This is a genomic window from Nonomuraea sp. NPDC051941, assembly GCF_044593615.1.
Genome location: NZ_JBIUCF010000009.1, coordinates 168,792 through 226,462, shown reverse-complemented (window position 1 = coordinate 226,462; position 57,671 = coordinate 168,792). Strand labels below are relative to the sequence as shown.

General features: G+C 70.6%; 49 protein-coding genes and 1 pseudogene (1 of these 50 only partly in view). 24 read left to right on the top strand and 26 right to left on the bottom strand.

Annotation, left to right across the window (positions count from 1 at the left end):
* From ACIHFD_RS18160 to ACIHFD_RS18150, 3 genes are all read left to right on the top strand, one after another.
* Positions 1-435: the end of an SDR family NAD(P)-dependent oxidoreductase gene (locus ACIHFD_RS18160; RefSeq protein ID WP_397367876.1), read on the top strand. It extends 474 nt beyond the left edge of the window; 435 of the gene's 909 nt are visible here — the last part of the coding sequence; its start codon lies off the left edge, out of view; it ends in the stop codon at positions 433-435.
* Between the two features lie 334 nt (positions 436-769).
* Complete coding sequence (locus ACIHFD_RS18155) at positions 770-1,597, top strand: MarR family winged helix-turn-helix transcriptional regulator (RefSeq protein WP_397367875.1); 828 nt, start codon at positions 770-772, stop codon at positions 1,595-1,597.
* A gap of 567 nt (positions 1,598-2,164) precedes the next feature.
* Entirely contained in the window at positions 2,165-5,176 is a 3,012-nt protein-coding gene (locus tag ACIHFD_RS18150; RefSeq protein ID WP_397367874.1) for an MGH1-like glycoside hydrolase domain-containing protein, read from the top strand.
* A gap of 149 nt (positions 5,177-5,325) precedes the next feature.
* On the opposite strand, the gene ACIHFD_RS18145 is transcribed toward ACIHFD_RS18150, so the two are convergent.
* Positions 5,326-6,333, bottom strand: coding sequence for an aldo/keto reductase (locus ACIHFD_RS18145; RefSeq protein WP_397367873.1), 1,008 nt, complete (start codon positions 6,331-6,333; stop codon positions 5,326-5,328).
* Between the two features lie 55 nt (positions 6,334-6,388).
* Complete coding sequence (locus ACIHFD_RS18140; RefSeq protein WP_397367923.1) at positions 6,389-6,886, bottom strand: class I SAM-dependent methyltransferase; 498 nt, start codon at positions 6,884-6,886, stop codon at positions 6,389-6,391.
* Between the two features lie 340 nt (positions 6,887-7,226).
* Here ACIHFD_RS18140 and ACIHFD_RS18135 point away from each other — a divergent pair, with 340 nt between their 5' ends.
* Both ACIHFD_RS18135 and ACIHFD_RS18130 read left to right on the top strand, forming a co-directional pair.
* Entirely contained in the window at positions 7,227-8,423 is a 1,197-nt protein-coding gene (locus tag ACIHFD_RS18135; protein WP_397367872.1) for a cytochrome P450, read from the top strand.
* A 32-nt stretch (positions 8,424-8,455) separates the two neighbouring features.
* Positions 8,456-9,088 (top strand): TetR/AcrR family transcriptional regulator, encoded by a 633-nt coding sequence (locus tag ACIHFD_RS18130; RefSeq protein WP_397367871.1) that lies wholly within the window; start codon positions 8,456-8,458, stop codon positions 9,086-9,088.
* A 79-nt stretch (positions 9,089-9,167) separates the two neighbouring features.
* Here ACIHFD_RS18130 and ACIHFD_RS18125 read toward each other — a convergent pair whose 3' ends face one another.
* The 5 genes from ACIHFD_RS18125 to ACIHFD_RS18105 all read right to left on the bottom strand — a co-directional run bounded on the left by ACIHFD_RS18125 (position 9,168) and on the right by ACIHFD_RS18105 (position 18,055).
* Complete coding sequence (locus ACIHFD_RS18125) at positions 9,168-14,027, bottom strand: DUF4132 domain-containing protein (RefSeq protein WP_397367870.1); 4,860 nt, start codon at positions 14,025-14,027, stop codon at positions 9,168-9,170.
* Between the two features lie 217 nt (positions 14,028-14,244).
* Positions 14,245-15,399 (bottom strand): NlpC/P60 family protein, encoded by a 1,155-nt coding sequence (locus ACIHFD_RS18120; protein WP_397367869.1) that lies wholly within the window; start codon positions 15,397-15,399, stop codon positions 14,245-14,247.
* A complete protein-coding gene (locus ACIHFD_RS18115; protein WP_397367868.1) occupies positions 15,396-15,701 on the bottom strand; it encodes a hypothetical protein in 306 nt (101 codons plus the stop codon). The genes ACIHFD_RS18120 and ACIHFD_RS18115 overlap by 4 nt, the downstream gene beginning before the upstream one ends.
* Positions 15,702-15,974: 273 nt before the next feature.
* Positions 15,975-17,075, bottom strand: coding sequence for a winged helix DNA-binding domain-containing protein (locus ACIHFD_RS18110; RefSeq protein WP_397367867.1), 1,101 nt, complete (start codon positions 17,073-17,075; stop codon positions 15,975-15,977).
* Positions 17,072-18,055, bottom strand: a complete 984-nt coding sequence (locus ACIHFD_RS18105) for a zinc-binding dehydrogenase (RefSeq protein WP_397367866.1) — start codon at positions 18,053-18,055, stop codon at positions 17,072-17,074. The genes ACIHFD_RS18110 and ACIHFD_RS18105 overlap by 4 nt, the downstream gene beginning before the upstream one ends.
* 91 nt (positions 18,056-18,146) lie before the next feature.
* Between ACIHFD_RS18105 and ACIHFD_RS18100 the strand changes: the two genes are divergently transcribed.
* Positions 18,147-19,118, top strand: coding sequence for a helix-turn-helix transcriptional regulator (locus ACIHFD_RS18100; RefSeq protein ID WP_397367865.1), 972 nt, complete (start codon positions 18,147-18,149; stop codon positions 19,116-19,118).
* Positions 19,119-19,283: 165 nt separating this feature from the next.
* Here the strand turns inward: ACIHFD_RS18100 and ACIHFD_RS18095 are convergent, their stop codons facing one another.
* The 6 genes from ACIHFD_RS18095 to ACIHFD_RS18070 form a co-directional block, all read right to left on the bottom strand.
* Positions 19,284-20,279: a hydroxyacid dehydrogenase gene (locus ACIHFD_RS18095; RefSeq protein ID WP_397367864.1), complete on the bottom strand. Its 996-nt coding sequence runs from the start codon at positions 20,277-20,279 to the stop codon at positions 19,284-19,286.
* Positions 20,280-20,315: 36 nt separating this feature from the next.
* Entirely contained in the window at positions 20,316-21,227 is a 912-nt protein-coding gene (locus tag ACIHFD_RS18090) for a carbohydrate ABC transporter permease (RefSeq protein ID WP_397367863.1), read from the bottom strand.
* On the bottom strand, positions 21,224-22,138 hold the full coding sequence (locus tag ACIHFD_RS18085) for a sugar ABC transporter permease (RefSeq protein WP_350730815.1): 915 nt from the start codon (positions 22,136-22,138) through the stop codon (positions 21,224-21,226). The genes ACIHFD_RS18090 and ACIHFD_RS18085 overlap by 4 nt, the downstream gene beginning before the upstream one ends.
* A gap of 5 nt (positions 22,139-22,143) precedes the next feature.
* Positions 22,144-23,487 (bottom strand): ABC transporter substrate-binding protein, encoded by a 1,344-nt coding sequence (locus ACIHFD_RS18080; protein ID WP_397367862.1) that lies wholly within the window; start codon positions 23,485-23,487, stop codon positions 22,144-22,146.
* Between the two features lie 181 nt (positions 23,488-23,668).
* On the bottom strand, positions 23,669-24,748 hold the full coding sequence (locus ACIHFD_RS18075; RefSeq protein ID WP_397367861.1) for a LacI family DNA-binding transcriptional regulator: 1,080 nt from the start codon (positions 24,746-24,748) through the stop codon (positions 23,669-23,671).
* A gap of 57 nt (positions 24,749-24,805) precedes the next feature.
* On the bottom strand, positions 24,806-25,816 hold the full coding sequence (locus tag ACIHFD_RS18070; RefSeq protein WP_397367860.1) for a LacI family DNA-binding transcriptional regulator: 1,011 nt from the start codon (positions 25,814-25,816) through the stop codon (positions 24,806-24,808).
* A 116-nt stretch (positions 25,817-25,932) separates the two neighbouring features.
* Between ACIHFD_RS18070 and ACIHFD_RS18065 the strand changes: the two genes are divergently transcribed.
* Both ACIHFD_RS18065 and ACIHFD_RS18060 read left to right on the top strand, forming a co-directional pair.
* Positions 25,933-26,247: a hypothetical protein gene (locus ACIHFD_RS18065; RefSeq protein ID WP_397367859.1), complete on the top strand. Its 315-nt coding sequence runs from the start codon at positions 25,933-25,935 to the stop codon at positions 26,245-26,247.
* A 7-nt stretch (positions 26,248-26,254) separates the two neighbouring features.
* On the top strand, positions 26,255-27,355 hold the full coding sequence (locus ACIHFD_RS18060; protein ID WP_397367858.1) for a hypothetical protein: 1,101 nt from the start codon (positions 26,255-26,257) through the stop codon (positions 27,353-27,355).
* Between the two features lie 28 nt (positions 27,356-27,383).
* Here the strand turns inward: ACIHFD_RS18060 and ACIHFD_RS18055 are convergent, their stop codons facing one another.
* Entirely contained in the window at positions 27,384-27,533 is a 150-nt protein-coding gene (locus ACIHFD_RS18055) for a hypothetical protein (RefSeq protein WP_397367857.1), read from the bottom strand.
* A 1-nt stretch (position 27,534) separates the two neighbouring features.
* Between ACIHFD_RS18055 and ACIHFD_RS18050 the strand changes: the two genes are divergently transcribed.
* Both ACIHFD_RS18050 and ACIHFD_RS18045 read left to right on the top strand, forming a co-directional pair.
* On the top strand, positions 27,535-27,813 hold the full coding sequence (locus tag ACIHFD_RS18050) for a hypothetical protein (protein WP_397367856.1): 279 nt from the start codon (positions 27,535-27,537) through the stop codon (positions 27,811-27,813).
* 217 nt (positions 27,814-28,030) lie between these two features.
* Positions 28,031-31,120 carry a TIM-barrel domain-containing protein gene (locus tag ACIHFD_RS18045; RefSeq protein WP_397367855.1) on the top strand — a complete coding sequence of 1,030 codons (3,090 nt, stop codon included), beginning with the start codon at positions 28,031-28,033 and terminating at the stop codon, positions 31,118-31,120.
* Positions 31,121-31,324: 204 nt separating this feature from the next.
* Here ACIHFD_RS18045 and ACIHFD_RS18040 read toward each other — a convergent pair whose 3' ends face one another.
* Together ACIHFD_RS18040 and ACIHFD_RS18035 are read right to left on the bottom strand one after the other, a co-directional pair.
* On the bottom strand, positions 31,325-32,179 hold the full coding sequence (locus ACIHFD_RS18040; RefSeq protein WP_397367854.1) for a hypothetical protein: 855 nt from the start codon (positions 32,177-32,179) through the stop codon (positions 31,325-31,327).
* A complete protein-coding gene (locus ACIHFD_RS18035; RefSeq protein ID WP_397367853.1) occupies positions 32,160-33,191 on the bottom strand; it encodes a helix-turn-helix transcriptional regulator in 1,032 nt (343 codons plus the stop codon). The genes ACIHFD_RS18040 and ACIHFD_RS18035 overlap by 20 nt, the downstream gene beginning before the upstream one ends.
* An 18-nt stretch (positions 33,192-33,209) precedes the next feature.
* Between ACIHFD_RS18035 and ACIHFD_RS18030 the strand changes: the two genes are divergently transcribed.
* The 7 genes from ACIHFD_RS18030 (at position 33,210) to ACIHFD_RS18000 (ending at position 41,723) form a co-directional block, all read left to right on the top strand.
* Positions 33,210-33,638, top strand: a complete 429-nt coding sequence (locus ACIHFD_RS18030; protein ID WP_397367852.1) for an SDR family NAD(P)-dependent oxidoreductase — start codon at positions 33,210-33,212, stop codon at positions 33,636-33,638.
* 320 nt (positions 33,639-33,958) lie between these two features.
* Positions 33,959-34,633 carry a hypothetical protein gene (locus tag ACIHFD_RS18025; RefSeq protein ID WP_397367851.1) on the top strand — a complete coding sequence of 225 codons (675 nt, stop codon included), beginning with the start codon at positions 33,959-33,961 and terminating at the stop codon, positions 34,631-34,633.
* Positions 34,634-34,756: 123 nt separating this feature from the next.
* Positions 34,757-35,284, top strand: coding sequence for a hypothetical protein (locus tag ACIHFD_RS18020; RefSeq protein WP_397367850.1), 528 nt, complete (start codon positions 34,757-34,759; stop codon positions 35,282-35,284).
* Between the two features lie 263 nt (positions 35,285-35,547).
* Entirely contained in the window at positions 35,548-36,195 is a 648-nt protein-coding gene (locus ACIHFD_RS18015; RefSeq protein ID WP_397367849.1) for a hypothetical protein, read from the top strand.
* A gap of 137 nt (positions 36,196-36,332) precedes the next feature.
* Positions 36,333-37,016 (top strand): hypothetical protein, encoded by a 684-nt coding sequence (locus ACIHFD_RS18010; RefSeq protein ID WP_397367847.1) that lies wholly within the window; start codon positions 36,333-36,335, stop codon positions 37,014-37,016.
* A 146-nt stretch (positions 37,017-37,162) separates the two neighbouring features.
* Positions 37,163-37,291 carry a hypothetical protein gene (locus ACIHFD_RS18005; RefSeq protein ID WP_355196773.1) on the top strand — a complete coding sequence of 43 codons (129 nt, stop codon included), beginning with the start codon at positions 37,163-37,165 and terminating at the stop codon, positions 37,289-37,291.
* A 121-nt stretch (positions 37,292-37,412) separates the two neighbouring features.
* A complete protein-coding gene (locus tag ACIHFD_RS18000) occupies positions 37,413-41,723 on the top strand; it encodes an AAA family ATPase (protein WP_397367846.1) in 4,311 nt (1,436 codons plus the stop codon).
* Here ACIHFD_RS18000 and ACIHFD_RS17995 read toward each other — a convergent pair.
* The 3 genes and pseudogenes from ACIHFD_RS17995 to ACIHFD_RS17985 form a co-directional block, all read right to left on the bottom strand.
* Positions 41,720-42,223, bottom strand: coding sequence for an inclusion body family protein (locus ACIHFD_RS17995; RefSeq protein ID WP_397367845.1), 504 nt, complete (start codon positions 42,221-42,223; stop codon positions 41,720-41,722). The genes ACIHFD_RS18000 and ACIHFD_RS17995 overlap by 4 nt on opposite strands.
* Before the next feature lie 306 nt (positions 42,224-42,529).
* Positions 42,530-42,697, bottom strand: a pseudogene (locus tag ACIHFD_RS17990) (transposase); the annotation flags it as partial.
* 70 nt (positions 42,698-42,767) lie between these two features.
* Positions 42,768-43,640, bottom strand: coding sequence for an aldo/keto reductase family oxidoreductase (locus ACIHFD_RS17985; protein ID WP_397367844.1), 873 nt, complete (start codon positions 43,638-43,640; stop codon positions 42,768-42,770).
* A 131-nt stretch (positions 43,641-43,771) separates the two neighbouring features.
* Between ACIHFD_RS17985 and ACIHFD_RS17980 the strand changes: the two genes are divergently transcribed.
* The gene (locus ACIHFD_RS17980) at positions 43,772-44,218 is read left to right on the top strand and encodes a helix-turn-helix domain-containing protein (RefSeq protein WP_355196781.1); all 447 of its coding nucleotides are present in this window, start codon (positions 43,772-43,774) and stop codon (positions 44,216-44,218) included.
* 99 nt (positions 44,219-44,317) lie between these two features.
* On the opposite strand, the gene ACIHFD_RS17975 is transcribed toward ACIHFD_RS17980, so the two are convergent.
* The 6 genes from ACIHFD_RS17975 to ACIHFD_RS17950 all read right to left on the bottom strand — a co-directional run bounded on the left by ACIHFD_RS17975 (position 44,318) and on the right by ACIHFD_RS17950 (position 49,593).
* The gene (locus ACIHFD_RS17975; RefSeq protein ID WP_363985453.1) at positions 44,318-44,653 is read right to left on the bottom strand and encodes a hypothetical protein; all 336 of its coding nucleotides are present in this window, start codon (positions 44,651-44,653) and stop codon (positions 44,318-44,320) included.
* A 191-nt stretch (positions 44,654-44,844) separates the two neighbouring features.
* Positions 44,845-46,089: an NAD(P)/FAD-dependent oxidoreductase gene (locus tag ACIHFD_RS17970; protein WP_397367842.1), complete on the bottom strand. Its 1,245-nt coding sequence runs from the start codon at positions 46,087-46,089 to the stop codon at positions 44,845-44,847.
* A 120-nt stretch (positions 46,090-46,209) separates the two neighbouring features.
* Entirely contained in the window at positions 46,210-47,757 is a 1,548-nt protein-coding gene (locus tag ACIHFD_RS17965) for a PucR family transcriptional regulator (protein ID WP_397367841.1), read from the bottom strand.
* 54 nt (positions 47,758-47,811) lie between these two features.
* Entirely contained in the window at positions 47,812-48,153 is a 342-nt protein-coding gene (locus ACIHFD_RS17960; RefSeq protein ID WP_397367840.1) for a TraR/DksA family transcriptional regulator, read from the bottom strand.
* 31 nt (positions 48,154-48,184) lie between these two features.
* Positions 48,185-48,937, bottom strand: coding sequence for a rod shape-determining protein (locus ACIHFD_RS17955; RefSeq protein ID WP_397367839.1), 753 nt, complete (start codon positions 48,935-48,937; stop codon positions 48,185-48,187).
* A gap of 272 nt (positions 48,938-49,209) precedes the next feature.
* A complete protein-coding gene (locus ACIHFD_RS17950) occupies positions 49,210-49,593 on the bottom strand; it encodes a hypothetical protein (protein ID WP_397367837.1) in 384 nt (127 codons plus the stop codon).
* A gap of 145 nt (positions 49,594-49,738) precedes the next feature.
* Between ACIHFD_RS17950 and ACIHFD_RS17945 the strand changes: the two genes are divergently transcribed.
* The gene (locus ACIHFD_RS17945; protein ID WP_397367836.1) at positions 49,739-51,820 is read left to right on the top strand and encodes a hypothetical protein; all 2,082 of its coding nucleotides are present in this window, start codon (positions 49,739-49,741) and stop codon (positions 51,818-51,820) included.
* Positions 51,821-52,037: 217 nt separating this feature from the next.
* On the opposite strand, the gene ACIHFD_RS17940 is transcribed toward ACIHFD_RS17945, so the two are convergent.
* Positions 52,038-52,418, bottom strand: a complete 381-nt coding sequence (locus ACIHFD_RS17940; RefSeq protein ID WP_397367835.1) for an ester cyclase — start codon at positions 52,416-52,418, stop codon at positions 52,038-52,040.
* A gap of 81 nt (positions 52,419-52,499) precedes the next feature.
* On the opposite strand from ACIHFD_RS17940, the gene ACIHFD_RS17935 reads away from it, so the two are divergent.
* The 5 genes from ACIHFD_RS17935 to ACIHFD_RS17915 all read left to right on the top strand — a co-directional run bounded on the left by ACIHFD_RS17935 (position 52,500) and on the right by ACIHFD_RS17915 (position 57,592).
* Entirely contained in the window at positions 52,500-52,964 is a 465-nt protein-coding gene (locus ACIHFD_RS17935) for a MarR family winged helix-turn-helix transcriptional regulator (RefSeq protein ID WP_397367834.1), read from the top strand.
* A gap of 174 nt (positions 52,965-53,138) precedes the next feature.
* Complete coding sequence (locus ACIHFD_RS17930) at positions 53,139-54,308, top strand: MFS transporter (protein ID WP_397367833.1); 1,170 nt, start codon at positions 53,139-53,141, stop codon at positions 54,306-54,308.
* 211 nt (positions 54,309-54,519) lie between these two features.
* Positions 54,520-55,083 carry a hypothetical protein gene (locus tag ACIHFD_RS17925; RefSeq protein ID WP_363985472.1) on the top strand — a complete coding sequence of 188 codons (564 nt, stop codon included), beginning with the start codon at positions 54,520-54,522 and terminating at the stop codon, positions 55,081-55,083.
* A 284-nt stretch (positions 55,084-55,367) separates the two neighbouring features.
* A complete protein-coding gene (locus ACIHFD_RS17920; protein WP_397367832.1) occupies positions 55,368-55,730 on the top strand; it encodes a hypothetical protein in 363 nt (120 codons plus the stop codon).
* Positions 55,731-55,885: 155 nt separating this feature from the next.
* The gene (locus ACIHFD_RS17915) at positions 55,886-57,592 is read left to right on the top strand and encodes a SpoIIE family protein phosphatase (RefSeq protein WP_397367831.1); all 1,707 of its coding nucleotides are present in this window, start codon (positions 55,886-55,888) and stop codon (positions 57,590-57,592) included.
* Positions 57,593-57,671 lie beyond the last annotated feature (79 nt).

Below are 57,671 nucleotides of genomic sequence, written 5' to 3'. Positions count from 1 at the left end.
GACACCTACGGCGATCGGGTGCTTCCGCTGCGGCTGGACGTGACCGATTATGACGCGGCTGTGCGCGCGGTTGCTCAGGCCGTGGAGAGGTTCGGTCGCATCGATGTCGTCGTCAACAGCGCCGGCTATAGCGACTTGAGCTCGTTCGAGGACACGACGATCGACTCGTTCCGGACGCAGGTCGATACCGTGTTCTACGGCGTCGTCAACGTTTCGAAGGCGGTCGTGCCGATCCTGCGCGGGCAGGGCAATGGTCATCTCATCCAGGTCTCTTCGCTCAGTGCCCGCTTGTCCGCCCCTGGTCTGACTGCCTACCAGGCGGCGAAGTGGGCCGTAACTGGATTTTCCAGCGGCCTTGCCCATGAGCTCGCTCCGTTCGGGGTGAAGATCACTGTTCTCGAGCCGGGCGGAATGCGCACCGACTGGGCGGCGTAGTCGTTGGAGGCTGTTCGCCGCCTCAAGGAACGGTGTCGCGGCAGCTCCCGCTGGTCCAGGCTCATCGGCGTACGTCCGAACCTGCGAACGTGGGCTCACTACGCAGACGGATCGCCGACATGACCTATGGTGAGCACGGACCGAGCCTGGCCCAGCCAGCAACCGGACCGCAGCGACCGAGCGGCGACCGAGTCCGGGTGACACCCCGACGCTGCCCGGCGGAATCGGCCGGAAATTATCGACCGGAGGTGTCGGATCCGGGCCGCGTCGTTCGTAGCCAGGGTGAGAGGCCGCCCACCAGGGGCGCTGTCACGACCAAGGGAGATGCCGACCGATGCTGCAGCACCCACAAGCCAAGATCCACCGCATGTTCGAGCTGGTCGAGCCGATCGCCACCGTCACCTTCTCCGAGATGGCCAACGAGGCGTTCCTGGCCGTCGGCATGCGCAACTACTGGGACGGATACTTCGCCGGCCGGGCCGCGCCGCTGGGGCCGGTACCGGCCGAGGTGGTGCACGCGGTCTTCTACAACTTCGCCGACGGCGAGGTGGCGCGCCACATCCCCTGGGTGTGGGGGAAGATCAGCCCGCAGGAGGCGATCGCCGTGCGCGAGCGGGGCAGCACCGCCGCCCTGCGGCAGATGATCGGCGAGCTTGCCGACTCCCCCGGTCTGGTGCGGGCCGCCGACCTCGCCACCCGAGCAGCGCTCAGCGCACCGGCCGAGGGCCGAGTGCTGTACGCCGGGCTACGGGCGCTCGACGTGCCCGAGGAGCCGGTGGCCAGGCTGTGGCACGCGGCGACGCTGCTGCGCGAGCACCGCGGGGACGGCCACAACGCCGCCCTTGTCGCCCACGGCATCGGCGGCACCGAGTCCCACGTCCTCATGGCGCTTTCCCTCGGAATGAGGGCGGAGGAGTTCGGCCGGATCCACCACCTGCCCAAGGCACGGCTGACCGCCGTCGTCGACGGGCTGCGCGGCCGCGGCCTCGTGGACGCCGCCGGCAGGTTCACCCACGCCGGCCGGGAGATCAAGCAGCGGATCGAGGAGCTCACCGATGAGCTGGCCGCGCCGGCGTACGACGTGCTCAGTGCGGACGAGCTCGACGAGCTGGTCACGGGGCTCGAGCCGATCGCCGCCGCGGTAGGGGCCGTCGACGACTGAGCGGGCGCATCAGGCGACGGCCACGACCCCAGCCCGACCTTCGAGGTGAGCAGGTCGTCGCGCGGGATCAACCGCATGGCGTAACCGAAGGCGCCGCCGCCAAGCGGCGCGAGGCCGCCGGCGCCTGGGCCCGGCAAGACCCGTTCTCGGTGAAACGGCTGTCCACCAAACGCCGGGCCGTGCAACGGTGCGAGATCGGTGGAGCAGTGCGCGACATCGAAATCCGTCGGGCCCCAGGAGGTCTTCGCCCAGTCGACGACGCCGGTGATCCGGGCGCCTGCCGACCTTGGGGGCGGCACGGAACTCGACTTTCCCCCTGGCGGCCACGTAGCTCAGCGCCGTTCCCGCCTCGGGCGCGACGCGGGCGATGTTGGCGGGACCCGGCCAGCAGTCCAGAGGCAGGCAGGGCGATATCTGCGGTCAGGATGTCGGCGCGCATTCCCGGACAGATCTTGCGTTTTCGCTCGCGACTGGTCAATATGTGGTCAACATCGGTCAGATTCGATCCGCAGGTGCGATCGGATCTGAGCGGTCTACTGTCACCCCCCGAGAACGCTTGAGGTGACCATGAGACGCACGGCTGCGGCGCTCGCGATGCTCGCGGCGCTGGTCGCGCCGACCGCCCTGACCCTCACCCCGGCGAACGCCGCCACTCCGAAGCCTCCGCCGGTATACCCCGAGGTCGGCCCGGGCACCGCCTTCCTCGACCACCGGGCGCTGCTGGCCGGATATGCCGAGCCGGAGTGGTACGAGGCGAACATCCCCTTCCTGGAGGTGCCCGACCGGGAGATCCAGGACGTCTACTACTACCGCTGGAGCGCCTACAAGCGGCACATCCGCTACACCGACTCCGCGACCGGCGACATCATCACCGAGTTCCACAACGCCCCCGGCTACGCCGCGCCGCTCGGCGGCATCGTCGCGGCCGCCGGCCACCACGTGTACGAGGGCCGCTGGCTGCGCGACGCCCGCCCGATCGACGACTACCTCACCTACTGGCTGCAGGGCCCCGGCAGCAGCCCCAAGCCGAAGGAGGAGTACCTCAACAAGGACACCGACGACTGGGCGCACCAGTACGCCTGGTGGGCGGCCGACGCCGCCTACCAGCGCTATCTCGTCACGGGCGACGCGTCCTTCGTCGAGAGACTGCTGCCCGACCTGGTCCGCCAGTACGACAAGTGGGGCGGCCAGTACGACAAGGACCTGGGCCTGTACTGGTCGGTGCCGGTGTGGGACGCGATGGAGTACACCGCCTCCTCCTACGAGACCGACCCGGCCGATCCCTACCACGGCGGCGCGGGCTACCGACCGACGCTCAACGCCTACCAGTACGGCGACGCCAGGGCGATCGCCGCCATCGCCCGGATGCGCGGCGACGGAGCCCTGTCCAGGACGTTCGAGCGGCGGGCCGCCTCTCTGCGCGACGCGCTGCACCGCCACCTGTGGGACCCGGAGCGGCAGTTCTTCTACCACAAGGCCCGCGCCAACCTGGACCCGCAGCGGAAGCTGGTCTCCACGAGGGAGCAGATCGGGTTCGTGCCGTGGGCGTTCGGCATGGCCAAGCCCGGGACCGAGAAGGCGTGGGCGCAGCTGCTGGACCCGCAGGGGTTCGCCGCGCCGTACGGGCCGACCACGGCCGAGCGGCGCAGCCCCTTCTTCATGCGGGACGCGCTCGGCGGCTGCTGCCGCTGGGACGGCCCGAGCTGGCCGTACTCCACCTCGACCACGCTCACCGCCATGGCCAACCTGCTCAACGACCGCGACCAGGACGTCGTCACCGCCGCCGACTACTACCGGGTGCTGCGCGGCTACGCGCTCACCCAGTACAAGGACGGCCACCCGTACGTCGCCGAGGCTCACCACCCCGACGAGCCGCGCTGGATCTACGACGGGCGGGGGCACAGCGAGCACTACAATCACTCCACCTTCGACGACCTGGTGATCAGCGGCCTGATCGGGCTGCGCCCGCAGGCGGACGGCAAGGTCGTGGTGAACCCGCTGACACCCGCGGAGTGGGACCACTTCGCGCTGGAGAACGTGCCGTACCACGGGCACAACGTGACGGTGCTGTGGGACCGCGACGGCACCAGGTACGGCCAGGGCAAGGGACTGCGCGTCTACGTGAACGGCAGGCTCGCCGCCGCGCGGTCCGCGCTCGGCGAGCTGACCGCCAGCGTGCCGGCCGCCGTCGCGCCCGACCGCTCCTCGCGTCCCGGCAACGACGCCGCGAATCCGTACGGAACCGGCTACCCCAAACCGTTCGCGTCGTACACCAACGGCATCGACAACGTGTGGGACGCGGTGGACGGGCGGATCTTCTACGACGACATCCCGCACAGCCGCTGGACCAACTACCGCTCCCCGAACCCGGAGGACCATCTCGGGGTGGACTTCGGCGTGCCGACCCAGGTGAGCGACGTGCGGTTCTACGCCTACGACGACGGGGGCGGGGTGCGGGCGCCGGCGTCGTACCGGCTGGAGTTCTGGGACGGGTCGGCGTGGCGGGAGGTGCCGGGGCAGGTGCGCACGCCGCGAGAGCCGGGTGCGGCGCTGAACCGGATCACGTTCCCGGCCCTGACCACGACCAGGATCCGGCTGGTGTTCGGCAACCCGCCCGGCGCGTACGTCGGCGTCACCGAGCTGCAGGCGTGGTCGCCCGCCGCGGGCGACACCCGGCTGGACGCGGCCGTCTCCGAGCAGGGCGTGCCCGCCGTGGTGACCGCCACCTTCGCCAACGACGGCCGCAAGCCGGCCACGCACGTCAAGGTGGCGCCTGCCGTGCCGCCGGGCTGGTCGGCCGAGCCGCTCGGACACGCGGAGACGCCCGTGGTGCGGCCCGGCGGCCGGTTCGCGGTGCGCTGGCGGTTGACGCCGCCGCCCGGGACCTCGCCACGCCCGGACGCCTACCCGGTGCGCGCCTTCGCGACGTACGACCGGTCTGGGCGGGCCGCCAGCGCGTACGCGCACGTGGAGGTGCCGCTCGACCCCGCCTCCTATGCGAAGGTCGAGGCCCAGGACACGTTCACCGCTGACACCTCGGCGGGCTACACGGTGCACCAGCCCTTCGACGGCGAGGCCAAGCCGGCGACCACGGCCGGCGGCGGCCGGTTCGCGGGCAGCGGCACGCAACCCTTCTTCGGGTTGGTGGCGGGCCCGGCGGGGCCGTCGTCGGCCGAGGCGATCAGCGTGGTGACGGTCGGCTCGTTCGCCGGCACCGGCAGCCCGGAGGACAGCGTGTTCGTCGGCTGGGTCAAGGACCGGGACACCTACGTGACCGCCTGGTACAACAACACCCGCAAGCAGTCCGGCATCAACGTGCGGGTCGGCGGCCGCTTCCTGGACACGCCCGGCGACGCGCCGCTGACGCTCGCGCCGGGCGACCGGTTCGCGCTGGTGCTGTCCGGCGACACCATCACCTCCTTCGCCCACACGGGCGGCCGGTGGCATCGGCTCCGCACGGCCGGCATCGGCGCCACGCTGGCCACGCCGCAGGCCCGCGAGGGCTTCCGGTACGGCTTCGGCCTGCGCGCCACCTCCGGCACGATCACCATCGCCGGTTTGGAGGGCCGCGCCGCCTGACCGCCGGCCGGTCGCGTCTCCGCCGCCCGCAGGCGGTCCGGTGCGAGAACGCCAGCCTGCCGACCCAGATGATCGCCGAGTTGGAAGCCCGGCTCGCCGAGACGTCTGGCGGGCGATCCGATGCGCGCGGGCCGGGCGTCGGGTTCCGGTCAGGCTCCGGCGGCGTCGAGGCGGGCAAGCTGCTCTGCTGTGAGCTTGACGTCGAGTGCCGGTAGCGCCGCCTCGTACTGCTGGAGCGTGCGCGGCCCGATCAGCGGCACGATCTCCGGCGAGGTCTGGTGCATCAGCCAGGCGAGGACCAACGCGTTCGGGGTGACGCCGGTCTCAGCGGCCACCTCGGCGGCGACGGCGAGTCGGGCCTCGGCGTCCGGGCCCTGGTACGGGTCCATCACCCCGTGGCCTGCGCGCTTGGCGGGGCTGTCGTAGATGCCTTTGAGGATCGGCGAATAGGCGACCAGGGTCAGGTCGTCGTGTGCCTGCAGGTAGTCGAGCTGCTCGTCGTCCACGATGGAGGCGTGCCGGAGCCCGGCCCGGCGCCGTAGGTAGGAGTGCTGCTGCTGGAGCGCCACCGGCGCCGGCCAGCCGTGCTGGGCGCACAACTGGCGGATCCGCTCCAACCGCCAGGTGCGCGCGTTGGACCAGCCGATGTAGCGGGCCTTGCCGGCCTGGACGATACCGGCCAGCGCCTCCAGCGCCTCCTCCAAGGGGGTGGCGCGATCGTCGACGTGCACGTAGTACAGGTCGACATGGTCGGTGCCGAGCCGGCGCAAACTGCCGTCGATGGCCTCGCGCAAGGTCTTCGCCCCGGCCCCGACGAACGTCCGGTAGGCGGCGTCCCAGTCAGGCCGGCCCTCGGACCAGACCGCGTCCAGGTCGCGTACCACGGCGCTGCCCTTGGTCGCGAGGAACACCTGCTCACGCCGCCCGGTCCTGGCCAGCCAGCGACCCAGCAGCTCCTCGCTCTCACCGCCGTAGCTCCCCCGGTTCTCCCACCAGCAGTAGCAGTCGGCGGTGTCCAGGAAATTGCCTCCGGCCTCGAGGTACCGATCGAGGATCGTGACGGCTTCGTCCTCCGGTGTCGCCGTTCCCATGATCATGCATCCCAGGGCGAGCTGACTGACCTGCTCGCCCGTACGGCCAAGCTGCACTGTTCTCACGTGATCTGCTCCCTTCTCGGTGTCACCGACGCTAGGAGCTGGAGCGCGCTCCAGGTCAAGGAACCGGGGAACGGGTCAAAGGCGCCGCCGCCGTCGGCAGATCAGGGCGGTGGTTTCGTGCTGAATGCGTACATGACCGCCCAGGGGCTCGATTGTGGACCTTCTCCTCGATCGGGGAGAACGCGTCGCGGCCGGAGAGCGGCACGCGTTCGGAACGGGTCGTGTCCCGTGGTCCCCAGACCCAGACGACCTCCGGCGCGTGCTGCGCGTACACGTGGGCGAACGCCGCGGCCACCGGCTCCTCGACCTGCGAGGAGTTCCAGAACCACGCCATGACTCCGTCGGTGGCCAGCACCCGTGCGGCCTTCGCGATGCCGGCGTCGGGGTCGATCCAGTGCCACGCGTCGCCGCAGGTCATGGGGTCGAAGCGACGCCCCGCGTCATCCCAGGTCTCGAACGGGGCGACCTCCACCTCGACGCCGTGGCCCCGTGCGACGTTCGCCATGCGCTCGTCCACCTCGACCCCCAGCACCGCCAGCCCTCGTCCGGCCAGCGTCCGGCCAGCGTCCGGGCCACTTTGCCGGTGCCGTATCCGACGTCGAGCACGCGGGTTGGATGGCCCGCCGTGAGTTCGTCGATCAGCTCGTGGGGGACTCCGGGCGGTATCGGTCGTACTGCTCGGCCACCGAGCCGAAGGACGTGGCTCGTGCGCGGTCCAGATGGAGCTCGTGGGATTCCATGATCCGACGATATGAGAGCCCACGGGAAAGGTTCCAGAAGGCTGTGCTGCGGGAACGCGCCACGTGCCGGTCGCCGCCCACCCCGGGCAAGTGATGGACTACTATCATTTTTTGAAGGGCGTTTCCGGCACATCGGCCTCTCCAGGAGATGACATGAGCGATCCTGTGACTCTGCCCCTGCATATGCGGCGCACCGCGTTCGATCCGGTTCCCGAGCTCGCGAAACTGCGCGACAGCGCGGGCATCGAGCGGGTGCCCACGCCGTTCGGGCTCGAAGCCTGGCTCGTGACCCGCTTCGCCGACGTCAAGGAGATCCTCGGAGACGCCGAGCGGTTCAGCAACAGGCGCCCGCAGAACCTCCCGGCCCCCGGCATGCAGGGCCTGAGCCCCGAGCAGGTCGCGAAGATGCAGGCGGGCAACCTGCTGCTGTTCGACCCGCCGGAGCACTCCCGGCTGCGCAGGATGCTGACGCCGGAGTTCACCATGCGCCGCATGCGCCGGCTGGAGCCCCGCATCCACGACATCGTCAACGACCACCTCGACGCGATGGAGCGCGCGGGCTCTCCGGTGGACCTGATCAAGACCTTCGCGCTGCCCATCCCCTCGCTGGTGATCTGCGAGCTGCTCGGCGTCCCGTACGAGCACCGCGAAGACTTCCAGCAGCGCACCAACACGCTGCTCGACATCTCCAGGTCCCCCGAGGAGCGCACAGCGGCCTCGCTGGAGTCACGTGCCTACATGTCCGAGCTGGTCGCCCGTGCCAAGGCCGAGCCGGGCGAGGACATGCTCGGCATGCTGGTGCGCGAGCACGGCGACGATCTGTCGATCGACGAGCTCGCCGGCATCTCCAGCCTGTTGCTCCTGGCCGGCCACGAGACGACCTCCAACATGCTCGGGCTCGGCACTCTGGCCCTGCTGCGCCACCCCGACCAGCTCGAACTGCTCATGAAGGAGCCCGAGCGGATCGGCGCCACGGTGGAGGAGCTGCTGCGCTGGCTCAGCATCGTGCACTCGGGCGTGGCCAAGGTGACCACCACCGACGTGGAGGTCGCGGGGCAGCACATCCCGGCGGGCGATCTGGTGATGCTGGCGCTGCCCTCGGCCAACCGCGACCCGAAGTTCATCTCCGACCCCGACCGCTTCGACATCACCCGCGGCGAGATGGGCCATGTCGCCTTCGGCCACGGCGTGCACCACTGCCTCGGCGCGCCGCTGGCCAGGATGGAGCTGCGCATCGCCTTCCCCGCCCTGTTCGAGCGCTTCCCCGGCCTGCGCGAGAGCGGCGCCCCCGCCGAGTTCCGCTCCTTCCACATCGTCTTCGGGCTGACCAGCTTCGAAGTCGCCTGGTGAACCCAGGGCGCGTCGGCTGCTAGCGTTCACATGTGCACGAGCAGCGACAGCGAGCCGACGCGCTGCGTAACGCGGACAAGATCGTCCGGGCCGCCATCGCGAGTCTGCGCGAGCACGGCCCGGACGTGTCACTCGAGGAGATCGCCCGCTCCGCCGGCATCGGCAGCGCCACCGTCTACCGCAGGTTCGGCGACCGCGACGGCGTGATCAGGGCGGCCTTCCAGACGTACTTCGCCGAAGAGGTCGAGCCGCTGGTCCTGGCCGCGCGCGACGCCGACGACGCCGGGCGGGCGCTGACCGAGGCGCTGACCGCCTCGGTCGAGACCCTCGCGGCGCACCGCTCGCTGCTGCGGGCGGCGCGCATGTCTGGGGCGTTCACCGTCGACATCGCCGTGCGGTTCGTGGGGCCGCTGGGCGTCGTGCTGGCCAGGGCCCAGCGGCAGGGCGCGGTACGCCACGACCTGATCGTCCGCGACCTGGCCGCCATCCTGGTGATGGCGCTGGCCACCATGCATTCGGGCGACCCCGAATGCGGAGATCTCCGCCGCTACCTGGCGCTGCTGCTGTCGAGCCTGCGGCCGTCGGACGACGAACTGCCGGCCCCTTCCGCCCGGTCGCACCACATCCTCGACTCCTCCCTGACTTCGCGACAGATCGGACACTGAGCCCGCCTGATCCCGGCCTTCCCGTCGATTCAGGCAATGCTGAGCCGACCGTGAAGGCGGCTCGCGCACCTCCGGGACGTCACTCCAGCCGGGCCGCGGCCTCCAGCGGCTCGGACGAACGGAGGAAGCGCAGGTCCTCCATGACCAGGGCGACACCGGTGGCGCCGCCGCGGCGGAGGGCCGGGGCCAGTGCGTCCAGGTCGGACCAGCGGGACGGGCGGAGGTGGACGCGGTAGCCGTCCCCGGCGGGCTCCAGGGTGAGGGCTTCGCCGATGGCGAGCCTGCTCTCCGGGAGGTGGGCCGCGGTCGCTCCGGCGGCCCGTTCCAGGGCGGCGACCGAGGTGACCCCGGCGGCGATGGGCAGGGTCGTGTCCGGGCCGGTGACGTGTTCGTGCAGGTCACGCAGGCGGGCGGCGGCGGTCGTACGGGCGGGGTAGTCCTTGGGCAGGCGGTCGGCCACGAGCCTCACAGCGCGGGCGATGTGACCCAGCGGCGGCACGGACGGACGCTTGCCGAGCAGGGCGATCAGCGCCTCCAGGGCGTCCTCGGCGCCGGAGGCGAGGGTGACCCACTGCTCGGTGGTGAGCGGGGTGAGCCTCGGATGGCGTTCCGTCCAGTACGCGACCGCCCGGTCCAGGTCGGGGCCCGTACGCCAGAGGTCGGCGGGGTCGTCGGGCATGAGCAGCTCGACGACTTCGACGGCCTCGTCGGTGGTGGTGAGCGCCTCCAGGGAGAGCGCGGCGATGCGCAGTTCGGTCTCGGTCAGGTCGAGTTCGCGGGCGCGGGCGGCGTCGCCCTTGCGGAAGGCGGCGACGCGGCCCCGCGCCCAGCCGTCCGGCCAGGAGAGCGTGCGGGCCGAGGTGGGCAGCAGGATCAGGCACTGGGCCGGTGACAGGCCGGTGGCCTCGGCGAACGCCCGTACGGTCGCCTCCCGGTCCACGGGCGGCGGGCCGTTCTCGGCGATCAGGTCGAGCGCCCGCCGGAGCCGGTCCGGGTCGCCCCAGCCGCGGCAGGTCCGCAGCTCGACGGCGCGGTTGCGGGTGAACAGGAGCGGGTCGGGGCCATCGGGGGTGTGGAGGAGCGCCGTGACCGCGTACCCGTGCCCCACCTGCTCGTGGTCGGCGACGGCGGCGGCCGAGATGGGGCCGCGGCCCGAGCGGATCTGCCCGAGGTCGTACTCCGGGCGCAGCCGGGCGACGTGCCAGGTGCCGTCGGTGCGGAGGAGTTCGGGGACGGCGGCCAGTTCCAGAAGTCGTGCGCGCCCGCCGCCGTTGCCCCACGCGGCCTCCAGGACGGCGGCGCCGAGCCGGCCCAGCGTGTTCTCGACCCCCTTGACGGCGGGGGCGTCGAACATCGCGATCTTCTTGTCGTACGGCACATCGACGGCGGCGCGGGCGAAGTGGACGATCCTCTCGTACGCGGACTCAGGCCCCGGATCGTCCGGCTCGGGGGACTTCTCGGACCGGACGGCGGGTGCCGCGGAGGCGGGCACCGGGCGCAGGTGGGGCGGCGGGGTCAGCGCCAGGCGTTCCAACAGGGCGAACGCGCGCTCGCGGCATTCGACGGCCGTCCACACCAGGAACGTGACGCCCTTCCACAGCAACTCGTCGGTGATCTCCGGCAGGAGCGGGTGGAGCCGTCCCGCCAGTTCGTCGCGGGCGGCGTCCTTCTCCGCGTACCCGCTCTCGGGGTCCAGCACCCGCATGAGGTCGGCGGCGAGCGCGGCGTCCGCGATGTCGATCAGGGCCTGCGCCTTCTTCTCGTCGACGGCGCGCAGCGCCCTGGATCCTTCGGGGTCGCGCGGCCGCATCGCCGACCACCGGCCGGGAGGCGCGACCAGGCGGGTCCCGGACGCGTAGCGGTGGTGCTCGACCGTGCTGATGTTCTCGGCGCCGTCGTGCTCGGGCACCGTGCCCCAGCCGCGGACGTAGCGGCCGATGGTCCGCCCGGCCGGGTCCCGCAGCTCGATGATCCGGCCCTGGCCGCGCCACACGGTGGCCTCGGCGCCACCGGGGAAGGCGACCCGTTCGCCGTCGGCCGGTACGACGCGGCGGGCGGCGGGGTGCGCGCTGCCGTGCGGGCAGTGCGGGCCGCCGTGGTCCAGTACGGTCACCCGGCCGTTCACGGCGATCAGGCAGCGGTCGTAGAGGTCGCGCGCCTCGGTCCGTTCGTGGGACCGGCTGGAGACGGACTCGTACGTGCCGAAGCCGTGAGACGGGCCGACTCCATCCGGTGTGACGACGCAGGCGCGGAACTTGTGCTCCCAGAGCCGGCCGGACTCGATCAGGAGCAGGTCGGTGCCGCTCTCTTCCAGGTAGTCGGTGATGGTGTTGACGTGGCCGGGGACGAAGGCGGGCAACTCCAGTTCGTCGAGGACGCCGCCGCTCAGCGTGGCGGCGAGGGCGCGGGCCGGGTCCGTCCCGGTCGCGATCGTCCGGACGCTGTCCAGGAGAGGGCCGGGGATTCCGGCGATGGTGAACCGTTCGGCGTCGCACAGGGCGGCGTGCGCGTCCGGAAGCCCTTGATCTGGGACCCGCTCGGCATGCTCGGCCAGGATGGCGGCGACGATCTGCGCCGTTCCCGGTGTCGCGGTCAGAGCCCGTACGGTCTCGGGGGCGGTCTGCTTCGGGACGGCGGGCTCGGTGACGTTGAGCTGGTTGGTCACGTTGCCCGCGATCGCGTCGCGCAGCAGCGGAGCCCAGTCCGGGTCGGCCGCGACGGCGGCCAGGTCGGTGCCCGCTCCGGAGGCGAGCCGGTCGTACAGCTTGAACGTGTGCAGCAGCCGGGGCCGCGCGAGCGGGACGCCGCGGTCCAGGAGGAGATCGAGGAGCGGGAGGTCAGCCGCGGTCTCCTCCCAGCGGTTGACCTCGTCCTCGTCCACTCCCAGCACCGCCTCATGATCGTCGCAGGTGAGGCCCTCCGCGCGCAGCCGCGTACCGGCGTCGTGCAGGAGGTCGCCGAGACCGGCGACGGGGAGTGCGAGCCCCGCGTACAGCTTCAGGAAGCGGCCGAGCCAGTCCTTCACCGCCGCCCCCGCCGGCCCGGGGGACGTGGTGAACGGGGCGGTCAGGCCGGCGCCCGCGAGGTTGCCGAGGAGGAGCGACACTGCCGCGCTCTTCGCCTTGGGGGTGTCCTTGGCGGGCAGCGGCAGGATGCCGAGGAGCGCGCGGCCGATGCCCGCGTCCGCCCGTGCCATCGGGCCGAGCAACGGAAGAACGAACTTCCAGAGGGCCTGCGGTGCCGACGCCATGCACCCGCTCTCCAGCAGGGCCCGTACGGCGCGTTCGTCCTCGGGCCCGCCGAGCGCGTGCCCGGCGGCCTTCGCCAGCGCCGCCCAACCGTCGGCCAGGGCCAGCGCGCCGTCCGCGCCGTCCGGGACTTCCTCGCACCACGCGGTGAGCAGCCTGCGGTGCCAGCGGTACGCGCCGGAGGCGGGATGGCGGGCGGCGAGCCGCTTGCCGTGCTTCTTGAGCGTGGCCGTTCCGGCGGCGTCCGGTCCCGCGGCGAGGTGCGCCGCGACGAGCGCGGCCTCGTCGACCGGCAGCGCGTGCGCGTCCTCGGCGGCGCGGGCCTTCTCGAAGAAGGCGGCGGCGAAGCGGGCGCTGTCCGCGGCGGCCATGATCCGCGCGCACTCCTCGTGGAACGGCGGCAGCAGCTCGGGTGCGTGCGTCTCCAGGTCGTCGCCGGTACGGGTGAGCGCGGTGCGCGCGAGGCCGGGCTTGCGCGCGGCCAGGCCGCGGGTGGCCCGCAGGTCGGTGTGCGCGGCCAGGATGCGGGCGCGGTGCGCCGGGTACCAGAGCAGGGCGGACGCGAGGAAGCCGAGCGGGCCCGCGTGCACGGTGCCGACGCCGGTCTCCGCCACCGGGTCCAGGTCGTACAGCGACTTCTCGGCCTTGTCGCCGTCGACGGCCGCGCGCCGGACGAGTTCGACGACCGGCTCGTCCAGGACGGAGTGCTCGTAGCGGACGGCGACGCACGTGTCCTCGTCGGAGCCGGCGGGCGTGCCCGGCAGCACCGCCCCGGCGCGCAGCAGCACGTCGCGCGTCGGACCGGTGATGCCGGAGGGCACCACAGTGCCGGGCTCGCCTTGGTGGGCGTCGCAGTAGTGGGAGTACGCCTCGGCCGCCTCCACCACCGGCTCCGTCCCGTCCACGGTGCGGTCCGCGTACAGAGCCATGAGAATGCGGACGCCCTCGGACCAGGCGATGTCGCCGATCTCCCGGCCGCCCGCGGTGAAGCTCAGCCCCGCCATGTAGGCCGGGCTCATCGGCCCGCTCCAGTCCAGGTCGATCTCGATGCCGAGCGGCTCGGGCGCGTGCACGGTGAACCACGCCCTGTCCCCCTTGATGCGCCCGCCCAGCTCGTGCACGCGGCGCTCGAACGCGGCGCCGCTCTCGTACCGGGCGTCCATGTACCCGAAGGTGTTGACCACGCCGAACGTACGGTCCATGCTCGCGGGACGCGTCCACACCTCGCGGCGTACCTGCTCGACAACCTGCGTGAGGTTCCGTCCCCGCCAGTTGGGCAGCTCGTCGCCGAGCAGCAGCGGGTGCGGGATCGCGAAGGCGTCCGCGCCCGTCCACCCGCCCTCGCTCAGGAGCGCGCAGCGGCCGAGGTCGGGCGCGCCCTCGATGATCGGGGCGATGACCAGGCCGGTGAGCGTCTCGCGCCACACCGGGTCGTCCCACACGGCCGCGAACACCGCGGCCGGGACGGGCAGCGACCGCACCATCCAGGACTCGACCCGGTCGTGCACCGCCCGCGCGTGCTCCCCGAGCCTGTCACAGAGGGCGGCGAGCCGTACCGCGGTCGGATCCTTCCTGACGTTGGCGGGCACCTTGGCCAGCACGCGGCCCGCGGCCGTCCGGCAGGCGAGCACCGGCCGCCGCGTCCCCTCGACGGTGAGCTCGTGGCCCGTCGCGATCCCGATCCATCCCATGGGACGCCATTCTTGATCATCCCTACGACATTCTGCGGAAAACAGATGATTTACCCGCAGTGGCGGGGGCGGCCGGTAGGGCGGGGGAGATATCGATCTTGCCTTTGTCATTGCGGGCGTCGGCGCGCTGCCGACGTTCGCGTCGGATGCGAACTCGGGGACGTCCGGGATAAGGCTTCTTCGGCCACGTCGAGCCGGGCTCCAGGTGTGGCCGGGGTCAGCTCGTTCCCGGCCGGGTGAAGCCCATGGGGGTGCGGCTGTAGGGGGCGATCTTGACTTCGGAGCCCGGTCTGGGCGCGTGGATCATTGTGCCCTTCTCGGGGTCGAGCACGATGCCCACATGGTCAGCGGTGCCGTCACCGTTGTTGTCGAAGAAGACAAGGTCTCCGGCCTGCACATTGCCGTCAGGGATGCGCGGTCCGCGCAGCCACTGGTCGTTCGCGACTCGGGGGATGGCGGTCCCCGCGGACTCGTACGCGCGCAGGGTCAGTCCGGAGCAGTCGAAGGAGCCGGGTCCTGTCGCTCCCCACACGTAAGGGTCGCCGATCTGCTTGAGGGCGTAGTCGATGACGGCCTGGGCTCGAGGGTTGGGCGCCAGGTTGTGGGCGTTCGGCGGGACGGCCAGCGAAGGCGCGCCCCCACCGCCGCCGCCTCCACTGCCTCCACTGCCGCCCGCCCCGTTGACGCCGTTCCCGATGCGATCGCCGGGCGGCAGGCCGTTGCCGTTGCCGTTGCCGTTGTAGGACGCCAGCTGCGTCTTCGGGGTGTGCGGGCGGAAGTCCGGGTCGGGGATCCAGGGCATCTTGGCCTTGTTGCCCGGAACGAAGTCTTGATCGCCGGGAGCGGGGATGCCGGTGAAGAACCGCACCTCGCCGAGGTATTTGCCGATCTCGCTGGTGGCCTGACCGAGTGCCTCGGCGGCCTTGTCCGTGTGCACCTTGGCGCGATCGAGAGCGTTGGACACCTGGGACCGGATGCTCGTCATCGAGATCGTGGTGCTGTCGGGGTCGTTGCGCTGCTCGTCCAGCCAGGCGCGTTTCTCCCGGTAGAGGGCTTGGACCTCGCCCTTGGCCGTCTCCAGTGCGCTCCCGGCGGCATCCAGCTTGCCGGCGCAGCTGGTCAGGGCCTCGCTCAGTGCCGTACCGGACTTGGGATATCTGGCCATGTACTTGGCGAAACTCTCGGCGGCGGCGCCGTTCCACGCGCTGTCCACCCGGTTGACCGCGCGTTTGATCACGCCGTTCTCTGTGGTGATGTCGCCTGCCAGCGTGCGCCACTGCCCCGAGATCTTGGAGATCTGGGCCTGGTCGCCGCTCAGGTCGTCGATGACGCGCTGGATGGGGCTGAGGTACTGGTCCCAGATGTCCGTCACACCTGCTCCGTCCTGGGAACGGTGGGGAGGTCGGCCGTGCGGACGTTGGTGACGACCAGGTGGATGGCCGCCTCGACCTTGGTCAGGTTCTGTTGCGCGTGGCGTATCTCGGCGTCGATCTTCTTTTCGAAGTCGTTGACGGCCTTGGCGAGCTTGTCAGAAACGTTCTCCAGGTCGCCGAAGCAGGAGGTGCTGACGCTCGTGGGGCCATCCTCGGCCGCACTCTTGAACTGGTTGGCGACTCCCTTGGCCTTGGTGGCGCACTCTTCGAGCGTGTCGAAGTAGATCTCAAACCCTGCCACGTGAGTCACGCCTCTACTGTCAGATCAACATCAACCGCCCGACAATCTAACACCCCTGGCCTCTTCGCCCGGCTGCGATCTCATGGCCGGCGCGATGCCGGACCGTACGGCACCCCTTCGCCCGATCTGACCCGCCGAGGCGCCGATGCTGCCGAGCGGCGGTCGGGTGCCGGTGATCGTCCGGCCAGCAGCCGTACCTGCGCGAGCCCGGCCTGCCGCGAATGGCCAGGGTACGTTCCTGGATGACAATCCGGCGGCGATCGAACGCCGGCGTCAGGATGTCCGGGTCGCGATCGGGCTGCTGTAGGACACGTTCTTGCCTCCCACGAACGGCAGCAGGCGCTCCGTCTCCTGCTCCAACGCGGCCCGGTCGGTCGCGGTCAGAGGGCGGAATGGCGTGAGGTGCAGGGTTTCGCCTTCGAGAGACCAGGTTCCGTGCACGTGGCCGTCCACGAGGAAGGTGGGCCGTACCTGTGCCTGGCCGGGCATCACGCGTTTGCGGTCCTCGTCGCTGATGATGCGGGTCCGGTCGGCGTGGCCGAGCAGGGCGTTGTCGAAGGCGGGCAGCAGTCGCACGGGGGCGGGCGTGTCGGGGTCGGGCAGTTCCGCGTCGGCCAGGTCGATCAGTTCCCTGCCGTCGGGGTCGCGGTAGTGGCGCAGTTCGGCGCGCATGCCGGAGACGATCTCGCCGAGGCGGGTCAACCCGGACCAGGCCTGTACGTCCATGATCCCGGCTGGGCCGAACGCTGCCAGATAGCGGCGGATGAGGTCCTCGGCGGTCGCCGGATCCATGGGCCGGCCGAGCCAGGTCTCGGCGGGCGTGACACAGACGGCCGACCGGGTGCCCCAGGAGCCCCACGTACCGGTAGCCGGGTTGTGGACGAGGGGGGTCCTGAGCTCGATCTCCCCGGCGAGGACGCGCCCGTCGCGGTCCGGGTGGCGTTCGGACAGCCGCCGGGCCAGCTCCTTTCGCGGTGTCGTCCCGCCCGCCAGCAGCTCAAGCCCGGTGGCGACCAGTGAGGCGGTGTCCAGGCCCGCGCTGTTGCGGGCGAAGTAGGGCGAGCGGGCGGTGCGGTCGAGGACGGGCTGCAGCAGCGGCCGCAGCCGGCGGAAGTCGTCGGCCGCGGCGAGGTGCTGGGTGCTGCGGAGCAGGCCGGAGCGGACCACCCTCCGGTCCTGCAGCAGCGTGGTGAGCTCGGAGTGGGTGAAGCCGCGGATCCTGCTCCACAGCCCGGCGTAGGGCCAGTTGGGCTCTTGAGCCTGCATCGCGACCAGGCGCCCGATCACCTCAAGCGGGGTGTGATCGGTGCGGGCCAGTAGGAACTGGCGGGCCAGCAGGGCCCGGTTCAGGGCCCTGCTCGAGAGAGTCGTCATGACAGCCGCACCGAGACATTGCCACGGTAGGAGCCCTGGAGCAGGGACAAGAACGCCTGCGGCACGTCCTCGAGTCCGCCCTTGATGACCGTCTGCGGGTAGACGAAGCGGCCCTCGCCCAGCCAGGTGCTGAAGTGTTCCCGCCAGGCGGCGATCTGGTCGGGGGTGTGGTAGCAGGAGAACGGCAGCAGCTCGATGCCCCTGGCCTGGGCCGCGACGTGGTCGGGCGTGGGGAAGCGCTCGGCCGCGTCGCCGAGCTGGCTGGACAGCGAGCCGCACAGCGCGAACCGGGCGCCGGGCCTGGCCACCTGCAGCGCGGCCTGGTACTGCTCGCCCCCCACGATGTCGAAGAACACCGAAATGCCCTCGGGTGCGAGTTCTCGGAGCCGGTCGACCGGCGGGCCGTCGTGATAGTCGAACGCGGCGTCGTAGCCGAGCTCGTTCACCAGATAGTCGACCTTGGCCGGGCTGCCGGCGCTGCCGATCACCCGCGCCGCGCCCAGGCACTTGGCGATCTGACCGGCCAGTGAGCCGACCCCGCCCGCCGCTCCGGAGACGAACACCACGTCGCCCTCGCCGACGCCCGCCACGTCGGCCATCCCGTAGTAGGCCGTCGGCCCCTGACCGAGGTAGTAGCCGGGGTCGGCGATGGGGTCAAGCTTGGTGTACTGGGCGGCCGGGCCCGCCGAGTACTCGCTCCAGCCGGTCATCGACTGGACCAGGTCGCCAACCGCGAGCTCGGGGCTGTCGGACCGGACGACGGTGCCGATGGCGGCCACGCCCACCCGCCGGCCCGGCTGCCAGGCTGGTACCGGGATGGTGCAGTCCGCGCGCATCAGCTCCAGGTAGGTCGCGGCGAGCCCGACCTGGTCGGTCCGCACCACGACCTCGCCGTCCACCTCGGTGGTGGCGACGGTGAAGTGGTCGAGCGTGGGGGTGCCGGCGATCTGTGCGGTCAGCTGGATCTCACGGGTGATCATTTCTTGGTCCTTAGGTCGGTACGGCCTTCGAAATCGACTCTAAACAGGCTTCCGGTCACTTTTTGACCGGAAGTCGCGCGAGGATGGCGACATGGCGAACACCAGCTCACGGACCCTCCGACTGCTCTCGCTGCTGCAGACCCACCGCCACTGGCCCGGTACGGAACTGGCCGAGCGGCTCGGGGTATCCGAGCGGACCCTGCGCCGCGACGTCGACCGGCTGCGCGAGCTCGGCTATCCGGTCAGCGCGGCCCGGGGAACCGACGGCGGCTACCAGCTCGCGCCCGGCGCCGTCCTGCCGCCGCTGCTGCTGGACGACGAGGAGGCGGTGGCTCTGGCGGTGGGCATCGGCGACGCGGCGCAGAGCGGGATCGCCGGGATGCAGGAGGCGTCGCTGCGTGCGCTCACCAAGGTCATCCGGGTCCTACCGCCCCGGCTGCGGGCCAGGGTGGACGCCCTGCGGGAGATGACCCTCTCCGTCGGCCGGGCCGGGCCGGTCGTCGCGGCGCAGGTGCTCACCGCAGTCGCCCAGGCCTGCCGCGACCAGGAACGGCTGCGCTTCGGCTACACCGCCAGAGCCTCCGCCCCCACCCGGCGCGAGGTCGAGCCGCACCGCCTGGTCGCCCTCGGCGGACGCTGGTACCTCGTCGCCTACGACCTGACCCGGCACGACTGGCGCAGCTTCCGCCTCGACCGGCTGACCGAGCCGGCCGGGACCGGCACGCGATTCCGGCCGCGTCCACTCCCGGCAGAGGACGCCGCGGCCTTCGTCCAGGCGGCCAGCGGGGCACCGGCGCCGTACACGGTCGAGGCGCTCGTCCACGCCCCCGAGGCCCGGGTACGGCAGGCGATCGGCCAGTGGGGCACGATCGAACCGCTCAGCCAGAGCACCTGCCGGATCACCATGACCTCGACCTCCCTCGATTGGCCGACGCAGGCACTGGGCAATGTGGGCGCCGAGTTCGAGGTGCTGGGGCCGCCGGAGTTCGCCGCGCACGTCCAGGAGTGGGGCGCCCGCTTCATCCGGGCCACCGGCGCGCCCGACACGCCGTCCGTGCCGTAGCCGGGCCGACTACGTGCCCTCCAGCGCCTACCGCCGACCGCCGCCAGGGTGTCGGACAGCACCTTCTCCCAGGCGCCGCCGCGAGTGTCGTCGGCTCGGAGTCCTCGTCACCGACGGTGATCGTGTCCACCGTGCCGGCGGGCGGGCAGGGTGGGGACATGGCGTTCAGGCCGCGGTGTCGAGGTCCTGGTAGCGAATGCGGTGCAGCAGGGGGACGCCGGTCACCAGGCGTTCGAGCTCGTCGGCGACCGCCGCGCCCATCCGGGCCAGCTCGTTGCCCTGCGAGCCGGCGATGTGCGGCGTGAGGAAGACGTTGGGCAGCTCGAACAGCGCCGAGTGGGCGGGCAGCGGTTCGGGCGTGGTGACGTCGATGACGGCAGAGATGCGGCCGGTCCTGAGCTCGTCGATGAGGGCTTCGGTGTCGATCAGGGAGCCCTGCGCCGTGTTGATGAGGACGGCGCCGTCGGCCAGCAGGGCGAGCCGGTCACGGTCCAGCAGGTGGTGGGTCTCGGGGGTCGCGGGGGCGTGCAGGCTGACGATGTCGCTGGTGGCCAGGAGTTCCTCGAGGCCCAGGCGGGGTACGGAGGCGGCGGTGGCGTACGGGTCGTACAGGCGGATCTCGAAGTCGTGCCGTGACAGGTGGGAGATGACCTGCCGGCCGACGCGGGAGGCTCCGACGATGCCGACGCGGCGACCGTAGTTGCCGGAGTCCGGCACCACGTCGGCCACGGTGAACGTGCGGTCGGCGCGGTAGCGCTCGCGCAGCCGGAACGCGCCCTTGCCGGCCAGCAGGATCGCGCCGAGCGTGTACTCCGCCACCGGGACCGCGTTGGCCTGGGCCGCCGACGTGACCGCGATGTCCCTGTCCCAGACCGCCTTGGTCACGTGTGCCTTCACGCTGCCGGCCGCGTGCAGGACCGCCCTCAGCCTGGGGGCGGCGCGCAGGAAGGCGTCGTCCAGCGGCGGGCAGCCCCAGCCGGTGATGAGCACCTCCAGCTCCGGCAGCAGCGCGGCGGCGCGCGGGTCGTCCAGGCTCTCCGCGGCGAAGCCCGCGTCGACGTCGGCGTGCCGCTCGATCCGGTCGCGGACGGCGGCCGGAAAGAGCCGCGGAACGTACACCTGGCGCATGGCGAGCAGGGCCTTCGGGCGGCGATGGGTCACAGACGGGTCCCCCGTGTCCAGCAGGTGTGGCGGTGGTTACTTGAGGCTGCCGAGCGTGATTCCGGAGCGCCAATAGCGCTGCAGGGAGATCATCAGGGCGACCATGGGGATCAGCGAGATGATCGAGCCGACGACGACCAGGCCGGTGAGGTCGGTGGAGTTGTCCACCTTGACCTTCAGCCACGAGTACAGGCCGAGCATGACCGGCCACTTGTACTGGTCGCGCAGGTAGACCAGTGGGCCGAAGAAGGAGTTCCAGGACCCGACGAAGCCGAGCAGGAAGATCGTCGCGGCGCCGGTCGACATGAGCCTGGCGCCGATCAGGAAGAAGATGCGGTACTCCCCCGCGCCGTCGATGCGGGCGGCCTCGAGCAGTTCGGGCGGGATGGCGCCTTCGGCGTAGACCTTGGCGAGGTAGACGGAGAAGGCGCTGAAGAAGCTCGGCACGATGATCGCCCACGGCGTGTCGATCAGGCGCAGGTCCGTGTAGAGGAGGAAGGACGGGATCGTGAGCAGCGCGCCCGGCACCAGGAACGAGCCGATGATGGCGCCCATCATGACGCCGCGCCCGCGGAAGCGGTACATCGCCAGGCCGTAACCGCACGCCACGCTGACCAGGGTCATGCCGGTGGTGCCGGCCAGGCCGTACAGGAGCGTGTTGCCCATCCAGGTCAGGAAGATCCCGTCCTGGTAGGTGAACAGGCCCCGCAGGTTGTCCCAGAGCCGGAACTCGGCGAACCACAGCGCGTTGGTGGTGTACAGGTCGGACTGGCTCTTGGTGGCGGCGACGACCAGCCACCAGACGGGCGCCACGGAGTAGACGGTGAAGGCGACCAGGCCGGTGATGACCGCGACCCTGGTCCTGGCCTTGTGCGGCCGGGTGTGCCGTCCGGCCGACGTGGCGGGGGCCGGCGTGGCGGGGCGCTTCGCGGTGGTGGCGGTCGTCATGAGGTGGGTGCCTTGTCGGTGAGGCGGTAGAAGACGGCCGAGGCCGCGCCGACCACGAGTGCCAGGATGACGGACAGGGCTGCGGCGTAGTTGAAGTCGCCCTGCGCGAAGGCCCAGTCGTAGATGGCCATGATCGGCGTGAAGTCGCGGGTGATGGTCTCGGGCGTCATCGAGCGGAAGAGCATGGGGTCGCTGAAGATCTGCAGGGTGCCGATGATGCTGAGCACGGTGGTCAGCACCAGCGAGCGGCGGATCATGGGCACCTTGATGGACCAGGCGATCCGCGGCTCGGAGGCGCCGTCCACGCGGGCGCTCTCGAAGATCTCGCGCGGCACCGACTGCAGGTCGGCATAGACGATGAGCATGTTGAAGCCGATGGCTCCCCAGGCCACGAGGTTGCCGATGGACACCCAGATCAGCTCGCCGCTGTAGAAGTCGGCGTCGATGCCGAGCAGGGCGAAGAACGGGGTCAGCGGGCCGACGTCGGGGCTGTAGAGGTAGATCCAGATCAGGGTGGCCACGATGCCGGGGATCATGTACGGGATCAGCAGCGGCAGCCGGAAGCGTGCGGCCACGCGCCGCGAGGCGGCGTCCAGGAGCAGCGCCATGACGACGCTCACGATCTGGATGAGCGGGATGCTGATGGCCGCGAAGAGACCCACGCGGCCCATGCCCGCCCAGAACTTGGCGTCGGCGATGCCGCGCAGGAAGTTGTCCAGCCCGGCGAACTCGACCGTCTTCGGGCCGAAGCCGAGGCCCGAGCTCTTCTCGGTGAACACGCTCTCCCGCAGCGCCAGCACGATCGGCACCACGCTGAACAGCACGAACCCGAGGAAGAACGGGATGGTGAACGAGGCGCCCTGCAGCGCGGCGGTGCGCCGCCACGCTTTGGGGCTCGCGGTGATGGCCATGACGTTCAGCCCCGCACGTTGATGTTCTTCGACCTCAGGTCGTCGACGGTGAACTTCTGCATGTGCTCGAGGGCCTGGCGGACGGTGATCTCCTTGGTGACGATCTCGGCCCACTGGTCCTGGAGCTCGGAGAAGACGCCCGTGAAGTTCGGGCCGACCACCCAGGGGTCCCGGCCGGACTGCGTCGCCTTGAGGATCACGCCCTTGGCCTCGCCCTTGCGCTCGCCGAACAGCTTCTCCGGCACCACCGAGTCGATCCAGGGAGACGGGTCGGGAACGGCGCCGGGCCAGGCGTACTGCCTGGTGTCCTGCTGGTAGGAGGCGTCGATGGCGTCCTTGCCGGTCGTCATCCACACGCCGGCCTCGACGGCCTCCTTGATGTTCGGGCAGCCCTTGGGCACCAGCAGCGCGCCGCCGTGGGCCGGGGTCACGAACGCGGGGGCGTCTGCGAACTGGGGCAGGTCGATGGGCTGCCAGTCGCCCAGCGACTTCTTGTAGTTGAGCTCGTAGTTGCCGAGCTGCCACGTCGAGGTCGGCAGGGAGACCATCTTGCCCGAGTCGAAGTAGCTGATCAGCGCGGGCCGGTCCTGGTAGGTCTGGTTGGCCACCAGGCCGTCGTCGACCAGCCGCTGTACGACGTCGGCGGCCTTGAGCGACTGCGGCGACAGGAAGTCCACCTTCCAGCTGTCGCCCTCGATCGCGTACCACGACCCGCCGGCCTGCTGAACCAGGTTGATCAGGGTGGAGGGGTCCTCGCCGGCGAGGTTCATCACGTAGACGCCGTGCTTCTTGAACTCCTTGCCCGCGGCGATCACGTCGTCCCACGTCTTGGGCACCGCGACGCCGTGCTTGTCGTACACGGCCCGGTTGATCATCATGAACGACGGCGCGAAGCCGGTCGGGATGCCGTAGAAGCGGTCGCCTGCCTTGGCGCCCGGGAAGGATGCCTCGTTGAACAGGCCCTTCATGGTGTACGGCTGGAAGACCTCGGTGATGTCGGCCAGCAGTCCCTCACCGACCAGACCGGGCACCTCGCCGAAGGCCTTCACCAGGCAGGGCACATCCTGTCCCGCGGCGACGACGTTGCGCAGGTTGGCCGCGGTGCCGGGATTGTCGGCCTGCTTGACCACCTTGAGCTTGATGTGGTCGTGGGCGGCGTTGAACTTGGCCACGACCGGGTCGAGGAACTTGCTCTCGTCCCACGACCACCAGGTGAGGGTGACCGGCCCGGTGCCCGCGCCCGCCGTGGCGGCGGGCTCCTGGGCGGTGGGCTCCGGGGAGCCGCAGCCGGTCAGCACGACGGCCATCGTCAGGCCGGCGGCGAGGGCGCTCGTTGGGATGCGGTTCACGGCACCGCTCCTTCGCAGAATTGGGGGGCGGCTATAGAAAGCGTTGTCTACGGAGACCGTAGAACCCCCTTACCGTGAGGGCAAGATTTCAGGCGGATAAATTTCCCATTACGCCCGATGTCCCTGGTGAAGGCACGGTTCAGCGCTGTCGCGCGGCGGCGTCTCGCGCCGGGAACGCTGTCTACGCCGGGGACGGCCGGTCGGCGGACCGGCGGATGACGACGTGGGCGCCCAGCATCTGATGCTGCTCCGCCCTGCCTGCGGGCCGGTCCAGGGCGCTGCGCACGGCCGCGCGGCCCAGCTCCTCGTACGGCACGTGGACGGTGGTCAGGCCGGGACGCAGATCGGCGGCCAGGGGGATGTCGTCGTAGCCGACGATGGAGACGTCTTCGGGGACGCTGAGACCCGCGTCGAAGACGGCGGCCATCGCGCCGCCGGCGATCACGTCGGTCTCGGCGAAGATCGCGGTGAAGTCGCGTTCCCCCCGCAGCCGGGCGCTGACACGCTCGTAGCCCGACGCGCGGGTGAAATCCGTGCCGAGCTCCAACAGGCTCTCGTCCACGGGGCAGCCGAGGTCGCCCATCGCCTGGCGGAAACCGGAGAGCCGTCCCGCGGTGGTGGTGAACGTGGGATCCCCGCCCACGTAAAGGATCCTGCGGTGGCCACGGCCGACGAGGAAGCTGGTCAGCGCGTAGGCGCCGCCCTCGTTGTCGTACTCGACGACGGTTACCGGGGTCCCGTCCCCCAGAGGCGGGCGGCCGCACAGGACCAGCCGCGAACCGGAGGCGTCGAGCGAGCGGGCGATGTCGGCCATCCGGGCCCGGTAGGCGGCGTTGTCAGTGGCGCCGCCGATCAGGAACACCGCGGCGGCCCGCTGCTCGCGCATGAGCTGGATCGCGGCCAGCTCGCGGACGGGATCTCCGTCGGTGGTGGCCACCAGGCAGATGTGCCCACGGCGCGCGGCCTCCTGCTCGACGCCGTGCACAGCCTCGGCGAAGGCCGCACCGCGCACATCGTTGACGATGAAGCCGACCGTGCGGGCCGATCCGCCGCCCAGCACGCGGGCGTGGGTGTTGGCGACGTAGTTCAGCTCCTCGATCGCCCGTTCCACCCGCGACCGGGTGGCCTGCGCCACCGGATAGTTGCCGGCCACCACGCGCGAGACCGTGGACAGCGAGACGCCGGCGAGCTCGGCCACATCCTTGATCGTGCTCTGGCGTTGCTCGGGGTCGTCGAGCGCGTCGTTCCTTCGTTTCGCCACGCCACCAGTGTAGAGAACGTTGTCCGTACGTGGTCACCACGATGACGCCGCACGCGTCTACCCTCCGGTCGACTCGCGGGCCACTACGGAGAAGCGGCTGATGAACTCGCGCGCGACCTGCTTGTTCTTCCCGTTCTCCGCGATCCGCTTGGCCAGGAAGCCGACGGCCGTGCCGGCCATGAGCGCATGGTCGGGATCGACGGACGACAGCGACGGCACGAGGTAGGCGCCCTCGGCGATGTTGTCGAAGCCGATCACCTTGACGTCCTGCGGGACGCGGATCCCGCAGTCGGCCAGGCCGCGCAGCGTCCCCATCGCGACCGTGTCGGTGACGCAGAACACGCAGTCGAACGCGACCCCGGAGCCGGCCAACCGGCGCGCGGCGGCCGCTCCCGTCTCCATCGTGAGCGCGTCGATGGGGACCACCAGCTCGGGATCGAAGGGTAGCCCCGCTTCTTCCAACGCCTCGCGGTAGCCGTCGTGGCGCAGGCTGGAGACGTCGACTTCGCCCCGCTGCGGGCCGTCGACGACCGCGATGCGGCGGCAGCCCCGCTCGATGAGGTGTGCCGTGGCGGCCCGCGCGCCCTCGACATTGGGCATCGCGACGTGGTCCACAGGGCCGTCAAAGATCCGCTCCCCCAGGATCACCACCGGGAAGTCGACCTTGAGCAGGTCGGTGTCGGCCGGGCCGAGCCCGACGGTGCTGAGGATGAGGCCGTCGTAGAGGCGGTTGCGCGACAGGGCCAGCGCGGCGAGCTCGCCCTCGCGCGAGGCGCCGGTCTGCTCGATGGCCACCTTGAGATCCCGCTTCGCCGCCGCCGCGATGATCTTCGCAACGAGCTGGCCGTAGTACGGGCGGTCGATCTCCGGGACGGCGAGCCCGATGGTCCCCGTACGCCCGGTGCGCAAGTTGCGCGCCGCCACGTTGACCCGGTAGTCGAGCTCGTTGATGGCCCGCAGCACGCGCTCGCGCGTCTCGGTCTTGACGTGCGGATGGTGGTTGATGACGTGGGAAACGGTCATCGGCGAGACCCCGGCGGCCTTCGCCACGTCCTGTATCGTCACCACCTCGGCATCCTTTCACGACGACCTGCTCGAATGGGGAGAGCAGCGGCACGTCCTGGTGTCCGGCGAGGCCGCCGGCATGACCTGGGCGCCGGCGGAACTCGGGCGACGGGTGGCTGATGTTCGCCGACCACTTCGGGCCGGACTTCCATGGATACGTCCCGTTCGCCAACGCCGAAGTCACCACGGACGCCTGGCGGTGCGTACCGGCCGCGGAGACCGATATCCCGCCCGACACCAAGCACGGCGCGGTCCTGCCGCTGCGCGTCAGCGAATACGAATGGCTGGCCGGCACGCAGTTTCCTTCATGGAAAACGTTCGCTACGACGGAACCGGTAGACGAGCATCGTCACCATAGGCCCCTCGAACCGGCGAATCCAAACACTTACCCTTTTCTCGAACAGATCTCATCTCATCGCCGGGCGCAGGTTTAATCCGATCATGAGATCCATCCGGCAGGGGGCCGTGCTGGCCGCGGTCACGGTCATGACGGCTGTGGTCACTCCAGTGGCCGCGACAGCCGCGCAGAGCTCGTGCGAGGCGCCGCCACGGAGCAGCCCCACCTACGACGACTTCGTGCTCACGTACAAGTCCGAATGCGCCACGAAGAAGAACTACGACCGGACGTTCCAGGACGTCACGGCGTCCGTCCTGGTCGACAGGCGCAACAAGCTGTCGGTCACGACGTCGACGGCGCTGGCCGGCGCGATCGCGTCGGTCAAGGTGAACAACAAGGAGTTCATCTCCAGCGGCGGCCACGGCGCCGCCTTCCAGTACGCCTTCCACGCCTGGCAGGAGGGCAAGGCTGCGACCGAGTGCTACAACCCCACGCAGGCCGGCACCCGCATGGACGACGTGGACCAGCCGCCTCCCTACCACGGTCCCAGCACGAGCGCGCTCTACACCATGGCCCGGTCCGGCAGCTCCATCCGGACGGCGGGGAGGCCCGCGATGTTCGTGACCCTCGCGGACACGAAACCGGGCTGGGGCAACTGCCGCAGCGCCGACCACCAGGACAAGCGCTCCCCGTTCACCATGGGCCTGTCGCCGTACTGGCTGCAGACCGAGATCGAGCTCGCCCCCGATCACGACGTGCCCGCGCTGGAGAACGTCTTCCGCGCCACCGCCACGATCACCTCGGACGACGAACCATATGACCACTTCAGTGGCGTCTTCGTCGCCTACCTGCAGCCGGATTTCACGAAGGTCTTCTCCTACAGCCCCGCCACCGGTCGCCTGTCGCCCAAGCCCGTGGAGTCCCACACGAGCAAGGACCCCATGGTCCGTTGCACGGACGACGACCGCTACTGCCTCGGCATGTACATCAAGCCCGAAGTTCTCAGCGGCAAGGCCTACTACTACACGATGACCCGCCCGCCCATGGACTACAACGGCCACTTCGGCGAGAACACCATCCAGGTCACCAGCCCCGGTGGAGCCATCGACAAGGGCGACAAGGTCAACTACGAGACCTACGTGGTCGTCGGCGACAAGAGCCGCGTCGAGCAGACCATGGCCCAGCTCCACCGCGCCTTCAAGTAGTCGGCCCTTGGTGCCTTCGCGCCCACCTTCAGAATCCGAGCCGCTCGCGTGAACCCTCATAACCACCCGCGAGTGTTAATGAGGGATTCACCGCGTTCTCGCGTTGGCTGGAAATGATCACCCCGCGAATGCTGAAGACGCGAAGAACGACCGGCCAAGTGGCCTTGATCATGTCCATCGTGGCGACCTTGTCACTGGGCCTGACACCCCCGGCGACAGCGGCCGACCGGGACTTCATCCTTACCCTCAACGCCTCTGACCTCGGCATGGATCCCGCTGACCTGCGCGGTGGCGGGGGCAACGGAAGCTTCGAGGCCCGCTACGACTGGGCCCACGCGTCCGACTACCCCCGCAAGTACATCCGGTTCGCCGACATCAGCGGTGACGGCAAAGCCGACTATCTGGTCGTCTACGACGGCGGCGCGGTCCGCGCCTGGCTGAACCGCGGCGGCAACTAGACAGTCGCTGGAAGGGTGCCACCTGCATCCGCCCGCTCTCCGCCGACCGCATCCCACTTCTCGTCCTGAACCGCCCACGACCAGCTCTGACCGAGCCATCCCCCTCCCCGATCGGGACGCGCCCGTTCCTGACCGATCAGGCCCCACTCGATCTTGTCAGGACCTCAGCATTGGTCGATAGTGGCGGCAAAGCGATCAGATTCGGTCGGGAGTCGTCATGAGATCAGGCCCCTTCCAGCGCATCGCCGCCGCCGCGATCATCGCGGTGGCGATGTCAACCGTCGCCCCCGCTCCGGCGGGGGCGACCCACGACACCCGGATCAAGGCGGTGACCTCGGGAAACGCCCGTTTCCAAGTGCTCTCCCCCACCCTGATCCGGACCGAGTACGCGGGCGACGCCAAGTTCGTCGACGCGCCGACGTTCAACGCGGTCGGCCGCGACGCGTTCGCGCCCACCTCCTTCACCTCCAGCACGTCGGACGGCTGGCTCACCATCAGGACGAGCGCGCTCACCCTGCGCTACCAGGTCGGCTCCGGCCCGTTCACCACCCGCAATCTGTCGGTCGGTCTCAGGACCGCCACCGCCGCGCCGTGGCAGCAGCTGACCTGCTCCGCCGGAGCCCTGTGCGAGGCCGAGGACCTGTCGTACAGCGGCCTGGCCGTCGCCACCGACCACGCGGGGTTCACCGGCGCGGGGTTCCTGGCCGGGTTCGAGGGGGCGGGGAACTCCCTGTCCGCCGACGTCGAGGTCACGACCGCGGGGACGTACCAGTTCGCCATGCGTTACGCCAACGCGGTGGGCGGCGACGGCCAGCACACCACCCGCACCCTGAGCCTGTCGGTGGACGGCGGCGCGGCCCAGGCCGTGACCCTGCCGACGACCGCGAACTGGGACACCTGGGCCGTCACCACCCCCGCGCTCCAGCTCGCCGCGGGCCGCCACACGATCACGCTGGCCCGTACGGCGACGGACTCCGGCAACGTCAACATCGACAGCGTCGCCCTCCTGCAGCCCGGCACCGCGTACCCGCCGACGTCGGCCACGGCGACCATCGACTGCGCGTACGGGGTGAGCTGCGAGGCCGAGGCAGGCAGGCTGACCGGCACGGCGAAGGTGGCCGCGGACCACGCGGACTACTCCGGGAGGGGGTTCGTGGCCGAGCTGAACCAGGGCGCCGGCGTGGCCGCCCGGCTGGTGAACGTCCCCGCCGACGGCACGTACACGCTGCACGTCCGGTACGCCAACGGCGTCGGCGGCGACGGCCTGCACCAGACCCGCACCGCCACCGTCACCGCGGGCTCCGCCACGCAGCAACTGACCTTCCCCACGACGGCCGACTGGGACACCTGGGCGACGGCCTCCCTCCCGGTCACCCTCAAGGCGGGCGCGAACGACATCACCCTGAGCTGTCCGACCGCCTGCCGCGTCAACCCTGACACGCTCGCCGTGACCGCCACCGGCACGTCCGCGCCCCCGCCGCACCTTCCTCTCGGCGGGTACCGACGCAGCCTCGACAACGTGAACGGCGACAACGGCCCCCCGCCGACCACCCCTGGCCTCCTGCACAAGGACGGCTGGTACCTGCTCGACGACACACCCTCGGCCCTGTACGACCCGGCCACGAAGAAGGTCACCCAGCGTCCCGCGCAGCGGCCCTACCAGGACGGCTACTTCTTCGGCTTCGGCCGCGACTACAAGCGGGCCCTGTCGGACCTGGCCACCCTGACCGGCCCGCCCGCGCTGCTGCCCCAATGGGCGTACGGCGTGTGGTACTCCGAGTACATCGACCGCACCGCGGCCGACTACCAGAACACGATCCTGCCCAGGTTCCGCTCCGAGGGCATCCCGCTGGACGTCCTGGTCACCGACACGGACTTCAAGTCGCCGAACACGTGGAGCGGCTGGCAGATCGACCGCGCGAAGTTCCCCGACCCGAAGGCCTTCTTCGACTGGTCCGCCTCCCAGGGCCTGCACAACACGCTCAACACCCACCCCAGCATCGTCGGCGACGACCCCCAGTTCGCCCAGGCGCAGGCCACGGCCAAGGGCAAGCTCCGCAAGGGCGGCTGCGCGGGGGCGGCGGGGCCGAACTGCCACACCTTCGACTGGGGCGATCCCGACCAGCTCAAGGCGTACATGGACCTGCACAAGACGATGGACCAGCAGGGCAACGACTTCTGGTGGCTCGACTGGTGCTGCGACGCCTCGCAGTCCTCGCTGCCCGGCGTGACCCCTGACGCCTGGATCAACCAGCAGTACGCGGCGGCCAACGGCGGGTTCGTGATGTCCCGCGCGTACGGTTCCTTGCAGACCGGCTCGTACGCCGGGCGCTCCGGCCTGCCGACCGGCCCGTGGGCGGACAAGCGCTCCACGCTCCACTTCACCGGCGACACGTCCTCCACCTGGGGCACCCTGCGGGTCGAGGTCGGCTCCACGCCGGCCGAGTCGGCGGCCACCGGCATGGCGGCCATCAGCCACGACATCGGCGGCCACAACGACACCACCGGCCTGCAGGGCTCGGAGACCTACATCGTGAACGGGCAGACCAGGCGGACCACCAAGCTGCCCGACGACCTGTACGCCCGGTGGGTCCAGTTCGGCACCTTCCAGCCGATCGACCGCCTGCACAGCAACCATGGCGACCGGCTGCCCTGGCAGTACGGGGCCGCGGCGAAGGACTCGGCCAAGAAGTTCCTCAACCTGCGGGAGAGCCTGGTGCCGTACACGTACACGCTCGCCAAGGAGGCCAACGCCACCGGCGTCCCGATCGTCCGCCCGACATATCTGGAATATCCCGAAGAGGAGGCCGCCTACGCCGCGGCCGCCACCCAGTACTTCTACGGCCCCGACCTCCTGGTCGCCCCCGTGACCACGCCCGGCGCCACGGCCACGACCTCGGTGTGGTTCCCGCCGGGGCAGTGGACCGACTACTTCACCGGCCAGACCTACAGCGGCGGCACGACCCGGAGCATCACCACCGGCCTCGACACGATGGCCGTGTTCGTCAGGGCCGGGGGCATCGTGCCGACCCGTACCGCCAAGGACAGGATGACCGTCAGCATCGCGGCGGGGGCCTCAGGCTCGGTCACGCTGCACGACAAGACCAGGATCCAGTACTCGGAGTCGGGCGGGCGGCACACCGTGAGGATCAGCGGGAGGACGACCGGCCGCCAGTGGACCCTCTCCCTGCGCAACGCGGCACCGCCCACCAACCTGCCCGCGAACGCGTACCACTACGACAGCGCCACCCGCACCCTGACCGTCACGCTCCCCCAGCACAACCCGGTCACCTTCACCTACAGGTGATATCGCCGACGCCGTGAGCGCCCGGCGGGCTCGCAGGGGCTCGCCGGGCGCTCCGACGTCCCAGGTCACGCCGACCATGACCGCCAGGGCCTCGGCCGGGTACGACACCTCGCCCTGCCGCACGATCACCCCACGGATGGTCCGCGAGACGGCAAGGCTCGGCTCATGGATGAGCAGCACGAGCCGACGACGACCTGCGGCCGGTTACGTCGAAGACCGGGCCCGCCTAGGAAAGCCCCAGGTTCCGGCGCGCCCGGACGTAGCGGCGTCCCGGCATGAGAGACGCCGCCGACCACGGCAGGATTGCCGGCATGCGCCTGCCCGCACCCGCCAGCAGGCGCTGCGCGCGGGTGAGGTGCCCGCCGAAGTAGAACGCGGCACCGAACAGGTGCATGGCGTCCAAGGCACGCGCATGCGGCCGGTTGCCGTCACCGGGTCGCCCGCACGCGCCGATGCCGTCACACCCCGAACGAAGGCGAGCAGCTCTTCGTCGGAGCCGTACCATTTCGCGCACAGTGCCTGGACGCGGCTGTAATGCCCGAGGTACAGGTGCGGATCACGAGCGGTCAGCTCCTTCCAGATCCGGTCGAGCTCCTCTCTGCCGCTCTGCATGCCGATCCCATGCCACTGCAGCCGGTCCCACGGCACAGGATCGTCCGGCAGCGCCTCCGCCGCCTGCTCCAGCGGCCCGGCCGCGCTCGCCAGCACCTCCCAGAAACGGGCGAAGCGCTCCTCCCCCACGTACGGGGCCCGGAAGGCACCGCGAATCGCCCACGCCTGCTCGATCCGCGCGGCGCCGAGCCAGAGCAGACCGTCGGCGTTGTCTCCAGCCAACCGGCCCAACGTCTCGGTGTGCGAGGCGCCGGCGATCGCCAGCTGTTCGACACGGAGTGCCCGCAGTTCGTTGTCGCCGCGGGCCTGGTTGATCAGTTCCAGGCCGGGCTCCAGTCGCCCGGCTTTCACCTGCGGCAGGACCTGCTCCAGCGCCGGGTCGTCCCAGGACCTTCCCAGCCGCATCCGCGACGTCTTGTCCAGCAGATCAACGACCGTCCGGATCACCCTTATCAACGACATCCGTGATCAATAGCGCAAGCGGCCGTAGAGCCGCAACACGAGCTGGAACGTCTCCTCCCAAGGATCTTGGCGGCTCGACGGTCTTGAAGACGACCCCGCCGTTGACGCCGGCGGAGCGGCGATCGGTCCGGCTGCCGTCAGTATCCGGACGGGGTACGAGGCGTGTACGGGGTTCCAGGAGGTGGGCCTCGTCAGCGATGAGGTCGATGTCGAGGGTGAGCACCCCCACCGCGGGGTGGTGTTGTCGTTTCACGCCGGCGTAGTGGCTGCCGACGTCGTGGCGGGCCCACATCTGCCGGAACACGTCGCTGCGTACCGACAGCTCTCCGATCAGGTCGGACAGGCCGCGGTCGAACGGGTCGCGGCCGGCGTGCGCGCGCAGGATGTTCACCACGCCCTGCGCGTTCTGTTCCCAGTCCGGGAAGCACTCCCGCGCCTGCGGACTCAGAAACAGGAACCGGGCATGGTTCGGGGTCTGCCCGGCGGGTGTGTGCCAGCCGGAGAACAGCACGCCGGCGATCCGGTTCGCGGCCAGGATGTCCATCCGGGCGTTCGCGATGAACGCCGGCCCTTCGCTCTCCAGCGCCGACACGATCCTCAGCAGGCTCGCTCTCACGGGCGCGGCTGCCGCGCGGGTTCGGCGTTTCGTGCCGGGCCGGATCGTGCGGGCCAGATCCGTCAGATGTTCCCGTTCCGCGCCGTCCAGCCGCAGCGCCCGGGCGACCGCGTCCAGCACCGAGTCCGATGCCCCGGCGACCTGCCCGCGTTCCAGGCGCGTGTAGTAGTCCACGCTCACCCCGGCGAGCCTGGCGACCTCGTCGCGCCGCAGTCCCGGCACCCGGCGTGCGCGCATCCCGTAGTGCAGCACCCCCGCCTCCTCCGGGGTCAGGCGGGCGCGGCGCGACATCAGGAATTCGCGCAGCTCACGTTTCGGATCCATGCGCTTCACGCTATGTACTATCTGGACCGTTAAGGCAGGCCCTACCATTTCCTGCATAACCGCGCCCTGCCTAATATGCGGCAGGTGTTCGACGTGAACGTGTTCAGCGTCGTCGCCGTCACCAACGTGTTCCTCCCCCTGCTGCGCCGCGCCGAGGCCGCCAGGATCGTGAACCTGTCCAGCGAGGTCGGATCGCTGTCGACGGTGCTCGACCCGGCCTCCCGGATGTACGCGCTGACCGACCTGCCCTGCACCGCGTCCAAGACCGCGCTCAACATGGTCACCGGCCTCTACGCCAAGGAACTCGCCGGCACCGCCATCAAGGTCTCCGCCGCGATTCCCGGCTACTGCGCAACCGACCTCAACGACCACACCGGCCTCCGCTCCGCCGACGACTGCGCCTCGGCCGTGATCACTCCCGCCACCCTGCCCGCCGACGCGCCTACCGGGCAGTACTGGGGCGCCCTGTTCGCCACCGGCCAGAACGGCGCAGCCGCCTGGTAGCCCGATCATGCTTTTCCGGTGCCAGCGCATCGACACCTCGCCCCCGGTCCTGCGGCCTCCTCAATAGGTCCTGTTGCGGGCGGCCCTTACCGCAGCACTATTTGCGGGCGCTCGCGCGGGGCGTACGTTTTGCTGACCCGACCGTTTTTGGAACGGTCCGGCACCAGGACGAGGTCGATGGAGCCCTATCAGTTCTTCACCCCCTTCCCGCCGCCACCGCCGACCGCGACACCGTTAAGGTGTGGTTCTTCCAACGAAAGGTGCAGGTAAGCGCCCTCTGCTCCGGCCACACCCCGAGGTCGGGCTTCAGCCTGGACACGATGACCGCCCTGAGGAGCAAACTCACGACCTACGAGAGCAGGGTCGGCCTGAACGAGATGACCCCAGGCGCCGCGATCACCCAGTTCCAGCAGTGGCTGGACGCCTACGGCGACAACGGAGCGTGGCAGATCTACGTCGACGACCAGGCCCGCAAGGACAGCGCCGAGCGGGAGCGCCAGCGGGTCGAGGTCGAAGCGAGGAAGATCAGGGACGCCGAGAACGCGGCCCGCTCCACGGCCACGGGCATCTGCGATCGATACCGCGCGGGGCTGCTGAGCAGCAGAGCGAGCGAGACACCGGTGGGACGAGTCGTCTGCGGCTTGGCCGTGATCGGCTCGCCCGGAGCGACCTACGAGGGTTTCAGCGGCCAGGACATGCACCAACACACGACCACCCCTCTCATCACCGCACTGGTCAGCGGCATCACGCAGTCGGAGAAGTGGCCGCCGGAGTCCTGCGCCGAGGTGGACGCGCTCAAGCGCTGGCTGAACGGCCCCGGCGCCGGCATCAGCTCGGTCGAGAAGATCCCCGGGGACACCTTCGTCTTCCATGCCCGGGTGTGGCACCCCGGAGGCAAGTGGGGCGGTAAGGAGACCTCGCCGGGCTGGAAGGACCGCGGCGCCTGCGTCTACTGCCAGCACTGGATCAGGCGCATCGGCGCCAGGAGCGTGTGAGCCCCGGCGGGCGTCCCGCGGGGCGCCCGCCGCAGACTCCATCCGCTGGTACGACCCCGCCGGCTCAGGACATCCCCTGTCCCCTCGCGTTCCGCCGCTGTCCCCAGGGCTTAGCCTGCATGGATGCAGCGCATCCTGGTAGTCGGCATCAGCGGGGCGGGTAAATCCACCATGGCACGGGCCCTGAGCAGCCAACTCGCCGTGTCCTATCACGAGATGGACGCCCTGTACTTCGCCGGTCCCGGTTGGACCGTGAACGAGCGGTTTCCCGCTCAGGTCGCAGAGATCGCCAACTCACCGGCCTGGGTCTTCGACTCGTTCGGGTACCCAGAGGTCCGTGACTTGCTATGGGAACGCGCCGACACCGTCGTATGGCTGGACTACCCACGGCGGATCATCATGCCTCGGATCCTGCGGCGGTCACTGCGCAGGACACTTCTCCGCGAATCAATCTTCAACGGGAACCGGGAGACCGTGGCGGAATGGTTCCGGCGAGATCACCCCGCATGGTGGGCATGGTCCCAGCACGCGGCGCGACGAGCGGACATACAGCAGCGCATCGATGACCCACGCTTTGCTCCCTTGCATGTGATCCGCTTCACCACGGCGTCCTCGTCTGCGACCTGGCTCGGTTCCATCGGACATCGGTGACACCGGTCCGGCTTGGGTGGCACGGGACAGTTGGCCTTACGTCGCGATCTTTGTCCGTGCGGAGTACCAGCGGGTCGATGAAGGAATCTCCGGCGCGGCTCGAACCAATGAGCGTTCAGTGGCATCCAACAAGGTCACGGTATCTGAAGGGATTCATGTGATCATCGGGTTGAACGGCGCCTCCGGGGCAGCGACCATGTCGACAGGCGACCGGGGCTGCTCATGACACAGGGTGCCTACGCAGCCGTGAGCGCGTCCCAGGCATGGTGATCCGCAAACGCGCCCCACGCGCGGTGCAGCGAATCGACGTGGCCCGCCTTCCCGAAGATATCGTGGTGCTCATCGACGCCCTCGAGCCTGGCGAGAACTTGGTCGTCACGCGTGACGGCGCGTCGATAGCGACAATCTCCAGCACCATCGACGTGGTCCAAGGCGCCATCGTCGATCGCGACGCGCCGGACGAGGCCAACGATCAAGCACCGATCGACTACGAGAGCGTGACGGTCGTGGCCACCGCGATGGAGCTGTCGACCGCGGCTCGGGTTGCGCTGTCGACACAGCTCGGGGCGGACTACGTAGTGCTCGACATGCATGCGGCTCCCACGACAACCGATGTACTGCTGGTACCGCCAGGCAGCCCGCAGCTGATTGCGGCGCTCCGATCGATGTTCCCGAAAGCTCGCGTCATCGTCACCGAAATCGAGGACCACGAACTCGGAGTTCAGTACCACGGCCCGGTCCGCCGCCTGCTCGACGCCGGCGCCGATGCGTATCTACCTCCGGCGACCCTCCCGCTCCTGGCCAGGCAGCTTGACTACACACTGAATCAGGGGCGCGAGATCGCCGGCGGGGCTGCTACACCCTTGCAGATCGCACCGACCGCGGCTCCGGCAGATCCAGACGACGAATGACCCCGCACACATGGCCATGAGCAGGATGCTGAGTTCGTGCCATCGAAGGTTGGATGGGTCTGAGAGCTTGTTGAGATCGCCGGCGTACGGTGTCATGGACCGCAACGAGGGGCGTCACCGAGATGAGCGGGGCAGGCATGGAGGGACGCATCGAGAAGGCCAAGCTGTCCTGTGAGCACCCTGTCTTCGTCGGCGATGTCGGTGAGCCGGCCGCGGCGGAGCGGGAGCTGGACAAGGTCGAAGCCGAGCTCGCGTTGGCCCGGGGACGGATCTTGCACGCGCGGTTCCTCGATGACCGGCGCGAGGACCCACGTGAGCTGACGCTGTTCGAGCGTGCGACACACCTGTACCGGACGCTGGGTGATGCGGCGGGCGAGGCGGGTTCGGTGTTCTGGGAGGGCTGTTTCCACCAGGTCGTACGGAGCGACCCCGACCGCGCCATTCCCCTCCTTGAGCAGTCGTACGACCTGGCCACTGCGGCAGGCGACCGATACACCCAGTGGGAAGTGCTCCGGCACCTGGGGATCGCGGACCATGCCGCGGGCCGGCTGGACGCCGCCCGGGAGCATCTGGAGGCATCGGTACGGCTATGCCGGGAGCTCGGGCTGCCGGCCGCTGTTGCCGCCAACCAGGTAGGGCTGATCTACATCGCCGCCGCGCAAGGGCGACGGGACGACGCGGTGGCGCTGGCCGCAGAGGCGTACGCCACCGCCGAGGCGTGCGGGGCCCACCGCATCATGCGGCAGGTCGCGCAGGCGCGTATTCAGACCATGGCGCCGGACACCGATCATGGCGAGACCCACGATCAGAGCGCACCTTGAGCCGCTGAAGCTTCGACGTCGCAAGCTTGAGGTTCACCGTCGCAGACCTCGCGGAATAGAGCGGGGAAGGGCGCTGTTCACGTCATCAAGTTCAGATTTCAACTGTTGACGAGGGGATTATTGTGGAGATCGCCTTCATGTTGGTCATGAGCGTCATCGTGGGCACCTTCCTCGCCGGCGCGATGACCGCCCTCGCGCTGAGCGGCATCAAGGACCGGCAGTGGCCGGTGCTCCGGCGTCGGCGCATCGTCTACCGCGGCTTCATCCCTCGCTGAGCGCGCCGACGCGGCTGATCAGGGTCCGCCTGCAGCTCGCCCGTACCGGACGTAGCGGCGAGCCCGCCGTCGGCGATGAACCGGTACGGCAGGGTGCCTTCGCGGACGGACGGGAGCGCGCATGGAGCCGACCGGGGAGGAGCCCGGAGCCCAGCAGGCACGCGCGGCCCGGGAACGGATCGCCGACGTGGTGCGGCGCATGGGCGGCGGCCTGCTGAAGCTGTCGCCGCACGGGATCGTGGTGACGCTGTGCGCGTGCGCCCTCATCCCGCTGACCTCCGGCAACCTGCTCGCCGCCGGGGCCGACGTGCTCGGCGGAGTGGGCGGCAACGTGCTCGCCGACGTGCTGATCAAGGCGGCGGAGGCGTTGCGGCGGCGTACCTCCGGCCGTCCTCCCACGCAGGAGGAGCTCGAGGCCGAGGTCGTCGCCCGGCTCCTCGCAAGCCTGGAGGAAGGCGGGGAGGGCGCCGGCGAGCTGCGGCGCGCGATGGCGGCGGTGCTGCACCGGGTGGACGCGGCGGGCGCCGCCATCGAGGCGGCGGTCGTCAGCGGCGACCGCCGGATCCAGGAGCGCCTCACCGAGGCGTTCGGCGAGCTGAGCGGCGACTTCGCCGAGTTCCGCCTGCTTCTGGAGGACATGTCGCGCAAGGTGACCGAGCTTCTGCGGGTACGGCACCACGAGGAGGCGCGGGCCCGGAGCGACCGCGATCTCATGCTCAGGCAGTACGAGCATTCGATCCGGATCCTCGAAGAGCTGTCGCTGCTCAACGGGCGCCTGGACGCCCCGCGGCCGGAGGGGGCACCCGGTCCCCGCTGGCGTGCCGGGCCGGCGCCGTACCGGGGCCTGTGGCCGTTCGAACGGGAGCACGCGCCGATCTTCCACGGCCGTGAGCGGGACACCGCCCGGCTGCTCGGCCGGCTGGCGGAGCGCCTGACCGGGTCGGGCCTGGTCATGGTGGCCGGGGCGTCAGGAGCGGGCAAGTCCTCGCTGCTGCGGGCCGGGCTGCGGCCCGCGATCTCCCGCGGCCTGCTGCCCGGCGCGCCCGGCAGCGAGCACTGGCCGCAGGAACTGATGACGCCGGGAGAGCACCCGCTCGACGAACTGGCGGTCCGGCTGAGCCATCTCGGTCAACTGGAGGCCGGGGCGGTGCGCCGCTCACTGGGAGCCAACCCTCAGGACGCGCACCTGACCGTGCGGCACGCCGTACTGGCCGAGGCCGAGCGGCTGAAGCGCCGCGACCCGGGCCGGCTCGTGCTCGTCGTGGACCAGTTCGAGGAGGTGTTCCTCCTGGCCGGGCGGGAGGAACGGGAGGCGTTCGCCACCGCCCTGGTGGCGGCGGCCCGCTCGGCCGCGCTCGTGGTCCTGGGCGTGCGCGGCGACTTCGCCACCGAGTGCAACGCCCATCCCGTGCTGGCCGAGGCGCTGGACGGCGGGCAGTACACGCTGGGCCCCATGACGGAGTCCGACCTGCGCCGCGCCATCACGGGACCGGCCACGGCGGCCGGGGTCCAGGTCGAGCCGGCGCTGGTCGACGACGTGCTGCATGACCTGCGCTCGCGGACCGGCGAGGCCGCCTACGGCACGGGCGCGCTGCCCCTGCTGTCGCACGCGATGCTGCTCACCTGGGAGAAGTGCGCGGGCGGCACGCTGACGAGCCAGGCGTACGGCGAGGTCGGCGGGATCGCCCACGCCGTGGAGTCGGCCGCCGACGAGGTGTACGAAAGCCTTTCCGCCGAACGGCGTCAGGTCGCGCGGGAGGTCTTCCTGAGGCTGGCCGTCATCGGACCCGACGGGCGACCCGTGCGCCGCCGGGTGGCGCGCGACGAGCTGGTCGGCAGGCGTCCGGCGGGCGGCACGGACGACGTCGAAGCGGTGCTGGAGGCGTTCACCGAGCGCCGGCTCCTGGTCCGGAGCGGCGACCCGGGTGACGGCCGAAGCGGCGACGCGCACGGCGCGGTGGAGATCGCCCACGACGCGCTGCTGGAGGAGTGGCCCAAGCTCAAGAAGTGGCTCGACGAGGGCCGCGGCGACCACGTGCTGTTCCGCCAGTTCCTGGACGGCGTCGCCGACTGGGAGGCGAGGAAGCGCGACCCGGAATTCCTCTACCGGGGTACCCGGCTGGCTGCGCTGCGAGAGGTGTTCCCGCGCTGGGAGGCGGACCCCGTGCGCGGTCCCGCGCTGACCGGGGCACAGCGTGTGTTCCTGCGCGAGAGCGACCGGCTGGAGAGGCGGGCCACCCGCTTCCGCCGCGCGGGTCTGGCCGCACTGGTGATCCTGTTCCTGACGTCGGTGGTCGGGGCGGGTTTCGCCGCGAACCGCGCCGCGGAGGCGAGCGCGCAGGAGGACGCCGCGCGCTCGCGCGAGCTGGCGGGCCGCAGCCTGGAGCTCGGCGAGACCGACCCGGCACTGTCACGGCTGCTGGCGGTGGCGGCCCGCAGGATGAGGGACACGCCGGAGGCCCGCGCGGCCACGACCGCCGCCCTGCTCAACCCGGCCCGCTCCGTGTTCACCGGCCACACGGGGGTGGTGGACGAGGTGGCGTTCGCGCCCGACGGCAGGCTCCTGGCGTCGGCGGGGCGCGACGGCACCGTCCGGCTGTGGGACACCGCGACGGGCCGCCAGGCCGCGCGCTTCACCACCGGGCCTGGGGAATGGGCGACGGGGCTGGCCTTCAGCCAGGACGGCCGGCTGCTGTTCGGCGCGAGCCGCACGGAGCAGGCCGACGGGGGCGCCATCCGGATCTGGGACGTCGCCACCCGGCGCCCCTCCGGCGATCCGATCGCCGTCCCCGGGTTCACCGATGGGACCACCACGCCCTTCGAGGCTCTGGCCATCAGCCGGGACGGCGCGACGCTCGCCGCCGTAGGAGGGGACGGCACGCTGTACCTGTGGGACGTCGCCACCCGCCGGCGGATCGGGGACTTCCAGACCGACCAGGCCGAGGACGTCACCTTCAGCCCAGACGGGAAGACGCTCGCCACCGCCGGCACGCGCGGGCAGGTGCTGTTCTGGGACGTGGCCCGGCATCGCGAGATCAGGCCCAGCCCGGTGACCCGTACGGGGAACATCGAGGCGTGGAAGGTGGCCTTCACCCCCGACGGAACCAGACTGCTGAGCGTCGACAGCGACGACACCGTGCGCTGGTGGGACACCGCCACCCACACACAGATCGGCGCCCCGCTCAAAGGGCCCGGCGCTGCTCTGGCCGTCAGCCCCGACGGCACGCTCCTGGCCGCCGACGGCGGCGGCACTGTCGTCCTGTACGACACCGTCACCCGCGAGCAGGTGGGGACACCTCTCGTGGGCCACACCGGCACGCCCCAGGACGTGACGTTCTCCCCGGACGGGACGCGGCTGGCGAGCGCCGGCGTCGACGGCACCGTCCGCGTGTGGGACCTCCTGCGCGGTCGGCAGGCAGGCAGACCTGTCACCAAGCGGGGCACGGGCACCATCTACCGCATGGCGCTCAGCCCCGACGGGAGCACGCTGGCCACATCAAGCGTGCCCGGCGCCTTCCTGTGGAACCTGGCCGCGCGCGACCGGCTTGGCGGGCCCCTGTCGGCCGGTGAGATGGGCGAGCACGGCCCGGTCGCCTTCAGCCCCGATGGCAAGGTGCTCGCCACCGGACAGAGCAACGGGGCGATCCGGCTGTGGGACGTCGCCACGCGGCGCAAGATCGGGGAACCGCTGCTCGGCCATGCCGCGCACCTCGACAACTGGGTGCTGGCGCTGGCGTTCAGCCCCGACGGCGCGACGCTCGCCAGCACCGGATTCGACGACACTTTACGATTCTGGGACGTGCGCGCGCACCGGCAGCTCGGCGCGCCGGTGACCGGCGTCCAAGCCTCGTCCCTGGCCTTCGCCCCCAAGGACGCCACCCTCGCCATCGGCATGGACGACGGGACCATCAGACTCCTCGATCCGCGCACACGCAGCGACAAGACCACCCCGCTGCGCGGCCACACCGGCGCCGTCGAGCACGTCGCCTTCAGCCCGGACGGCCGCCTCCTCGTCAGCGCGAGCGCCGACCGGACGATCCGGCTGTGGGACGTGACCACCGGACGACAACTCGGGCAGCCACTGGTCGGACACACCGACACGGTCTGGATGGTGGCCTTCTCCCCCGATGCCCGGCTGCTCGCCAGCGCCGGCCGCGACCGGACGATCCGGCTCTGGGACGTCGCCACCGGGCGGCAGCTCGGCCGCCCGCTGACCGGCCATCGCGAGGACGTCTCCGCAGTGGCCTTCACCCCCGACGGTCGCACGCTGGTGAGCACCGGCTACGACAAGACGATCCGGCTCTGGAACGTGGCTTTGCCCGCCGTGCGCGTGGAGAACGTCTGCGCCTCGGCCCAGCGGGCGCTCACCCGGCAGGAATGGGGCCTGTACGTGCCGGGCAGAGCGTACGAGCCGGTGTGCGCCGGCCCCTAGGGCTGAATATTGATGAAGGGGTCCCAGCAGTAGTAACCCTGCTTCTCACCCTTGTGGTTGAGAATCATGAAGCTGAAGTTGTAGGTGACCGTCCCCGTGTCCAGGACCTCGCACTCCCAGTAATAGCTGTTGATTCTCTGGGTGGTGGGATTCAGCGGGTCCTGGCTGTTCGGCTGTGGCTCGCTGAGCATCACCGACCTTGGTACGGGGGTGCTGATCAGGTCCTGTCCTGCCAGGGTGTTGAACCTGTAGAGGATGCCGGTGTACTCGGAGTTCAGGGATAGTGTCGTCTCGCGCCACCTGATGATGTCCATTGGGGAGGCGTTGATTGTCAACTCGCTGCCCGGAGCGCCGCCGAGTTGGTTCTGCCGGGTGGTCATGTAGATCAGGTTGCTGCTGTCGGGGATCGATGTCGGCCCGTTCGGCTCGGTGTTCTTGCCGAACCTTCCGAGAATGGTTTCCGCGTCGATGGCGATGAGGACGTTGATGAATTCTGACATGCAGAAATTCCCCCTGTCGTATCCGACGAAAACAGACCGTGCCCAGACCTCAATCACGACTTGAAGGCCGCCGGGCGAATGCCTCCACCATGATCTTTGACATTGAGTGCTGTCAAGGATGCATAATGTAACCCAAATAAAGTCGTGTTATCCCGTAACGCTTGGCGCTGAGGTGATGAGCAGCCGGAATACGTCCCTGGAGGACCAGAAGGGCGCGCCGTCCCCCCGCGCAAATGTGGCAGACAAGACAGGGGTGCATTACTGAAATGCGCGCTTCTGGCTTGATCGCATATCGCGCAGTGGCGGTTAGGACAAAACGGCGGATCTGGTGATGTAGTTGGTGAGGTTGCGGAATCCGAGGGCGGAGCCGCGGAGGTGTTCGAGCCGTCCGTTGATGACCTCGGCCGGTCCGTTGGAAGTGCCCGGGCGTTCGAAGTAGGCCGGCACGTCGGTGGCTCGGTTGTTCAGTGTGCGAAGGTGACCGGGGCCGGAACTTGAATCGTGGCTTCGGTCGTGGCTTGTGGCCCGTTTGGCTCTGGGGCATTCAGCGGCTGATGTCGTCCAACTCGGTCAAGTCCTCATGAGAGAGGGAGAGTCCCGCGCCGGCGATGTTCTCGCGCAGGTGTGCCGTGGATGACGTGCCGGGGATGAGCAGGATGTTCGGTGATCGCTGCAGCAGCCAGGCCAGTGCGACGGACATCGGTGTCGCCTCCAATCGAGCGGCGACCGCCGAGAGCGCCGAGGACTGAAGCGGGGTAAAGCCCCCGAGGGGGAAGAAGGGCACGTACGCGACGCCGTCGGTGGCGAGCCGGTCGATGAGCTTGTCGTCGTGGCGGTGGGCGAGGTTGTACATGTTCTGCACGCACACGATCGGCGCGATGCTCTGTGCCTCGGTGACCTGCTCCGCGGTGGCGTTGCTGACCCCGAGGTGGCGGATCAGGCCCTGCTGCCGGAGTTCGACGAGCGTCTCGAACGCCTCGGCGAGCGAGCCGGGCTGGGGACCTTCGGCGTTGCCGAGCCGGAGGTTGACCAGGTCGAGTACGTCGAGCCGGAGGGACTCGAGGTTGTCGTGGACCTGGCGGCGCAGATCTTCGGGTCGCCGGGCCGGAGGCCAGCCACCCTGTTCGTCGCGGGTCGCGCCCACCTTGGTCACGATGTGCAGCGACTCGGGATAGGGGTGCAGTGCCTCGCGGATCAACTCGTTGGTGACGCGCGGCCCGTAGGCGTCGCTGGTGTCGATGTGAGTGATACCGAGGTCGACCGCTGCGCGCAGAACGGCCAGGGCACCGTCGCGATCGGCGGGCGGCCCCATGACCCACGGGCCGGCCAGTTGCATGGCGCCGTAGCCGAACCGGGTGACGGTCAGGTCGCCCAGAGGCCAAGTGCCGCCGGGAAGAGAGAGGGAGGGTGTGCTCATCTTGTCGCCTTTCGTCGTGCACTTGGGGGTGGCGCCTTCTGCCTCCCTGCATCAGCATTGGAGAGAAACTTCCTGTCAGGAAGTAGGCACTTTGGAGTGCGTAACCCACCCATCGGTGAGAGGTGCGATCAGTGACGACGATGAAGGCGGCTCAGAAGAGGGCTCAGGCCAAGGTGGAGTACAACGCGTTCCTGGCAGAGTGCCCCAGCCGGCAGCTGCTCGACCGAATCTCGGACAAGTGGGTCGTCCTGATCCTGTGCGCGCTGGGCGGCGACAACAGCCCTCGCCGGCCCGGTGCGGCACACGCGGACGCCCCGAAGGCGATGCGTTACTCCGAGATCTCTCGGCTTCTGGCCGGGGTCAGCCAGAAGATGCTGACCCAGACGCTACGGTCGCTGGAACACGATGGTCTGCTCACCCGTACCGTGACGCCAACCGTCCCTGTCACCGTCTCCTACGAGCTGACCGACCTCGGTCTCTCGCTCCACCACATGACGCGCGGGCTCAGAAACTGGGCGCAGACGCACATGGCCGAGGTCCTCGCAAACCGCGAGAACTACGACGCTCGCACCTCCTGACGGCACGACGATGGACTTCCTGGCCGTGCACGACGAAAGCCCTCGCTGCGACGACGACCGCGCGGACGGACCTCGCCCGCGCGGCGGCATCGGCGCAGGTCAGACCGAGTACCTGCAGATCAGCGCCTGGCTGGCGCCCTGGGCAGAGCCGAGGTAGGTGTAGGTGGGGTTGAAGTACGCGCACGCGGCGGAGGCGCTTCCGCTGCCGGTGTAGGTCATGCCGGAGCCGCCGCTGCTCCAGCGGTAGCAGCTCAGGCCGCCGTTGTAGAAGCCGATGGTGGAGGAGGAATTGACCCTGGCGGAGCAGTAGTCGCCGAGCGAGATCGGGCTGTAGGTCACCTCCACGTCTGCCGCCTGCGCCGGCGCGGCGGAGATGGACAGCGCGCCGAGCGCGGCGAGCATGACGGTGAGGAGGGCAGGGACACGACGAACCACGAGGACCTCCGGGCAGTAAGTCGCCGAGTCAGTGGGACAGGGCGTCACGTGCAGCAGGAGCGCGATGGAGCATCGCGCGCCGCGATACGCTGCGTTGATCGCAGTATTAAATAGGAAAGCTTCCTATGCAATAGCTGTCTCACGCGGCTCCTGGGGAACGTCTCCGTCAGGCTCGGCGGCGCTGCCGTGGGTCAGCGGAGGGGGTCGAAGTCGGCCAGGGCGGCGGGTTGCTTGCCGGTGGTGATCTGTTCGGCCAGCAGCCGTCCCGTGATCGGGCCGTGGGCCATGCCCCACATGCCGTGCCCGCCCGCCACGTAGACGGTGGGAGCCACCGTCGCGCCGATGAGCGGCCGTCCGTCCGAAGTGACGGGGCGAGGCCCTACCCAGAGGTCGGTCCGCTCCTCCCAGTGCACACCCCGCAGCAGCGGACGGGCGGAGGCGATGATGGCCTCCAGCCGGGCGGGCACCTGCGGGGCGTCCGGGTCCCGGAACTCCATGGTGCCCGCCACCCGCAGCCGGCCCTGGTACGGCGTGCACGCCACACGTACGTCGGGCAGGTAGACGGGACCGGGGACGGGATGGTCGACCGGCACGGTGAAGGAGTAACCGCGGCCCGCCCGCACCGGGACGCGCACGCCCCACTCCCGGGCCAGCCGGGGCAGCCACGCGCCGGTGGCGAGCACCACCGCGTCGGCGGACAGGACGGTGCCCTTGGCCGAGCGGACGACCACCTTCCTGTCATCGGTACGCACTTCGTCGACCTCGACGGCGTACACGGTCGCGCCGCGTCGCATGACGGCCTTGCCCAGAGCGTGCACGAAGGCGCCCGGGTCGACGTAGCGCTGGCCGTCGATCCGTACCCCTGCCCTGAGCGGGTCGCCGGCGAGCGGGACGTGCTCGCTGAGCCGGTCGCCGTCCAGCACGGTGTGATCGACCCGCTGCCCGACCGCCTGGAGCCTGCGCAGCTCGCGCAGCAGCCCCTGGGCCTGGCGTGGCGTACGGAACGCGGCCGTGATCGGCGCCGCGACGACCGGGGCGGACACGCCGTCGGCGGCGAGCACCTCGTAGGCCTCGATGCATTCGTCGTTGAGCGGCACGTTGGCGCGCGCGGCGCGGGTCCAGGACCGCCAGTGGCTGTTGGCGGCGAACCCGGCCAGGAACCGCCACAGGCCCGGGTCGAGGCTCGCGGGCACGTGCAGCGGCGCGGCCGGGTTCAGCAGCGAGCGCAGGCCGTAGCGCAGGACGGCGGGCTCGTTCAGCGGGATCGCCAGGCCGGGAGCGATCCATCCGGCATTGCCCCAGGAGGCGCCGGCCGCCACTCCCCCGCGGTCCACCACGTCGACCTGGACGCCGCGTTCCTGCAGGAACCAGGCCGTCGACAGGCCCACGATGCCCGCGCCCACCACGATCACCGATCTCGGCCAGTTGCCGACCATGCCCAACCTCCAACGGGACGAATGACGGGGTGTCCCAGTCAGCATGGCCCTGGCGGCGACCTGCGGCGTTGTGGGCGGGCGACAATCGCGGCGCCGCCGTTGTCGATCCGGTACAACGTGTCAGTGGCGGGGCTCGTCCTCGACGGCGGCCAACATGATGATCATGGCGAGGCGCTTGCGACCGTCGTTCAGGTCCAGGGGAACGAGCTCGTCCATCTTGCGCAGCCGGTTGCGCACGGTGTTGGGATGCACTCCAAGCTGCTCGGCGGCCAGGGCCAGGTCGCCCTGGCTCATCAGCCAGGCCCGCAGCGTGGCCACGAAGCCCGTACCGTGACGGCTGTCGTGCCGCAGCAGCGTGCTCACCGGCCCGCGGGCCGGAGTCCGGCCGGTACGCGCCGCCGCGCGCAGCCGCCGCAGCAGAATGTCGTCCCAGGACTCGTCGTAGGCGGGCGGGACGGCGCCGGGCCTGGCGCTCTCGTGCAGCGCCAGGCACTCGTCGGCTTCCTGGCGGGCGGCGGGCAGCTCCGCGACCTCGGCGGGTGCGCTGATCCCGGCCGCGACGTGCATCTGAGCGGGCAGTTCGCGGTGGAGGGCGATGATCCACTGCCGGGCCGCGTCGGCCTGCTCGGCCGGCATGATGGTGTAGAGCGTGTCGCCGAGCAGCGCGCTGCGGCCGGGTCTGGACCAGCCGAATCCGGTGGTCGCCTGCTCGAAGGCCAGCAGCAGCGCCGCGTGCCGATCGGCGGTGTGCGCGCGGACGGCGATGACCCGCATCGGCTGCGGTGCCAGGCCCAGCCGGCTGATCATCGTCTCGGCGTCGGAGCTGCCCTCCAGCAGCCGGATGACCAGGTCCGACTCCACCTGCCGCTCCAGGTCGGCACTGGCCCGGGAACGCAGCAGGTGCAGTGCGACGGTCCGCGCGCCGTCCGCCAGCGCGCGGAGATGGGCGCCGGTCAGCGGGCGCTCGCAGGTCACCCACACCCAACCGAGCAGTTCGCGGCCGGCCCGCGCCGCCACGGCCATCCGCCCGGTCAGGCCGTGCCCGGCATCGGCGGGGACGAACACCGGCTCGTCCGTCGCAGCCAGCCGGGCGAACACCCCCTGCTGCTGGAACAGCTCGCGCAGCCGGTCGGGAACGCGCCGGGCGAGGATGGTCTCCAACCGGGCCGGGTCGCCTGCCTGCTGGGAACGGGAGTAGGCCAGCACCCGCGAGTGCCGGTCCTCGATGGTCACCGCCCCGCCGATGACGTCGGCCAGGCTGTCGGCCAGGGCGAACAGGTCGGTCGGGCCGCGTCCGGAGGCGGTCTCACGGCTCTCCAGCACCAGCCCGTACACCACGCCGGCGAGCTGGCTCCACGAGACGGCGGGATCGGCCAGCAGGACGGCCACCCCGTGCCGGTCGCCGAGCGCGGCGGCGTCCCGCTCGACGTCCGCGCCGCTTTCTGCGGGGCGGACCAGGACCGCTGTGGCTCGGGACGCGGCGGCCCACTGCACGGCCTCGGCGATCGAGGTGGTGCCGACGGCCAGGAGCAGATCGCCGGCGGCGTGGCGGTCGGTGGCATCGGGCATCGCCACGCTGCGCAGCCAGGCCGAGCGCGCCTCGGGGTTGCCGCACAGCCGCACGCCGTACCCGCCGAGCACGTTCACCAGACGGTCCAATGTGATCATGTTCAACTCCGGGTCGGCGGAAGGGAGCGGGCTGCCCCGCTCCCCTCCGCGGTGTCAGGCGGCCTCGTGCCGCCGCTGGCAGTCGATGCAGTTGCGGGCCAGCGGCCGGACCTTGAGCCGTTCGAACGGGATGGCCGCCTGGCAGCGCGCGCAGCGGCCGTAGGTGCCGGCCACCAGCCTGTCGTAGGCCTGGGACAGCTCGGCAACGGCGCGCTCGGCGGCGGTGATCGAGATGACCAGCTCCTGCCACGTGCCGTCGGCGCCACTGCCGTCCTGCTCCTGCACCCGCAACCCGTCCAGGTGCCGCCTGCGCTGCTCCAGCTGCTGCTGCAGGTCCTGGCGCAGCGACTGGAGCTGCACGCTGCTGAGGTGTGAGGTCTCATGGTTGTCGGTCATGATGGAAGGTCCTTTCTGCGAACGGAATACGTCAGCGGGCGCGCAGGCCGAGGCCTTCGGCCAGGGCCGGCTGCAGGCACAGGCGCATCAGGCCGCGGATGGTGGCGTGCTGCGGCTGGGGCGCCACGCTGATCCGCAGCCGCAGCGCGGTGCGCAGGCGGCTCAGCAGCAGCTCCTGATGAGCGCCGCCGCCGGTGACCACCAGGCCTCGGGAGCGCGACGCGGCCGGCAGGCGGCGTAGCAGGCCCGCCGTCATCTCGACGACGCTTTCCAGCGCGTACGGCGGCAGCCCCTCGGCGGTGGTGGCGCCTAGCTGGAGGGAGGCCGCGTCGACGGCGGCCCCGGCACCGATGACCGCGGCCTCGACGATGCCCGCCCCGACGTCCAGCACCAGGCAGGGCTGGGGATCGAGAACGTCCAGGCCGACGCCGACGGCGGCGGCCAGCGGCTCCTCCACCAGCGTCACCTCGCACCCGGCGATCTCGGATACCGCGGCGTGGACGGCCCGGCGATCGCCCGGCGACGCCGCGATCGGCACCCCGGCCAGGACTCGCGCCGGCGGCCGGCCGTCGTAGAGCCGGGTGTCCTGCAACACCAGGCGCACCAGCCGAACGCAGGCGCGGGGGTCGGCCACCATGCCGTGCCGGATGGGCCGCACCACATCCGCCACGCCGGAGGCTCGCCTCATGATCGCCGACGGCCGGTCGGCGATGGCGTGCCCGCTCAGCGATCGAGTACGCGCGGTGCCCAGGTCGAGCGCCACCAGGCGCCGCACCGGGCTCATCCCGCGCTCCCACGTGCCACCGGGCCGGGCTCGCGCAAGCGCTCCAGCCGCGGAGATCCAACAAACGGCATGACGATGATCAGCTCCTAGCTGACGTCGAGAGAAAAGGCGGCATGGGACAGGTGGCCCTGTCACTTCTCCTGCCATAGGGACGGTCATCAGACGTCTCCAGGCGCAACGGCACGCAGAGACCCGGCGCCGACGGACGGCGTGGGCGCGCGGTCAGACTCCGCGGCGCGCGTGGCCGCAGAGCCGAACGGGGAAGACGTCGGCTAGGTGAGCGGCGGGCTGCGCGATCCCGCGGTGCGGTGCGCCAGCTGCTGAGGATCGCGGAACGTGTCCACGATCGAGCCCGGTGACGGCAGCAGCGCCAGATGGGCGAGCTCGCCGTGGCGTTGGCTGCGCATCGGCGGCCACAGCGACAGTACGTGGTGCTCGCGGACGCCGCTCGCCTGCGGCGGCAGGCTGGACAGGTCGGCGTCCCCTCCGCCCAGGCTCCACGCCGGGCCGGCGGCCGACCCCTGCACGACGACGGGTTTGCCGCTCGCTCTGCCCGAAGCGCTGGTCAGCATCAGCGACACCAGGGACAACAGGACCAGGGCCATCACGCCGACGAGCGCGATGGACCCTTGTGGTGTTCTCCACGGTCCCGTCATACGGCCGACCATAGCCCACACCACCGGAAAAGGCATGCCAGGCCATCACCGGCGGCGTGTGCGCCCGCAACCCCGCCGCTCAGATGCCCACGAGCAGGCCTCGCGGGAGCCTACGGCCCGGCACCTTTTGGCAAGATGTCTGCCCATGACAGTCGAGGATGACCTGTTCGCCGGCTTGGACGAGATTCGCTGGGGGCGCATGCGCCACGCCTATGGGTCCGCCGCCGAGGTTCCGGGCCTGCTGCGTGACCTGGTCGACCCCGACCCCGCCGTCCGCGAGAGCGCGCTCGACGGCATCTACGGCGCGGTGCACCACCAGGGCGACGTCTATCCGTGCACGGTCGCGGCGATCCCGTTTCTGTTGCGCATCGCCGAGCGCCCGGACCTCCCCGGCCGGCCCGGTGTCGTGGAACTGCTGGCCAGCATGGGTTCGGCGGAGGATCCCACCGAACTTTCCGGGCCGTACCGGAAGGCCAACGAGGCGGTCGAGGCGGCGTACCCGCTGTGGGAGCGGTTGTTGGAGGACGCGGATCCGCGGGTGCGCGGGGCGGTGCTCGAGGTGCTGCCCGCCTGCACGCGCCGGCGGCGGGCGGCGCTGACGCGGCTGCCCGGGCGCCTGGCGGAGGAGACCGACGAGGAGGTACGGCGCGCGATCGTGCGTACCGCCGGCACGCTGGCGCGGTTCGAGGAAGGCGTCGACCCCGCGCTGCGCGAGTGGCTGGCGGGGATCGTCGCGGCGGAGCCCGACCTGCCGCTCCGGCTGGTGGCGCTGGCCGAGCTCACCTCGTTGCCCGGCGCGCCGGACGAGCCGCCGGTGGCCGAGGTCGACGACGCGTTGGAGATGCTCTCGGCCGTGTACGGATCAGGCACGGCAGTCACCGCGCCCGCCGGTTTCGAGACCGGCACCCTCATCGGTGCCGTACGCCGGTTACGCGAACAGGGCGACGAAGGCCGGCGGGCCCCCGGAGCAAACGCACTCGTTCGCGGCCTGAGCGCGTCCTTCGGCGACCGCGTGGACGAGCGGGTGCGTCTGCTGACGGGCCTGCTGCGCTCCCAGGACTGGGAGCGTCACCTGGACGCCCTGACCTCGGCGGGCAATCTCGTCGACGGCTGGCGCGGTGACTACCGTGAGCTGATCGGTCTGGTCGGCGAGCGGATCGGCGATGGGCACCCGCGCACGCGAGCGCGGGCGGTCGGCGTACTGGAGCATCTGGATGACCTGACCGCTCCCGCCGCGGACCCCCTGGCGGCGGCTCTGGAGTCCACGAGCCGGCGGGCCCTGCCGCACACCGAGGCGGACGCGCACCTGCCGTGGGTGATCGAATGGTCGCGCGAACTGCCCACCGTCTCGCCGGCGTTGCGGGCTCTCAGCGGGACGGGTGACCCGCGTGCGCTGCCGATGCTGGCCTGGGCGCTCGATCGCGAGCCGATGCCGAGCGACGCCGGCGGGCTTGTGATCAGGTTCGGGCCCCGCGCGGCGCCGCTGATGCCGCTGCTCCTGCGCCGCCTGCGCGACCTGCCCGCCGACGACCCGCACGATCACCGTCGCGACAGCATCGTCCGCGCGCTCGGCGCGATCGGCCCGGCCGCCGCCGAAGCCCTGCCCGACCTGCTCGGCGGCCCCGTCACCCCGGCCGTGCTCGTGGCGCTCGCGGCGATCGCTCCCGATGCCGGGGAATGCCTGCCGGTCCTCCGCCGGGCCGCCGCCGCAGCGGACCTCGCGCTCGCGGTGCCGGCCGCCCGGGCCTTGTGGCAGGTCGACGGCTCCACAGACGCGGCCCTCGCGGTCGCGGGCCGGTGTCTCGACGACGACAGCGAGTACGCCTGGCGCGACGCGGCCGGCCTCCTGGCCGAACTGGGTCAGGCCACAAAGTCCCAGGGCACGCGGCTGCGCCGGTTGGCCCGCCGCAAGGACCCGTACGGCTGGCTCGTGCTCTCGGCCGCCCACGCGCTGTGGCGGATCACCGGCGACCCGGCCCCGGCGCTGCCGGTGCTGGAACGGGTGTGGACGACGAACGTCCACACCAGGCGCAAGGTCGCCGTGCTCTGGGCCGAGTTGGGCCCGGTCGCGGCGGACTCGGCCCCGCTGCTGACCGCCGAACTGGGTCGCGTACGCCGGCACAACGCGCGCGAGGACGGTTACAGCACCGCCCAGGTCACCGAGGACGAGAGGTTGCTCGACCACTGCCGCGCGGCACTGACCGCCGTCGGCGGGCATGCGCGATGATCGCGACCGTGGTGCGGCGGGTCGATTGCGCAGGACGTTGTTGGCGACGCCGAGCAGCCAGGGCAGTGCGCTTTCGTGGCTGATCCGCACCTCGCCGCGCCGCCGCCACGCCTCCAGGAACACCACGGAGGTGAGGTCCTCGGCGGCCGGCCAGTCCGCGGTGGAGCGCACGCTGGTTTCATGATCGGTCAGGCGCCGGCCCGCCCGTCGGAGAACGTCATCGCCTCGCGGCCGCGAGGGAGCTGGAGTCGATGACCGGCCAGATCTCGGCCACCTTGCCGTTCTCCATGCGGAAGATGACGCAGGCGCGCACCTCCAGCGGCTTGCCGGTGGGTGGGAAACCGAAGAAGTCCCCCTCGTGCGTGCCCCGTAACGTCCACCGGGTGGCCACCCGGTCGCCTTCGGCGATCAGGTCCTCGATGTCGAAGCGCAGGTCGGGCAGCGCCGAGCGGAGGTAGCGGGCGACCTGTTTGAGCGCTTCGGGGCCGGCGACCTCGCCGCCCCGGGGCGCGAAGCCGGGGCCGACGATCTCGTCGGCGGCGTCGAGGTCGCCGGCGTTGAGCACCTCGTCGTAGAAGCGCTTGATGACATCCTTCATCGTGCCGTCCTTCCGGTAGGCTAGTCACTAGAGAACAATATCTCTAGTTTTCCTAGACACTTGGAACGCTAAGGAGTTTGGATGGCGATGTCAAGGCGCGCCGAGCTCGTGGCCCAACTGCTCGACGCGCTGCGCCGTACCAACGCGCTGTCGGTGGCGATGAGCCAGGGCGCCGCGGAGCGGATCGGCGTCAACACCACCGACCTGCACTGCCTCAACCTGCTCAGCGACGGCCCGCTGACGGCGAGCGAGCTGGCCAGGCGCGCGGGCATCACGACCGCGTCCGTCACCGGGGTGATCGACAGGCTCGAGGCGGTGGGGTACGTACGGCGCGAGCGTGATCGCGTCGACCGCCGCAAGGTCGTGGTGACGCTCCAGACCCAGGAGGCCGCGCAGGTGATCGGCCCGGTGTTCGCCCCGTTCGTACGGGCGTGGCGCGGCGCGCTGGACGGCTACACCGACGAGCAGCTGGAGCTGATCGCCGACTTCCTGGACAGGACGGAGGGGGTCTTCCAGTCAGAGGTCGGACGCATGCGCGCCGAGTGACGTCAGGGACGCAACCGGATGCGTCGAACACCGCCGGGCGCGGGTGACCCCACACACAGCGCGTAGACGCGAAAACGCGTTGCCGCAAATACCCTCGCGACGTATGGTTTTGCGCTCGTGATCACAGTGGTTGAGCGAGTACTGCCTGCCCGGCTGGGGACAGGATTCCGATGGTTGCTGGCCTCGAGCTGGCTGACAAATCTCGGTGACGGGGTCGCGGCCGCCGCGGGCCCACTGCTGATCGCGACGTTGACCCGCGACCCGCTGATGATTTCGCTGTCGGCCCTGGTGAGCTGGGCGCCGCCGCTGATGTTCAGCCTGTACGCGGGCGTGCTGTCGGATCGGTACAACCGGCGCAGGATCGTCCTCGTCGCGAACGCGGTGCGGGCCGTGGTGCTGGCGGCGCTCGTCGCGCTCATGGTGACCGGCACCGTGACCGTGGCGACGGCGCTGGTCGCGCTCACGCTCCGGTCCATCGCCGAGGTGTTCGCCGACAACGCGACGGCCACGCTGACACCCATGATGGTCGGCAAGGACGATCTCGTCATCGCCAACGCCCGCCTGGGCACGGGATTCATCACGCTCAACCAGCTTGCCGGGCCGCCGATCGGCGCGGCACTGTTCGGCCTCGGCTTGACCTGGCCGTTCGCGAGCCAGCTGCTCCTGGTGATGGCGGGGATCGTGCTGGTCTCCCGGATCACGTTGCCGCCGCACGGCCGGCAGGCCGACGATCCCAGGCCCAACACCGTACGGGAGCTCATCGCCGGGTTCACCTGGACCATCCAGCACGCGGCGGTCCGCACGCTGGCGCTCACCATCCTGATCTTCAACTTCACGTTCGGCGCCGCCTGGTCGGTTCTCGTCCTCTACACCCAGGAGCAGCTCGGCCTCGGCGCCATCGGCTTCGGCCTGATGACCACCATCGGCGGGATCGGCGGCTTGATCGGCACCGGCCTGTACGGAGCCATCACGCGCAAGGTGAGCCTCGGCGCCCTGATGCGGATCGGACTCATCATCGAGACGCTCACCCACCTGGGCCTGGCCCTGACCCATTCGCCGTGGGTCGCCGGGGGTATCTTCCTGGCCTTCGGCGCGCACGCGTTCATCTGGGGCACGACCTCGGTCACCGTCCGCCAGCGCGCGGTCCCGCGCGAACTCCAGGGCCGGGTGGGCAGCGTCAACGCCATCTGCGTCTACGCCGGTCTGGTGGTCGGCTCGCTGATCGGCGGCGTCCTGGCCACCCGCTTCGGCGTCGCGGCGCCCTTCTGGTTCGCCTTCGCCGGTTCCGCGGTGTTCGTGGTGCTGCTGTGGCGGCAGCTCATGCTCATCGCCCACGACGACTGAGACGTTCGGAGGCCACCTGCCTGACGGGGCTGCTCGGACGAGCGGGTGGCAACCCCGTCCAGCACCTGGTGGAAGGCTGGAGCGGGGCTCTCTGCAGCGGGTGGATCACCGTACAGGCGGACCCGCGCTCACCCTGCAGGCGGACGACGGGCACCATCGTGACGGCGATCATGGACTCCGCTTACCGCAGGCTCTCCTCAAAGGACACGACATGCTCAAGAAGGCTCTGCCGGCCGCGCTGGCGGCGACGGCCGTCGCCGCCCTCACCTTGGTCCCCGCCGGCCCCGCCGCGGCCGCCACGATCGAGATCCGTCCCGGGCAGGTCTCGACCCTGAAACAGTCGAACAGCAAGTTCAACTGCCCGACGAACGAAGTGCTGATCGGCCGCGGGCACCGCGGCGACGAGAACGGCGACACCACGTTCTCCTGCGGCCGCATCTACATCGACAACGTCCAGGTCACGGTGCTCAGGTGGGACATCTGGGGCACCAAGACGGATGAGAACCAGCACGATTACAAAACCCCGGCGAACGAGGCCATCATCGGGATCCGGCACGACGGGGACGAGAACGGCGACACCATCTACTACCACGGTGCGCTGTTCTGGCAGGGCAAGGCGGTGCAGATCACCCCCAGGCAACTGGAGGGCTGGGTCAGGGAGAACAACCACGCCTCCATGGGCGGCACCAACCAGGTGATGACCGGCCGCAGGCACAGCGGGGACGAGAACGGCTGGACCCAGTACGAATACGGCTGGATCTCCTACAGCGGCTGATCACGAGAGCCGGGCGGCGGTCCGTCCCCTCAGGGACACCGCCGCCCACCTCATCGGTCTGGTCACTGTCCCAGGTTGGAGCGTTCTTTCAGGCGGCGGTCAAAGGGCTGGCGCCGCACCCGAACACAGATACGCATGGACACGGTAAGTAATAGCACCGATACTCATCGTGTCAGCACCTTTGCCCCCCGTGATCAGCCCATCACTCTCAGTGCGCGCAATCGCCGGCGTGCCGCGCGCTGCCCGGAGTCGTGGCCGTCTGGGGACAGGACAGAAGGAGAACGATGCAGTCGAAGTGGTTCCTGACCCTCCCCCTCACCGTCGTCGCGGCGGGGGCGTGTCTGACGACGACCGCCGCCGCCAGCCAGGCGTCCGCACCGGTCCAGGCGGCCGCCCATCTGTCGGCTCTCCCACCCGGCTACCAGCTCGTCACCCTTCCCAACGCCAACGTCCCCAACTTCCAGCGCCGCACGCTCTTCTGCCCCGGCAACAAGAGGGTCCTCGGCGGCGGTGCCGAGGCCCGCGGCAACAGGGCGATCCTGGTCGGGTCCTTCCCCACCGATGACGGCCGCGGCTGGATCGGCATCGGCCGTCAGGACGGCTACAACGACGTCGGCATCAGCGTCTTCGCAATCTGCGCCGACTGACGTCCGGCGCACCTGGCCCCGGTCGTCCGTCGGCCGGGGCCGGCCCATGCCCGGGGCCCGACGGCGCGTGACGACGTTTGCTGGGGCATATGCCGCGTTCCTCTAGGCTGCCTGTGACGAAGCAGGTCACCGGTACCAGGGAAGGAGTGCCGTCCATGAACGTGCCAGCGGGCGATACCGGGGCATCGTGGACGGCCGACGGCAAGCGGCTGTGCCGCCTGCCCGACCTCTCCGACGCGGGGGCGTACGTGGTGGACGACCGCGGGCGGATCGTGGAGGTCACCGCCCAGGCCGAACGGCTGCTGGGCCGCCCCGCCGAGGAGCTGCTGGGCCGCGACGCCCACGACCTGGTGCACCGGGGCAAGTACGGCGAGCCCCTGCCGCGCAGCCGGTGCGCGATGCGGCAGCCCCTCATCGTGGGCGGCAGCGCGCAGGGCGAAGGGGAATGGTTCGAACGCGGCGACGGCGTGCTGATGCGGGTCTCCTGGATGGTCACCCCCTGCCGGCTCGACGAGGGCAGGACGGGAGCGCTGGTGCTCTTCCACGAGTCACCCGCGCCGGCCCCGTACGAGACGGCCGGCGTCACGGCCTCGATGTCGCAGCTCGACCGGCTGGCCCTGCTCGCGGAGACGACCACGACGCTCACCGCCAGCCTGGACGTGGACGAGACGCTGCGCCAGCTCGTACGCCTGGTCCTGCCGCTGCTGGCGGACTGGGCGGTGGTCGACCTGCTCACCGAGGAGGGCGGGGTGTCGCGCGCCGCCGTCGCCCACTTCGAGGGCGGTCTCCTGACGTACCGGGACGACCTGGAAGGGCCGATGCCGCCCGTTCCCCAGGAGTCGCCGATGCCCCTGTCGCGGGCGCTGCGCGGAGTCACCGCCACGCTCGTGAGCCCGGAGACCTACCAGGGGCTTCCCGACTCGGGCATCGCGGTCGCCCAGCAGGAGCTGTTCCGGGTGACGGGCATGCACTCGGCGTGCATCGCGCCGATCCGCGGCGTGCGGGACGTGGTCGGGGCCCTGACGCTGGGACGTTCCGGGCAGCCGGCGAGGTTCACGACCGCCGACCTGCTGCTGGTGGAGGACATCGCCCGCCGGGCGGGCCTGGCGCTGGACAACGCCCGCCTGTACGAGCGGCAGCGGCGGGTCGCCGAGACCATGCAGCGCCACCTGCTCCCCCAGCTGCCGTCGGTGCCCGGGCTGGAGATGAGCGCCTCCTACCGGCCCGCGCCCCACGCCTCGCAGGTCGGCGGCGACTGGTACGACTCCTTCGTCCTGCCCGACGGCGCGACCGCCCTGGTGATCGGCGACGTGGTCGGCCACGACCTGGACGCCGCCGCCGGCATGGCGCAGGTCTGCAACATGCTGCGCGCCTACGCCGGCGCGGGCCAGGATCCGCCCAGCGTCATCGTGGACCGGCTCGACCAGGCGGTGGCCCGCATGGCCGAGACCACGATGGCCACCGCCGTCCTCGCCCGGCTGGAGCGCCGCGACGACGGCGGATGGCGGCTGCGCTGGACCAACGCGGGCCACCCGCCGCCGCTGCTGGTGGAGCGCGACGGGCGGACCCGCTTCCTGGAGGAGGGCCAGGACCTGCTCCTGGGCACCGGCATCCCCACCGTCCGCGTCGACGCCACCGCCGACCTGCCGCCCCGCTCCACGCTGGTGCTCTACACCGACGGCCTGATCGAGTCCCCGACCCGGACGCTGGACGAGGGGATGTCCCGGTTGAGCCGGTACGCCGCCTCGATGGCCCAGCGGCCCGTCGCCTCGCTGGGCGACGTACTCATCGACCGCGTCCGCCCCCCGGACAACGACGACGACGTCGCCCTGCTCACGGTGCGCATCCCGGACCACCCCTGAGACGGAGAACGGGACCCGTGCTGCTTTAGTCGCCCGGAGGCAGACCAAGGTCGGATGCCCTGGCAGGCACGCCGTCCGT

Bases quoted from the DNA above. Each gene is read 5' to 3' on its own strand.
- ACIHFD_RS18155 (WP_397367875.1), top strand. From the start codon at position 770: ATGCTGCAGCACCCACAAGCCAAGATCCACCGCATGTTCGAGCTGGTC.
- ACIHFD_RS18150 (WP_397367874.1), top strand. From the start codon at position 2,165: ATGAGACGCACGGCTGCGGCGCTCGCGATGCTCGCGGCGCTGGTCGCG.
- ACIHFD_RS18135 (WP_397367872.1), top strand. From the start codon at position 7,227: ATGAGCGATCCTGTGACTCTGCCCCTGCATATGCGGCGCACCGCGTTC.
- ACIHFD_RS18125 (WP_397367870.1), bottom strand. From the start codon at position 14,027: ATGGGATGGATCGGGATCGCGACGGGCCACGAGCTCACCGTCGAGGGG.
- ACIHFD_RS18110 (WP_397367867.1), bottom strand. From the start codon at position 17,075: ATGACGACTCTCTCGAGCAGGGCCCTGAACCGGGCCCTGCTGGCCCGC.
- ACIHFD_RS18105 (WP_397367866.1), bottom strand. From the start codon at position 18,055: ATGATCACCCGTGAGATCCAGCTGACCGCACAGATCGCCGGCACCCCC.
- ACIHFD_RS18100 (WP_397367865.1), top strand. From the start codon at position 18,147: ATGGCGAACACCAGCTCACGGACCCTCCGACTGCTCTCGCTGCTGCAG.
- ACIHFD_RS18090 (WP_397367863.1), bottom strand. From the start codon at position 21,227: ATGACGACCGCCACCACCGCGAAGCGCCCCGCCACGCCGGCCCCCGCC.
- ACIHFD_RS18085 (WP_350730815.1), bottom strand. From the start codon at position 22,138: ATGGCCATCACCGCGAGCCCCAAAGCGTGGCGGCGCACCGCCGCGCTG.
- ACIHFD_RS18065 (WP_397367859.1), top strand. From the start codon at position 25,933: ATGTTCGCCGACCACTTCGGGCCGGACTTCCATGGATACGTCCCGTTC.
- ACIHFD_RS18060 (WP_397367858.1), top strand. From the start codon at position 26,255: ATGAGATCCATCCGGCAGGGGGCCGTGCTGGCCGCGGTCACGGTCATG.
- ACIHFD_RS18055 (WP_397367857.1), bottom strand. From the start codon at position 27,533: ATGGACATGATCAAGGCCACTTGGCCGGTCGTTCTTCGCGTCTTCAGC.
- ACIHFD_RS18045 (WP_397367855.1), top strand. From the start codon at position 28,031: ATGAGATCAGGCCCCTTCCAGCGCATCGCCGCCGCCGCGATCATCGCG.
- ACIHFD_RS18035 (WP_397367853.1), bottom strand. From the start codon at position 33,191: ATGCAGGAAATGGTAGGGCCTGCCTTAACGGTCCAGATAGTACATAGC.
- ACIHFD_RS18030 (WP_397367852.1), top strand. From the start codon at position 33,210: ATGCGGCAGGTGTTCGACGTGAACGTGTTCAGCGTCGTCGCCGTCACC.
- ACIHFD_RS18025 (WP_397367851.1), top strand. From the start codon at position 33,959: ATGACCGCCCTGAGGAGCAAACTCACGACCTACGAGAGCAGGGTCGGC.
- ACIHFD_RS18020 (WP_397367850.1), top strand. From the start codon at position 34,757: ATGCAGCGCATCCTGGTAGTCGGCATCAGCGGGGCGGGTAAATCCACC.
- ACIHFD_RS18015 (WP_397367849.1), top strand. From the start codon at position 35,548: ATGGTGATCCGCAAACGCGCCCCACGCGCGGTGCAGCGAATCGACGTG.
- ACIHFD_RS18010 (WP_397367847.1), top strand. From the start codon at position 36,333: ATGGAGGGACGCATCGAGAAGGCCAAGCTGTCCTGTGAGCACCCTGTC.
- ACIHFD_RS18005 (WP_355196773.1), top strand. From the start codon at position 37,163: ATGAGCGTCATCGTGGGCACCTTCCTCGCCGGCGCGATGACCGCCCTC.
- ACIHFD_RS18000 (WP_397367846.1), top strand. From the start codon at position 37,413: ATGGAGCCGACCGGGGAGGAGCCCGGAGCCCAGCAGGCACGCGCGGCC.
- ACIHFD_RS17995 (WP_397367845.1), bottom strand. From the start codon at position 42,223: ATGTCAGAATTCATCAACGTCCTCATCGCCATCGACGCGGAAACCATT.
- ACIHFD_RS17985 (WP_397367844.1), bottom strand. From the start codon at position 43,640: ATGAGCACACCCTCCCTCTCTCTTCCCGGCGGCACTTGGCCTCTGGGC.
- ACIHFD_RS17970 (WP_397367842.1), bottom strand. From the start codon at position 46,089: ATGGTCGGCAACTGGCCGAGATCGGTGATCGTGGTGGGCGCGGGCATC.
- ACIHFD_RS17965 (WP_397367841.1), bottom strand. From the start codon at position 47,757: ATGATCACATTGGACCGTCTGGTGAACGTGCTCGGCGGGTACGGCGTG.
- ACIHFD_RS17960 (WP_397367840.1), bottom strand. From the start codon at position 48,153: ATGACCGACAACCATGAGACCTCACACCTCAGCAGCGTGCAGCTCCAG.
- ACIHFD_RS17955 (WP_397367839.1), bottom strand. From the start codon at position 48,937: ATGAGCCCGGTGCGGCGCCTGGTGGCGCTCGACCTGGGCACCGCGCGT.
- ACIHFD_RS17950 (WP_397367837.1), bottom strand. From the start codon at position 49,593: ATGACGGGACCGTGGAGAACACCACAAGGGTCCATCGCGCTCGTCGGC.
- ACIHFD_RS17945 (WP_397367836.1), top strand. From the start codon at position 49,739: ATGACAGTCGAGGATGACCTGTTCGCCGGCTTGGACGAGATTCGCTGG.
- ACIHFD_RS17940 (WP_397367835.1), bottom strand. From the start codon at position 52,418: ATGAAGGATGTCATCAAGCGCTTCTACGACGAGGTGCTCAACGCCGGC.
- ACIHFD_RS17935 (WP_397367834.1), top strand. From the start codon at position 52,500: ATGGCGATGTCAAGGCGCGCCGAGCTCGTGGCCCAACTGCTCGACGCG.
- ACIHFD_RS17925 (WP_363985472.1), top strand. From the start codon at position 54,520: ATGCTCAAGAAGGCTCTGCCGGCCGCGCTGGCGGCGACGGCCGTCGCC.
- ACIHFD_RS17920 (WP_397367832.1), top strand. From the start codon at position 55,368: ATGCAGTCGAAGTGGTTCCTGACCCTCCCCCTCACCGTCGTCGCGGCG.
- ACIHFD_RS17915 (WP_397367831.1), top strand. From the start codon at position 55,886: ATGAACGTGCCAGCGGGCGATACCGGGGCATCGTGGACGGCCGACGGC.